At 72.0% G+C, this 57127-nt stretch carries 47 protein-coding genes; 32 read left to right on the top strand and 15 right to left on the bottom strand.

Annotated elements, in window-relative coordinates:
• The first annotated feature begins 13 nt into the window (after positions 1–13).
• The 8 genes from ACQ5SO_RS12485 to ACQ5SO_RS12450 all read left to right on the top strand — a co-directional run bounded on the left by ACQ5SO_RS12485 (position 14) and on the right by ACQ5SO_RS12450 (position 8939).
• On the top strand, positions 14–1300 hold the full coding sequence (locus ACQ5SO_RS12485; protein ID WP_430941936.1) for an acetylornithine deacetylase/succinyl-diaminopimelate desuccinylase family protein: 1287 nt from the start codon (positions 14–16) through the stop codon (positions 1298–1300).
• Positions 1301–1447: 147 nt separating this feature from the next.
• On the top strand, positions 1448–2923 hold the full coding sequence (locus ACQ5SO_RS12480; RefSeq protein ID WP_430941935.1) for an ABC transporter substrate-binding protein: 1476 nt from the start codon (positions 1448–1450) through the stop codon (positions 2921–2923).
• 70 nt (positions 2924–2993) lie between these two features.
• A complete protein-coding gene (locus ACQ5SO_RS12475) occupies positions 2994–3569 on the top strand; it encodes a hypothetical protein (RefSeq protein WP_430941934.1) in 576 nt (191 codons plus the stop codon).
• A complete protein-coding gene (locus ACQ5SO_RS12470) occupies positions 3566–4123 on the top strand; it encodes a hypothetical protein (RefSeq protein ID WP_430941933.1) in 558 nt (185 codons plus the stop codon). Before ACQ5SO_RS12475 ends, ACQ5SO_RS12470 begins: the two co-directional genes overlap by 4 nt.
• Positions 4120–5067: an ABC transporter permease gene (locus tag ACQ5SO_RS12465; protein ID WP_430941932.1), complete on the top strand. Its 948-nt coding sequence runs from the start codon at positions 4120–4122 to the stop codon at positions 5065–5067. Before ACQ5SO_RS12470 ends, ACQ5SO_RS12465 begins: the two co-directional genes overlap by 4 nt.
• Positions 5064–5882, top strand: coding sequence for an ABC transporter permease (locus ACQ5SO_RS12460; RefSeq protein WP_430941931.1), 819 nt, complete (start codon positions 5064–5066; stop codon positions 5880–5882). Before ACQ5SO_RS12465 ends, ACQ5SO_RS12460 begins: the two co-directional genes overlap by 4 nt.
• Positions 5879–7486 (top strand): ABC transporter ATP-binding protein, encoded by a 1608-nt coding sequence (locus tag ACQ5SO_RS12455; protein WP_430941930.1) that lies wholly within the window; start codon positions 5879–5881, stop codon positions 7484–7486. Before ACQ5SO_RS12460 ends, ACQ5SO_RS12455 begins: the two co-directional genes overlap by 4 nt.
• A gap of 4 nt (positions 7487–7490) precedes the next feature.
• The gene (locus ACQ5SO_RS12450; protein ID WP_430941929.1) at positions 7491–8939 is read left to right on the top strand and encodes an aldehyde dehydrogenase family protein; all 1449 of its coding nucleotides are present in this window, start codon (positions 7491–7493) and stop codon (positions 8937–8939) included.
• 35 nt (positions 8940–8974) lie between these two features.
• On the opposite strand, the gene ACQ5SO_RS12445 is transcribed toward ACQ5SO_RS12450, so the two are convergent.
• Genes ACQ5SO_RS12445 through ACQ5SO_RS12435 form a run of 3 tightly spaced genes read right to left on the bottom strand, consistent with a single transcriptional unit; the run spans position 8975 to position 13035 of the window.
• Positions 8975–9904: an MBL fold metallo-hydrolase gene (locus ACQ5SO_RS12445; RefSeq protein WP_430941928.1), complete on the bottom strand. Its 930-nt coding sequence runs from the start codon at positions 9902–9904 to the stop codon at positions 8975–8977.
• Complete coding sequence (locus ACQ5SO_RS12440; protein WP_430941927.1) at positions 9904–10383, bottom strand: cyclic nucleotide-binding domain-containing protein; 480 nt, start codon at positions 10381–10383, stop codon at positions 9904–9906. The genes ACQ5SO_RS12445 and ACQ5SO_RS12440 overlap by 1 nt, the downstream gene beginning before the upstream one ends.
• Positions 10384–10413: 30 nt before the next feature.
• Entirely contained in the window at positions 10414–13035 is a 2622-nt protein-coding gene (locus ACQ5SO_RS12435; RefSeq protein ID WP_430941926.1) for an ABC transporter transmembrane domain-containing protein, read from the bottom strand.
• Positions 13036–13368: 333 nt separating this feature from the next.
• Between ACQ5SO_RS12435 and ACQ5SO_RS12430 the strand changes: the two genes are divergently transcribed.
• Positions 13369–15606, top strand: coding sequence for a serine/threonine-protein kinase (locus ACQ5SO_RS12430; RefSeq protein WP_430941925.1), 2238 nt, complete (start codon positions 13369–13371; stop codon positions 15604–15606).
• A gap of 133 nt (positions 15607–15739) precedes the next feature.
• Here the strand turns inward: ACQ5SO_RS12430 and ACQ5SO_RS12425 are convergent, their stop codons facing one another.
• Positions 15740–16126, bottom strand: coding sequence for a DUF4280 domain-containing protein (locus ACQ5SO_RS12425; protein ID WP_430941924.1), 387 nt, complete (start codon positions 16124–16126; stop codon positions 15740–15742).
• A gap of 144 nt (positions 16127–16270) precedes the next feature.
• Between ACQ5SO_RS12425 and tagH the strand changes: the two genes are divergently transcribed.
• From tagH to ACQ5SO_RS12390, 7 genes are all read left to right on the top strand, one after another.
• A complete protein-coding gene (gene tagH, locus ACQ5SO_RS12420) occupies positions 16271–18013 on the top strand; it encodes a type VI secretion system-associated FHA domain protein TagH (protein ID WP_430941923.1) in 1743 nt (580 codons plus the stop codon).
• 158 nt (positions 18014–18171) lie between these two features.
• Complete coding sequence (gene tssK, locus ACQ5SO_RS12415) at positions 18172–19533, top strand: type VI secretion system baseplate subunit TssK (protein WP_430941922.1); 1362 nt, start codon at positions 18172–18174, stop codon at positions 19531–19533.
• Positions 19534–19743: 210 nt separating this feature from the next.
• Positions 19744–21168: a type IVB secretion system protein IcmH/DotU gene (icmH, locus tag ACQ5SO_RS12410; RefSeq protein WP_430941921.1), complete on the top strand. Its 1425-nt coding sequence runs from the start codon at positions 19744–19746 to the stop codon at positions 21166–21168.
• A gap of 16 nt (positions 21169–21184) precedes the next feature.
• On the top strand, positions 21185–24838 hold the full coding sequence (gene tssM, locus ACQ5SO_RS12405) for a type VI secretion system membrane subunit TssM (RefSeq protein ID WP_430941920.1): 3654 nt from the start codon (positions 21185–21187) through the stop codon (positions 24836–24838).
• On the top strand, positions 24835–26007 hold the full coding sequence (gene tagF / locus ACQ5SO_RS12400) for a type VI secretion system-associated protein TagF (protein WP_430941919.1): 1173 nt from the start codon (positions 24835–24837) through the stop codon (positions 26005–26007). Before tssM ends, tagF begins: the two co-directional genes overlap by 4 nt.
• Positions 26004–26759 carry a PP2C family protein-serine/threonine phosphatase gene (locus ACQ5SO_RS12395; RefSeq protein WP_430941918.1) on the top strand — a complete coding sequence of 252 codons (756 nt, stop codon included), beginning with the start codon at positions 26004–26006 and terminating at the stop codon, positions 26757–26759. Before tagF ends, ACQ5SO_RS12395 begins: the two co-directional genes overlap by 4 nt.
• A 203-nt stretch (positions 26760–26962) precedes the next feature.
• Positions 26963–27445, top strand: coding sequence for a DUF2202 domain-containing protein (locus ACQ5SO_RS12390; RefSeq protein WP_430941917.1), 483 nt, complete (start codon positions 26963–26965; stop codon positions 27443–27445).
• 85 nt (positions 27446–27530) lie between these two features.
• On the opposite strand, the gene ACQ5SO_RS12385 is transcribed toward ACQ5SO_RS12390, so the two are convergent.
• A complete protein-coding gene (locus ACQ5SO_RS12385) occupies positions 27531–30173 on the bottom strand; it encodes a DNA translocase FtsK (protein WP_430941916.1) in 2643 nt (880 codons plus the stop codon).
• 42 nt (positions 30174–30215) lie between these two features.
• Entirely contained in the window at positions 30216–31430 is a 1215-nt protein-coding gene (locus ACQ5SO_RS12380; protein WP_430941915.1) for an aminotransferase class I/II-fold pyridoxal phosphate-dependent enzyme, read from the bottom strand.
• Between the two features lie 317 nt (positions 31431–31747).
• On the opposite strand from ACQ5SO_RS12380, the gene ACQ5SO_RS12375 reads away from it, so the two are divergent.
• Positions 31748–32356: an outer membrane lipoprotein carrier protein LolA gene (locus tag ACQ5SO_RS12375; RefSeq protein ID WP_430941914.1), complete on the top strand. Its 609-nt coding sequence runs from the start codon at positions 31748–31750 to the stop codon at positions 32354–32356.
• A 211-nt stretch (positions 32357–32567) separates the two neighbouring features.
• Here the strand turns inward: ACQ5SO_RS12375 and ACQ5SO_RS12370 are convergent, their stop codons facing one another.
• Together ACQ5SO_RS12370 and ACQ5SO_RS12365 are read right to left on the bottom strand one after the other, a co-directional pair.
• Positions 32568–33353: an enoyl-CoA hydratase/isomerase family protein gene (locus ACQ5SO_RS12370; RefSeq protein WP_430941913.1), complete on the bottom strand. Its 786-nt coding sequence runs from the start codon at positions 33351–33353 to the stop codon at positions 32568–32570.
• Between the two features lie 5 nt (positions 33354–33358).
• The gene (locus tag ACQ5SO_RS12365; protein WP_430941912.1) at positions 33359–34144 is read right to left on the bottom strand and encodes an exodeoxyribonuclease III; all 786 of its coding nucleotides are present in this window, start codon (positions 34142–34144) and stop codon (positions 33359–33361) included.
• A 319-nt stretch (positions 34145–34463) separates the two neighbouring features.
• On the opposite strand from ACQ5SO_RS12365, the gene ACQ5SO_RS12360 reads away from it, so the two are divergent.
• From ACQ5SO_RS12360 to ACQ5SO_RS12345, 4 genes are read left to right on the top strand one after another with little or no spacing between them, the layout of a single operon-like run.
• Positions 34464–35894: a UbiA family prenyltransferase gene (locus ACQ5SO_RS12360; protein ID WP_430941911.1), complete on the top strand. Its 1431-nt coding sequence runs from the start codon at positions 34464–34466 to the stop codon at positions 35892–35894.
• Complete coding sequence (locus tag ACQ5SO_RS12355) at positions 35891–36376, top strand: GtrA family protein (protein ID WP_430941910.1); 486 nt, start codon at positions 35891–35893, stop codon at positions 36374–36376. Before ACQ5SO_RS12360 ends, ACQ5SO_RS12355 begins: the two co-directional genes overlap by 4 nt.
• On the top strand, positions 36373–37716 hold the full coding sequence (locus ACQ5SO_RS12350; protein WP_430941909.1) for an FAD-binding protein: 1344 nt from the start codon (positions 36373–36375) through the stop codon (positions 37714–37716). Before ACQ5SO_RS12355 ends, ACQ5SO_RS12350 begins: the two co-directional genes overlap by 4 nt.
• Positions 37713–38492: an SDR family NAD(P)-dependent oxidoreductase gene (locus ACQ5SO_RS12345; protein ID WP_430941908.1), complete on the top strand. Its 780-nt coding sequence runs from the start codon at positions 37713–37715 to the stop codon at positions 38490–38492. The genes ACQ5SO_RS12350 and ACQ5SO_RS12345 overlap by 4 nt, the downstream gene beginning before the upstream one ends.
• Positions 38493–38763: 271 nt before the next feature.
• Here ACQ5SO_RS12345 and ACQ5SO_RS12340 read toward each other — a convergent pair whose 3' ends face one another.
• Positions 38764–39450, bottom strand: coding sequence for a response regulator transcription factor (locus ACQ5SO_RS12340; protein WP_430941907.1), 687 nt, complete (start codon positions 39448–39450; stop codon positions 38764–38766).
• Positions 39451–39642: 192 nt separating this feature from the next.
• Here ACQ5SO_RS12340 and ribA point away from each other — a divergent pair, with 192 nt between their 5' ends.
• Together ribA and ACQ5SO_RS12330 are read left to right on the top strand one after the other, a co-directional pair.
• Positions 39643–40746, top strand: a complete 1104-nt coding sequence (gene ribA / locus ACQ5SO_RS12335; protein WP_430941906.1) for a GTP cyclohydrolase II — start codon at positions 39643–39645, stop codon at positions 40744–40746.
• Positions 40743–41348: a L,D-transpeptidase family protein gene (locus ACQ5SO_RS12330; RefSeq protein WP_430941905.1), complete on the top strand. Its 606-nt coding sequence runs from the start codon at positions 40743–40745 to the stop codon at positions 41346–41348. The genes ribA and ACQ5SO_RS12330 overlap by 4 nt, the downstream gene beginning before the upstream one ends.
• Before the next feature lie 180 nt (positions 41349–41528).
• Here ACQ5SO_RS12330 and ACQ5SO_RS12325 read toward each other — a convergent pair whose 3' ends face one another.
• Together ACQ5SO_RS12325 and ACQ5SO_RS12320 are read right to left on the bottom strand one after the other, a co-directional pair.
• A complete protein-coding gene (locus ACQ5SO_RS12325; RefSeq protein ID WP_430941904.1) occupies positions 41529–42185 on the bottom strand; it encodes a YggS family pyridoxal phosphate-dependent enzyme in 657 nt (218 codons plus the stop codon).
• A 132-nt stretch (positions 42186–42317) separates the two neighbouring features.
• Positions 42318–43340, bottom strand: a complete 1023-nt coding sequence (locus tag ACQ5SO_RS12320; RefSeq protein WP_430941903.1) for a porin — start codon at positions 43338–43340, stop codon at positions 42318–42320.
• A gap of 330 nt (positions 43341–43670) precedes the next feature.
• Here ACQ5SO_RS12320 and ACQ5SO_RS12315 point away from each other — a divergent pair, with 330 nt between their 5' ends.
• The 5 genes from ACQ5SO_RS12315 (at position 43671) to rpe (ending at position 49322) form a co-directional block, all read left to right on the top strand.
• Positions 43671–44198, top strand: a complete 528-nt coding sequence (locus ACQ5SO_RS12315) for a DUF3576 domain-containing protein (RefSeq protein ID WP_430941902.1) — start codon at positions 43671–43673, stop codon at positions 44196–44198.
• 198 nt (positions 44199–44396) lie between these two features.
• Positions 44397–46985 (top strand): leucine--tRNA ligase, encoded by a 2589-nt coding sequence (gene leuS / locus ACQ5SO_RS12310; RefSeq protein WP_430941901.1) that lies wholly within the window; start codon positions 44397–44399, stop codon positions 46983–46985.
• Positions 46972–47487, top strand: a complete 516-nt coding sequence (gene lptE, locus ACQ5SO_RS12305) for an LPS assembly lipoprotein LptE (protein ID WP_430941900.1) — start codon at positions 46972–46974, stop codon at positions 47485–47487. The genes leuS and lptE overlap by 14 nt, the downstream gene beginning before the upstream one ends.
• A 19-nt stretch (positions 47488–47506) precedes the next feature.
• Entirely contained in the window at positions 47507–48523 is a 1017-nt protein-coding gene (gene holA / locus ACQ5SO_RS12300; RefSeq protein WP_430941899.1) for a DNA polymerase III subunit delta, read from the top strand.
• Positions 48524–48623: 100 nt separating this feature from the next.
• Positions 48624–49322, top strand: a complete 699-nt coding sequence (rpe, locus tag ACQ5SO_RS12295) for a ribulose-phosphate 3-epimerase (RefSeq protein ID WP_430941898.1) — start codon at positions 48624–48626, stop codon at positions 49320–49322.
• Between the two features lie 48 nt (positions 49323–49370).
• Here rpe and ACQ5SO_RS12290 read toward each other — a convergent pair whose 3' ends face one another.
• The 3 genes from ACQ5SO_RS12290 to ACQ5SO_RS12280 form a co-directional block, all read right to left on the bottom strand.
• Positions 49371–50843 (bottom strand): sensor histidine kinase, encoded by a 1473-nt coding sequence (locus tag ACQ5SO_RS12290; protein WP_430941897.1) that lies wholly within the window; start codon positions 50841–50843, stop codon positions 49371–49373.
• Between the two features lie 2 nt (positions 50844–50845).
• Positions 50846–51319 carry a hypothetical protein gene (locus tag ACQ5SO_RS12285; protein WP_430941896.1) on the bottom strand — a complete coding sequence of 158 codons (474 nt, stop codon included), beginning with the start codon at positions 51317–51319 and terminating at the stop codon, positions 50846–50848.
• 121 nt (positions 51320–51440) lie between these two features.
• Positions 51441–51899: a MarR family winged helix-turn-helix transcriptional regulator gene (locus ACQ5SO_RS12280; RefSeq protein WP_430941895.1), complete on the bottom strand. Its 459-nt coding sequence runs from the start codon at positions 51897–51899 to the stop codon at positions 51441–51443.
• A gap of 119 nt (positions 51900–52018) precedes the next feature.
• Between ACQ5SO_RS12280 and hmgA the strand changes: the two genes are divergently transcribed.
• The 3 genes from hmgA (at position 52019) to ACQ5SO_RS12265 (ending at position 55288) form a co-directional block, all read left to right on the top strand.
• Complete coding sequence (hmgA, locus tag ACQ5SO_RS12275; RefSeq protein WP_430941894.1) at positions 52019–53383, top strand: homogentisate 1,2-dioxygenase; 1365 nt, start codon at positions 52019–52021, stop codon at positions 53381–53383.
• 124 nt (positions 53384–53507) lie between these two features.
• The gene (fahA, locus tag ACQ5SO_RS12270; RefSeq protein WP_430941893.1) at positions 53508–54785 is read left to right on the top strand and encodes a fumarylacetoacetase; all 1278 of its coding nucleotides are present in this window, start codon (positions 53508–53510) and stop codon (positions 54783–54785) included.
• Entirely contained in the window at positions 54782–55288 is a 507-nt protein-coding gene (locus tag ACQ5SO_RS12265) for a MarR family winged helix-turn-helix transcriptional regulator (protein ID WP_430941892.1), read from the top strand. Before fahA ends, ACQ5SO_RS12265 begins: the two co-directional genes overlap by 4 nt.
• Positions 55289–55335: 47 nt before the next feature.
• Here ACQ5SO_RS12265 and ACQ5SO_RS12260 read toward each other — a convergent pair whose 3' ends face one another.
• The gene (locus tag ACQ5SO_RS12260; RefSeq protein ID WP_430941891.1) at positions 55336–56181 is read right to left on the bottom strand and encodes an SHOCT domain-containing protein; all 846 of its coding nucleotides are present in this window, start codon (positions 56179–56181) and stop codon (positions 55336–55338) included.
• Between the two features lie 251 nt (positions 56182–56432).
• On the opposite strand from ACQ5SO_RS12260, the gene ACQ5SO_RS12255 reads away from it, so the two are divergent.
• Positions 56433–57127, top strand: a 695-nt coding sequence (locus ACQ5SO_RS12255; protein WP_430941890.1) for an MBL fold metallo-hydrolase, incomplete at its 3' end; no start/stop codon positions are given.

Here is a 57127-nt window from a genome sequence, read left to right as displayed (position 1 = left end):
ACGGAGGCTTTGCGTGGACGCCCGGATTGATGCCCTGACCGAGGAGGAGGCGCGGCTCGTCGCCCTCGTCGACGCCAAGCGCGACGCGCTGGTGAAGCTGACCTCGGACCTCGTCCGCGTCCCCTCGGTGAACCCGCCCGGCGCCCTGTACAAGGAGTGCACGGAGCTGGTCGGCGGCCATCTCGCCGCCGCGGGCTTCGGGATCGAGCATATCCGGGCCCATGGCGCGCTGGCGGATGACGAGGATCACCCGCGCTGGAACGTCATCGCGCGGCTCGAAGGAACCGCGCCGGGGCCCTGCGTCCACTTCAACTCCCATTACGACGTGGTGCCGCCGGGCGAGGGCTGGACCCGCGATCCCTATGGCGGCGAGGTCGACGGCGGCCGCGTCTATGGCCGCGGGACCTGCGACATGAAGGGGGGCCTCGCCGCCTCGATGATCGCGGCCGAGGCGCTGGCCGAGCTGGGCGGCTGGCCCGGCGCCGTGGAGGTCTCGGGCGTCGCGGACGAGGAGACCGGCGGTTTCGGCGGCGCCGCCTGGCTGGCGCAGAACGGCTATTTCAACCCGGGCCGCCAGCAACACGTCATCATCCCCGAGCCGTTCTCGCCCCACCGCATCTGCATCGGCCATCGCGGCGTGTACTGGGGCGAGATCACCGTGTTCGGTCATATCGCGCATGGGTCGATGCCCTTCCTCGGGGATTGCGCCGTCCGGCACCTCTCGGCCGTGGTGGCCGAGATGGAGGCGGCGCTGATCCCGGCGCTGGCCACCCGCCGGACCCGCGCCCCGGTCACGCCCGAGGGCGCGCGGGTCGCGACCCTGAACATCGCGTCCTTCCATGGCGGGCAGGGCGAGGCGCGCGGGCACCTGGCGCCCAACGTCCCCGATGTCGCCCGCCTCGTGTTCGACCGCCGCTTCATCGCCGAGGAATCGCTCGAAGACGTCCAGGAGGAGATGCGCGCGCTGATCGCCCGCGTGGCCGAGGCCCGCGGCTTCAAGTGGGAGCTGCGGGACCTGTTCCACGTCCTGCCGACCCTGACCGACGACGCAGGGCCGGTGGTCACCGCCACCGCCTCGGCCATCCGCGACCTCGGGGCCGGGACGCCCGAGATCGTCTGCTCCCCCGGCACCTATGACCAGAAGCATTTCGACCAGATCGGCGGCGTGCGCGACGTGATCGCTTACGGCCCCGGCAAGCTCGAGGTCGCGCACCAGCCGGACGAATACGTGGAGATCGAGGACCTCGTCGCCTCGGCCCGCGTCATGGCGCTGTCGGCGCTGCGGCTGCTGAAGGGTTAACAGGCTCGACATCCCGCCCCGGCGCGGGAAAGATGACCATGCTGCGCTGCAATCGACGCGCGCGACGACATTCCGGCGGATCCGGCGACAAGACCGGGGCGCCGCCCCCCTGCCCCGCCAAGGGGCGCTCCTGACAGGGAGATCGACATGACCCGCACCCTCCGCGCCCGCCTGCTGGGCGGCGCCGCCCTGGCCCTGATCGCCGCCCCCGGCCTCGCGGCCGAGCTGACCGTGGCCATGCAGCTCGAACCCCCGGCGCTGGACCCCACCGCGGGCGCCGCCGCCGCCATCGACGAGGTGGTCTACCCCAACCTCTTCGAGGGCCTCGTCTGGTCGACCCCCTCGGGCGAGATCGTGCCGAAGCTGGCGAAGTCGTGGGAGACGTCGGAGGACGGGACCGTCTGGACCTTCCACCTGCAGGAGGGCGTCAAATTCCATGACGGCGCCGATTTCGACGCGTCGGACGTGAAGTTCTCCCTCGACCGGATCAATGCCGAGGGCAGCCAGAACGCGCAGAAGGGCAAGTTCTCGGGCATCGCCTCGGTCGAGGTGGTGGACCCGCTGACCGTCAAGGTCACGCTGAACGAGCCGCAGGGCTTCTTCCTCAACAACCTCGCCAATGGCGACGCGGTGATGCTGGACCCGGCCTCGGTGGAGACGAACGGCACCGCGCCCGTCGGCACCGGCCCGTTCAAGTTCGGCGACCGGGCCGAGGGCGCGTCGATCACCCTGGTGAAGAACGACGCCTACTGGGGCGCCGCCCCGGCGATGGACAGCGTCACCTGGCGCTTCATCTCGGACCCGACCGCCGCGCTCAACGCCCTGATGGCCGGGGACGTGGACGGGTTCGTCGGCTATCCGTCGCCCGAGACCGTGCCGCAGTTCGAGGCCGACCCCCGCTTCACCGTCAACACCCGCACGACGGAAGGCGAGACGATCCTCTCGACCAACACCAGGAAGCCGCCCTTCAACGACCTGAAGGTGCGCCAGGCCATCGCGCACGCGCTCGACAAGCAGGCGATCATCGACGGCGCCATGTTCGGCATGGGCGTGCCGATCGGCTCCCACTTCGCGCCGCATCACCCGGCTTACGTGGACCTGACCGGCACCTATCCGCATGACATCGCGGCGGCGAAGAAGCTGCTGGCCGAGGCGGGCTTCCCGGACGGGTTCAAGGCGACGCTGAAGCTGCCGCCGCCCTCCTACGCCCGCCGCGGCGGCGAGATCGTGGCCGCGCAGCTGCGCGAGATCGGCATCGAGCTGGAGATCCAGAACGTCGAATGGGGCCAGTGGCTCGAGCAGGCGTTCAAGGGCAAGGATTACGACCTGACCATCGTGTCCCACACCGAGCCGATGGATATCGGGATCTACGCCAATCCCGACTATTACTTCCAGTACGACAACCCCGAGCTGCAGGCGCTGATGAAGAAGATCAACGCCACCATCGACCCGGGCGTGCGCAACGCGCTGCTGGCCAAGGCGCAGCAGATCGTGGCCGAGGACGCGGTGAACGGGTTCCTGTTCCAGCTCGAGATCGCGGATATCTGGCCCGCCAAGCTGGAAGGCTGGCCCACCGGCGCCACGGTGCAGTCGCTGAACCTGACCGAGGCCAAGTGGAAATGAGCCGACGGGGGGCGGGCCGCCGCGCCCGCCCCCGCCTGCGCCCGGAGTAACCGGCGAGGATGACGCGAAGATGCTCCCCCTGATCCTGCCCGTCCTGGGCCTCGCGCTGCTGTGGCTCATGGTCGACGCGCATCTGCGCGACCGGATGCGCGGGGCGCGCGTGGAAGCCGCCGCGCCCGACGCGCAGGCCGAGGCCGACCCGGCGCTTCTGCGCCCCGGCCTCGGCATCCTGCACCCCACCGGCGCGCGGCTGCGGCTGGGCCTGGTCGCCACCTTCCTCGGCTCGGCCTCGCTGGCGCTGACCCTCTTCTCCATCCTTTCGCTGGACCCGCGTGCGCTGTTCATACCCCTGCTTCTGTGCGGGCCGATGGTCTATTTCTTCTTCGCGATCCGCAGCGCGCTGGAGCTGGTGATCGCCACCGAGCGCGGCGTGCTGCGCCACCGCGGCTGGATCTCCAACTGGAAAAGCTGGGACAGGCTCGAACGGGTGGATTTCCATGACGGCAAGCTGTTGCTGACCTTCGACGACGGGTTCCTGTCGGTCGGGCGCAACATGTCCGGGCGCGGCTGGCTGGCCTTCGCCGCGCGCGAACGGCTGGCGGCGCGCATGTCCGCGCCCACGCCCGAAGCCGAGGAGGCGTCATGATCCGCCTCGCCCTCGCCGCCATCATCCTGCTGGCCGTCTTCCTGCTGGCGCGCAACCTGATCGGCGCCGTGCGCGACCGCGAGACGGCGCGCGAAAAGGCCTGGGACGCGCCGCTGGTCGAGGGCGGCGTGGCCGTGCTGTCCGCCCCGCCGCGGGCCTGGGCCTGGTGGGGGGGCCTCGCGTTCCTCGCCGGGCTCGCCAACCTGACGCTGATCGACCGCTGGCTGGCGGGCGAGGGGCTGGCCGACACCTGGATGCACGTGATCCTGACCGCGATCCTCGCCGTCGTCGCCATCCGGCGCTTCCTCCAGCTGTCGCTGAAGGTCACGGTGACCGCCGACACCATCACCGCGGGCGGGTTCTGGGGGGTCAGCTGGTCCTTCCCGCTGTCCGAACTGCACGGGGTGGGCGAGACGCGCCAGACGGTGATCCTCGATTTCGGCGGCGGCAAGACGCTGCCGGTGCCGCCCTGGCTCGAGGGACGGTTCTGGCTCGGCCGCCAGCTGCGCCGCGACGTGCTGGGCAAGCGAGACGGAGGGGCTTCGGCCGAATGATCTTCCACCTGTTTCGCCGCGTCCTGGCGCTGGGGCTGACCCTTGTCGCCGCCACGGTCGTGATCTTCGTGATGGTCGAGATCGTGCCCGGCGACGCCGCCGCGGTGATGATGGGGACCGAGGCGACCGAGGAATCGCTGGCCGCGGTGCGCGCGGAACTGGGCCTCGACGGCCCGCCGGTGCAGCGGTATCTCGCCTGGATCGGCGGGATGCTGGAGGGGGATTTCGGCACCTCCTACACCTACCGCACGCCGGTGCGGGACCTGATCGGCGACCGGGTGTGGGTCTCCGGCCCGCTGGCGCTGATGTCGCTGGCGCTGTCCACGGCCATCGCCATCCCGGCGGGGATCTTCGCCGCCTCGCGCCGCGGGCGGCCCGCCGACCTCGCCGTCACCGCGGCCACGCAGGTGGGCGTGGCGATCCCCAACTTCTGGTTCGCGATGCTGCTGGTGATCGTCTTCGCGGTGGAGCTGAAGATCGTCTCGGCCGGGGGGTTCCCGGGCTGGGATGCAGGCTTCGCGCCCGCGCTGGGATCGCTGGCGCTGCCCGCCGCCGCGCTGGCGCTGCCGCAGGCGGCGATCCTGACGCGGGTGATGCGCTCGGCGCTGCTCGACACCCTGACCGAGGATTACATCCGCACCGCCCGCGCCAAGGGGCTGAGCCAGCGCCAGGCGATCCGCCGCCACGGGGTGCGCAACGCGCTGATCCCGGTGCTGACGATCATCGGGATGCAGTTCAGCTTCCTCCTCGCCGGCGCGATCATCATCGAGAACGTGTTCTTCCTGCCCGGCCTCGGCCAGCTGGTGTTCCAGGGCATCGTGCAGCGCGACCTGATCGTGGTGAAATCGGTCACCGTGCTGCTGGTCTTCGCCGTGGTGCTGGTGACGCTGGCGGTGGACCTCGCCTATGCCGCGGTGGACCCGCGGCTGCGGAGGCGCGCATGAAGGCGTCCCCTTCCCTGGTCGTCGGCGGCGTGCTGACGCTGCTGTTCTTCGGGCTGGCCGCGGCCTCGCTGGTCTGGACGCCCTATGACGTGACCAAGCTGGTGATCTCCATGCGCCTGCGGGCGCCGGGGGCCGAGCATTTCTTCGGCACCGACCATTTCGGGCGCGACGTGTTCTCGATGGTGATGGTCGGGGCGCAGACCTCGATCCTGGTGGCCGTGGTGGCGGTGGGGATCGGGGCGGTGTTCGGCGTCCCGCTCGGGCTGCTCGCCGCCGCCCGCCGCGGGGGGCTGTGGGATGAAGCCGTGATGCGGTTCAACGACCTGGTCTTCGCCTTCCCGGCGCTGCTTCTGGCGGTGCTGATCACCGCCGTGTTCGGCCCCGGCGCGGTCAATGCGATCATCGCCATCGGAGTGTTCAACATCCCCGTCTTCGCCCGCCTGACCCGCGGCGCGGCGCTGACCCTCTGGACGCGGGAGTTCATCATGGCCGCGCGCGTGTCCGGCAAATCCGCCGCCCGGATCAGCGTGGAGCACATCCTGCCCAACGCCGCCTCGCTGCTGATCGTGCAGGGGACGATCCAGTTCTCGCTCGCGATCCTCGCCGAGGCGGGGCTGTCCTATGTCGGCCTCGGGGCGCAGCCGCCGACGCCGTCGTGGGGCCGGATGCTGGCCGAGGCCCAGACCATGATCTACGTCGCGCCCTGGTTCGCCATCTTCCCCGGCGTGTCGATCGTGCTCACCGTGCTCGGCCTCAACCTGCTCGGCGACGGGCTGCGCGACGCGCTCGACCCCAGGATCAGGAGGGCGCGATGACGCTGGAGATCCGCAATCTCTCGCTCTCGATCCATGCCGCGCCGATCCTGCGCGACGTCTCGCTCTCGGTCGGCGCGGGCGAGGTGCTGGGCGTGGTGGGCGAGAGCGGCTCGGGCAAGTCCATGACCGCGCTGTCGGTGATGCAGCTTCTGCCCCGCGGGGCCTCTGCGACCGGCGAGATCCTGCTGGAGGGCGAGGACATCGCCCGGCGCGACGAGCCCGGCATGTGCCGCCTGCGCGGGGACCGCATCGGCATGGTGTTCCAGGAGCCGATGACCGCGCTCAACCCGCTCAAGACCATCGGCGCGCAGGTGGAGGAGGTGATCGCCCGCCACCGCCCCGGCGCCGATGCGGCCCCGCTGGCCGCCGAGGCGCTGACCCGCGCCGGCCTGCCGCCCGAGCAGTTCCCCATGTCGCGCTATCCGCATGACCTGTCGGGCGGCCAGCGGCAGCGGGTGGTGATCGCCATCGCCACCGCCCTGCGCCCGCGCCTGATCATCGCGGACGAACCTACCACCGCGCTGGACGTGACCACCCAGGCGAAGATCCTCGACCTGCTGAAACGGCTGGCGGCCGAGGACGGCGCGGCGCTGATCCTGATCACCCATGACCTCGCCGTCGCGGCGCAGATGTGCGACCGGATCGCGATCATGAAGGACGGCGAGCTGGTCGAGGAAGGCGAGACCGCCGCCCTGTTCCGCGCCATGTCCCACCCCTACACCAAGGCGCTGTTCGCCGCCTCGGCGCACCAGCCCGCCCGCCATGGGCGCGCGCCGGGCCCGCCGGTGGTCGAGGTCGAGGACGCGCTGCGCACCCATCCCCTGCCACGCCGGTCGCTGTTTGCGAAACGCGCGCATTTCACCGCCGTGGACCGGGTCTCGCTGGCCGTGCGGCGGGGCGAGAATGTCGGGCTGGTGGGCGAATCCGGCTGCGGGAAATCCACGCTGGCGCGGGCCATCCTGGCGCTGGAGCCTTTGCAGGGCGGCGCGGTGCGGATCGGCGGCGAGGCCTTCGCCGCGAACGCCGCCCCCGCCCCGCTGCGGCGCAAGGTGCAGGCGGTGTTCCAGGACCCTTACGGCAGCTTCAACCCGCGCTGGAAGGTGGCCGACCTGGTGGCCGAGCCCTTCCACCTGCTGACCGACAAACCCTCCGCCAAGGACCGCCGCACCCGCGTCGAAGCGATGCTCGAGGCCGTGGGCCTGTCCGCCGCCGACGCCGCGCGTTACCCCCACGAATTCTCCGGCGGCCAGCGCCAGCGCATCGCCATCGCGCGCGCCCTGATCACCGAACCGGCGCTGGTGATCCTCGACGAGGCGGTCTCGGCCCTCGACGTCTCGGTGCGCGCGCGGATCCTCGACCTGCTCGCGGACCTTTCGGACCGGCTCGACGTCTCCTACCTCTTCATCAGCCACGACTTGCACGTGGTCCGCGCGGTGTGCGACCGGGTGATGGTGATGCAGGCCGGGAAGATCGTGGAGGAGGCCGGGACCGAGGCCCTGTTCCGCGCCCCCGCCCATCCCTACACCCGCGCGCTGCTTTCGGCCGCGCCGGACCTCAACGCCGCCCTCGCCGCGCGCGAGACCGCCCGCCCGACCGGAGCCTGATCCCATGTCCTTCCCCACCCTGCCCGTTGAGACCCGAGAGATCCTGATCGGCGGGCGCTGGCGCCGCTGCGGACGGATGATGGAGCTGTCGGACCCCTCGACCGGCCAGCCGCTGGCGCAGGTCCCGCGCGGCTCGGCGGAAGACATCGACGAGGCGGTCGAGGCCGCCCGCGCCGCGCAGCACGGCGCCTGGGGCATGGCCGACGCCACGGAACGCGGCCGGGTGCTGACCCGCATCGGCAAGCTGGTGCTGGAGGTCGAGGACGTGCTGGCGGAGCTCGAGGCCCGGGACGTCGGCAAGCCGCTGGCGCAGGCCCGGGCCGATGTGAAGGCGCTGGCGCGGTATCTCGAATTCTATGGCGGCGCCGCGGACAAGATCCATGGCGAGACGCTGCCCTTCCGCAATGGCTACACCGTCTACACCCTGCGCGAACCGCACGGGGTGACTGGGCATATCGTGCCCTGGAACTACCCGATGCAGATCATCGGGCGCTCCGTCGGCGCGGCCCTCGCCATGGGCAATTCCTGCGTGCTGAAACCGGCGGAGGAGGCCTGCCTGACGGCCATCGCCTTCGCCCGCATCGCCGAGGAGGCGGGGCTGCCCGCGGGCGCCCTGAACCTCGTCCCCGGCGTGGGCGAAGAAGCGGGCGCCGCCCTCTCGGCCCATCCCGGCGTGAACCACCTGAGCTTCACCGGCTCGGTCCCCACCGGGTCGCTGGTGCAGGCGGCGGCGGCGAAGAACGTGGTCCCGGTGACGCTGGAGCTCGGGGGCAAGTCCCCTCAGATCGTGTTCGCGGACGCCGATCTCGACGCCGCGCTGCCGCTGCTGGTGAAGGCCGGGATCCAGAACGCGGGCCAGACCTGTTCGGCCGCGTCGCGCATCCTCGTCCACGCCTCGCGCATGGGCGAGGTGCTGGACCGGATGGGCGCCGCCTATGCCGCCCTGCGCGTCGGCCCGGCGATGGCGGATCTCGAATGCGGGCCGCTGGTCTCGGCCCGGCAGAAGCACCTCGTGGACCGGCACCTCGCCCGCGCCAAGACGCTGGAGATCGCGGGCCAGGGCGAGATCGTCGCCGATGCGCCGAAGGAGGGGTGGTACGTCGCCCCGACCCTGCTGATCTGCCCCGACCCCCAGCATTCGCTGGCGCAGGAGGAGGTTTTCGGCCCGGTGCAGGTGGTGATCCCGTTCGAGACCGAGGAAGAGGCCGTCGCCATCGCCAACGGCACGGATTACGGCCTCGTGGCCGGGGTCTGGACCGAAAGCGGCGCGCGGCAGATGCGCATGGCCAAGGCGCTGCGGGCGGGACAGGTGTTCCTGAACGACTACGGCGCCGGCGGCGGCGTGGAGCTTCCCTTCGGCGGGGTCGGCAAGTCCGGCCACGGGCGCGAGAAGGGGTTCGAGGCGCTTTACGGGTTCTCGTCGCTGAAAACCGTCGCCGCGAAGCACGGCTGAGGGCGCGGGGCGGGCGGGGAGCGGCGGGGGGGGACTTACAGCTCCGCCGCGCCGCCCTTGCCCAGCCGCCAGCGCACGCCCTGCTTCGCGAGATCGGCGGAATTGGTCGTCTCGCGCACCTTCGTCGCCATGGCGTCGAGCTGCGCATCCGTGCGCTCGGGCAGATGGTGGTGGATCAGCACCTGCCCCGCCCCGGCCTCGGCGGCGAAGGCGAGGCCCCGCTGCCAGGTCGAATGCCCCCAGCCTTCATGCGCCGGGTACTCGGCGTCGTCATAAGCGCCGTCGAAGATCACCAGGTCCGCGCCCTCGGCCAGCGCCAGCGCGTTGGAATCGGCGGTCGGGTCGCCGTGCTCATGGTCGCCGATCACCGCGATGGACCAGCCCGCGCCCGCGATGCGGAAGCCCATGCAGCCGCCCGGGTGGTGCAGCGGCAGGGCGGTGACGCGGAAACCCGCCGCCTCGAACACCGCGCCGACCGGGAAGGTCGAGAACCGCGCGCCGCCGAAGGTCAGCGGCTCGATCGGGAAGAACGGGGGGGCGATCAGGCGGCGCATGTCCGCCTCGAACGCCTCCGGGTCGTCATAGAGGCCGCAGCGCAGCTCGATATCCGACCCGGCGCGGTAGAACGGGTCGAAGAAGGGCGCCCCCCAGACATGGTCGAGATGGAGGTGCGAGAGGAGCGCGACGGCCCGCGGCGCGACGCCGGCGGCCTCGCAGCGGGCGGTCATGGCGCGGCCGGCGTCGCGGGCGCCCGAGCCCATGTCGATCATCAGGCTCGGCGCATCCGGCGCGGCGCCCTCGGCGCGCAGCTCGAAGCACACCGTCTCGCCGCCCCAGCGACAGCGGCAGGCCCCGGCGGCGGGGGCCGAGCCGGAGGCGCCCCACACCGTCAGCACCGCGGCGGCGGGGAGCGGCGCGACCCGCTCCTCCATCCCCTCCCCGGCGCTGTCGGCGGCAGGATGCATCAGCTGTCGGCCTCGCTCTTCTCCGCCGCGTGGGCCTTGGAGCGCATGCGCGCCAGCTCGGCGGTGGTGCGCTCGAGACGCTGGGCGAGGCTGCGGCTCATCTCGATCGCCATCTCCGGGAATTCGCGCAGCAGGCGCAGCATCCCCTCGCGCTCGAAGCACAGGGTGCGCAGGTCGCCGCGCGCCTGCACCGAGGCGGTGCGGGGCGTTTCGCACAGCATCGCCATTTCGCCGAACACCTCCGAATCGCCGAGCTTGGCGACGACCGAGCTTTCGCCGCCGAATTCGACGATGACGTCGGCGGCGCCGTCGAGGATCAGGTAGGCGTTGTCCGACATGTCCCCCTGCTGAACCACGAACTCGCCGTCCCGGAAACTGCGGTCCTCGCCCATGAACGCGAGAAGACGCAACCGGGACGCATCGACCCCCTGGAACATCGGCGTGCGCTGCAGCGCTGCGACTTCCGCTTCAAATTTCATTCGGGCGCCCCCCAATAGGCCGTTGCCGCACTATCGACCGCGGCTTTCATTCCAGTCAACCTGAGAGAAGGCGTCGTATTCGCCTTCTTTCACACGTCCATCCTCGGGCGAGACCCAGATCACGTGGTCCGCGCCCTGCGCCGCCTCGGGCGTCGCGGCGGCGTAGATCAGCGCGCCGGGCCCGCCGACATCCTCGGACTGCCCCGCCAGCTCGGCCGCCAGCAGGCGGCGCATGCCCCGGTCGGCCGAGGATTCGCCGTCGGCGATCCCCTCGAGCGCCAGCGCCCCCGGCTGCTTCATCAGCGCCCGCGCCAGCGCGATGCGCCGCCGCTGCTGGGCGTTGAGCGACACGCCGTCATCGCCCACCTCGCGCTCCAGCCCCGCGCGCAGCACCGCCTTGCGCAGGCCGGTTTCCAGCACCAGCGTGTCGATGCGGCTCTTGAAGCTCGCCCAGGACCCGCGGCGCTCGGCCTTCACCGGGCCGAAGAACAGGTTCTCGGCCAGGGTGAAGCTCTCGATCCAGCGGTCGAACTCGAACCGCTCCAGCCGCGGATCGTTCTCGGCGAAGCGGCGCAGGCGGCGGCGCGCCTCCAGCAGCCGTTCCTTGCGGTCGTCGGTGCGCACCACCTTCAGGCGGAACCGGGACGAGGAATATTCGAACGCGATCTGCAGCATCCGCCCCTGGTCGCCGCGGGACAGCTTGCGCACGCCGCGCGCCTTCGCCTTGCGCACGATCAACTCGATATGGGGAATCTCGGATTTCGCGAAAAGACCGTAGCGCTTGACCAGGTCGGAATCCCCGGCGACGCCCTCGAACAACGAGATCAGGCTTTCGCACAGGTCGACGCCGATCTCGATCAGCGGGATCTTGGCCCCGGCCTGGTCCAGCGCGCGCTGCACGTCGCGGTCGGTGGCCAGCTGGTCCCAGCCGAATTCCGGGTCGGCGGGGCGGGCGAAGAACAGGTTCTCGGCGAGGTTGGCGTTGGGGACGTAGGAATCCTCGGCCCAGACGTCGATGAAATCCTCGCGCATCTCGCCGAGCTCCTCGCTCTCGGCGATGCGCTGGCGCAGTTCCAGCACCGCGTTGCGCAGCCCGTCCCAGCCGAGCCCGGCATGGCCCGCGGTGCGGCTGTCGAGGCCGAGCGCGTAGATGTCGTCCTCGATGCCGAGCTTCGACGCCAGCGACAGCATCCGCGCCTCGACCGCGTCGAGGCTGTCATACCCGGCCTCCTGCGCGTCGATCCACTCGTCGTTCATGTCGTCGTCGGGGGCGCCGGTGCGGCGCGCCTCGGCCCGGCGGGCGTCGGCCTCGGGGTCCGTCGCCTCCTCCACCGGGCGGTGCATCAGGCCCAGCAGCAGGTTGCGCCGCATCGACCCGGCATAGGCGCGGGCGTCCGCGCGCACGAGCACGGCGGAGCGGTAGAGGAGCGGGCGGCTCCCGGACCACTTGCCCTCGGGCAACTCGCGCATCCCCGCGAGGCTTTCGATCAGCCCGGCGCGCTGGCCGGAATCCTCGGCCACCACCGCGGTGACCTGCCCGCGCGGCGCGTGGCAGGAGACGGGGTGGAACACGCCGTCCACGTCGGCGTCCTTGAGCTGCGCGGCGTGATCGCCCACCGGCGCCTTCACCGGCAGCGGGCCGGCGGGGTCGTCCTCGGCGAACTGCTCCTGCACGTTGTCCCAGCGCGCGGACATGTCCGAGAAGTCCTGGTAGAAGCGCAGCAGCTCCTTCCACGGGTTGGCGAGGTCCTTGTAGGCGATCAGCACCGCGGTCAGCGCGCCGATGTCGAGGCGGCCCTCGATGACGAAATAGCCGCCGATCATGAAGATGAAGAAGGGCGTGAGGTGGTTCGCGACGTTGTTCACGAACTTGATCAGGAACTTCAGGATGAAGATCCGGCGGCGGATGACGTAGTTGTCATAGAGCTGCCGGGACACCACCGCCATGTGCCAGCGCCGGGTGCGCAGGGAGCGGATGTCGTCGGCGCCCTCGATGCTGTCGTTGATCTCCCGCGCCATGGCCCGGATGTTGGCCAGCCGCACCCGGATCATCGCCACGACCTTGGCCTGGAGCTTGGGGATCAGCCAGGCCTGCACCGGGTACAGCGCGAGCGCGGCGGCGCCGATCAGCGGGTTCTGCACCATGATGAAGGACAGGTAGACGAGGAACGAGCCGCCCTGGAGGATCGGGGTGGAGACGATCGCGCCGATGAAATCGCCGATCGGCGCCAGCTCGGCCGAGATGATCTGCACCAGCTCGCCGGTCGAGGTGCTGCGCAGCCGCGCCAGCGGGCGGGCCATGACGCGCTGGAACAGCTCGAACCGCGCGCGGCGCAGCATCCGCTCGCCGGTGATGCCGCGGCGCAGGTTGACGAAGAACTTCAGCCCGTTGTTGCAGGCGATGGTCAGCAGGTAGAGGCCGCAGAGCAGCATCAGGTAGGCGACCTGCTCGAACTCGAACCCGAAATATTCGCGCGGGAAGCCGGCGCCGTCGATGGCGTCGTTGATGATGACCTTGGGCAGCTCCAGCGACGCCCAGATCAGCGGGAAGGTGCACAGGGTCAGAACCAGCAGCGTCAGCTGATCGCCCTTGGAATGCTTCCAGGCGAATGTGGTCAGCTTTTCGGACATCGCCGCGCGCGTCCCCTTCACGTCTGGCCGACCCTCCCCCGGGGCCCGTCCCCCCGTGCGCCGCGCGCCGTGTCGGGGGAGCGACCATCTATCCACGAAGCGCCCCGATAGAAAAGGGCGCATTCATCGAATTATGGCCACCTTTTCGCCGCAACCAACGGGGCCGCTTCCCCCGCGGCGCCGCGCGGGTCGTTTCCCCTGCGGCGCCTCGCGCGGGTCCTTTCCCCTGCGGCGCCGCGCGCGGGTCCCCGGGGCGCGCCTAGTTCTTGGTGGACGCGCGCGGCTGGTCTAGGCTGCGGACCGATTGACCGTCCCGCCGCCCGCGCGCGGGCCCGCCTGACTGGAGCGACGATTTTGACCGAGGCCGAACAGGGGGCGTTGAAGCCCGGCGACATCCTCAATCACACCTTCCTCATCAAGTCGCTGCTCGGCGTCGGCGGCACGGGCGAGGTGTACCTGGCCGACAACCAGGCCCAGGGCTCGGAAGTCGCGATCAAGGTGCTCAAGCGCGAATTCGCGGCCGATGAACGCTTCGTGCAGTTCATGCAGCGCGAGGCGTCGGTGCTCGACAGCATCGTCGACCCCTCGGTGGTCCGGTATTACGGGCTGCAGAAGACGGCGGAGTTCGGCGGGCTGGTCTTCCTGGTGACCGAGTTCATCCGCGGCCCGTCGCTGGCCGACATGATGGAGAGCGGCCCGGTCCCCGCCGACGCGCTGGTCCACGTGGCCCGCCGCGCGGCCGAGGGGCTGCGCGCCGCCCATTCCCGCGGCGCGTTCCACCGGGACCTGTCGCCCGACAACATCCTGTTGCGCGACGGCGACCCGCAACAGGCGGTGCTGATCGATTTCGGCATCGCCAAGGACATCGACTCGGGCGGCAAGACCGTCGCCCAGGGCGGGTTCCTGGGGAAATACGAATACGCCCCCATCGACCAGATCCACGGCCAGGTCGACGCGCGCTCGGACATCTACTCGCTCGGGATGACCCTGCTCGCCGCCTTCCATGGCCGCCACCCGCGCTTCGACGGCTATGACGCGATGCTCAAGGCCAAGGCGAGCGTGCCGCCGCTGGACGCGGCGCCCGAGCCGCTGCGCGGGCTGATCGAGAAGATGGTCCAGCCCTCGCCCGCCGACCGGTTCCAGGGCGCGGAGGAGGTGCTGGCCGCCATCGCCGCCCCCGGCGCCGGGATGGACGCCCCCGCCCCCGCGGGCGACGCCGCGCCCCTGTTCGACGCGCCCGAATCCCAGCCCGGGATGCCGCGGACCGGCGCGGCCGCGCCGAAGAAGGGCGCGCCGGTGTCGAAGACGCAGGGCAAATCCGGCCCGAAGCCGAAACAGCCCGAGGAGTCGGGCGGCGCCGGCGGCGTGGTCGGCCTGGTCGCCGCCATCGCCGTTCTCTGCGCCATGGGCGGCGCGGCCTGGTATTTCACGAAAGGTCCCGACCTGCCGGTCGCCGCCCCCTACCGGGTGGTGGCCGAGGACCCGGGCGAGGGCCCCGGCACGGCCTCGGGCGACGCCCCGACCGAGGCGATCGCGGCCGAGCTGCGCGCCACCCTGTCGCGCGCCGTCGACGGCGGCCCGGCCGAGGTGCGCGTCGCCCTCGGGGTCCCGTCCGAGCAATGGCCGACCGCGGTCAGCCGCCTCGCCCGCGCGGCGGGCGAGCTGGACAGCTTCAAGCTGCAGGTCGCCGACACCCGCGCCCTGCTGACCGGCGAGGCGGCGGACGAGGCGGTGAAGGCCGAGGTCTCGCGCCTCGCCGCCGACGCCGCGCGGATCGCGGGGCTCAGCCTCGACGCCCGCATCACCGCGCCGGAAAAGCGCCTGACCGCGGCCGAGCTGGACGCCGCCGCCGAGGGCGTGGCCGATTGCGGCCCGCTCGCCTTCACCGGCGGCTCGGGCGCCGGGTTCGGGCCGCGCGACGCGGTGACGGTGACCGGCAAGATCTCCTCCGACACCCGCGCCGCCGCGCTGCGCCGGGCGCTGGAGGGCAAGGCGGACGGGCGCGAGCTGACGATGCAGCTCCAGGTGCTGAATGCGCCGATCTGCGCCTTCGAGGAGGTCCTGCCGCCCGAGCTCGACGGCGACGTGACGGTGCGGATGTCCTGGGGCGAGGACCCGCGCTTCCCGGGCCGGCGCACCGGGCCGAACCCGTCGGGGGTGTTCCTCGACGGCGAGAACCCGGTGATCGACATCGTGGTGCCCGCCGACATGCAGGGGCGGCTGCACGTCTACCAGGTCAACCCGCATGGCAAGGTCTACCACACCTTCCCGCCCCGCCAGGCGCCCGAGAACCGGCTGGAGCTGGTCCAGCCCATCGCCGTGGACGGCGAGCGGGTGATCCGGGTCCAGCACTCGGTGGCCGAGATCTGGGACGAGCCGGACGACACCCCGATGAAGGTGGGGATCGTGACCGAGCCGTTCGGCCTCGGGATGGTGCTGGCGGTGGTGACCGAGGGCGAGGCGATCTCCTCGGTCGTGCCGAACGAGGAATCGGTGGCCGCGGCGGTGCAGGACCTCGCCGCGGCGGTCGGCGCCTCGCCGCCCGGGTCGATGGTGACCGGGCGGATGCTGGTGGAGACGAAGCCCCGGTGACGCGGCCCCGGTGACGGCGCGGCGGTGAGCAAGCCACTGTGGCGCGGCCCCGGTGAGCAAGCCCCTGAGACGACGCTCCGGCGGCGGCGCCCCGGCCCGGCGGCCGGGGCGGCATCGGGCGCCGGGCCCGCCGTCAGGGGATCTGGTGCGTCGCCTGCCCCTGGTAGGTGACCGAGATCACGCCGCCCCAGATGCACATCAGCTTGGACGTGTTGTTGAGCGCGGGCATGAAGTTGATCAGCACGGTGGGCGACCCCGGGACCCATGGCGCGGGGGTGTTCGGCACGCAGGGCTGCGGCGTCAGCACCCCCATCGCCGCCGCGGTGGCCGCGGCCACCGCCGGGTTGGCGGGGGACGAGCAGACCCCGAAGGGCTTGATGTTGGTCATGGGCACGTGGTCCATGATGTTGCCCGCGTCCTGAAACGAGGACTGGACCATTTTGGGCGTCGCCTGGAACACCGACGGGGCGGCCCCGAAGGTGCATTGCAGCGTCGCCGTGGTGACGACCTGGTAGGGCATGTGCAAATTCCTCGGTTCTTCAATCGCGCCCGAAGGCTCCTCCTAACATAGGGGCGCGCCGCCGCGGCGGGGAGACCCTTTGACCCCGCGGCCGCCCCTGTGCTTTGAATACCCGCGTCTTGTCGGCTGAGAGGGGAGTCCCCGGTGCAGGTCACCATCACCGTTTCCGGCGCCGCCTCCTGCGCGGGCGGCAATATCCGCACCGTCGAGATCGGCGCCGCCCCCTTCGTGATCGGGCGGCGCGACGGCTGCCACCTCGTGATGCAGAACGACCCCACCATCTCGGGCGCCCATTGCGAGCTGCGCGAGGAAGGCGGGACGCTGGTGCTGACCGACCGGTCGACCAACGGCACCTATATCGGGGCCAAGACCAACAAGCTGGTGCCCGGACAGCCGACCTCGCTGCCCGACAGCGTGCGGATCCTGGTCGGCGACGCGGTGGTCGAGCTGAGCGCGGCCCGCGACGGGGCCGGCGACGCGTTCTCGGGGGCGGGGTTCGACGAGGAGCTGTTCAAATCCGGTCCCTCCGGCGGCGGCGACGCGGACGACCCGTTCGGCCTGGGGGGCGGCCTCGCGGGCGGGCCGGGGGGCGGCGGCGGGAACGACCCGTTCGGCGGCGGCGGCGACGCGCCCCTGTTCCCGGACGCGCCCAAACCCGCCGAACACGCCTGGGACCGCCACGCCCCGGCCACCCCCGACATGCATTTCAAGCCGGGCGCAGCGGCGCCCGGGCCCGGCCCCGCGGACCCGTTCGGCGGCGCCCCGTCCGGCGGCGCGGGAGGCGGCGACGATTTCTTCGGCAAGCCCGCCGCGCCCGCCCCCGACCCGTTCGGGGCCGCGAAACCCGCCGACCCGTTCGGCGGCGCCCCGGGCAAGCGCCCCGCCACCGGCGGGCTGCCCGATGACTGGATGTCCGGCATGGGCGGCGATGGCGGCGGCGGCGCGGGCAAGGACGCGGACGACCCGTTCGCCGGGCTCGACGACGCTTTCGCGGGCTTCGGCGGCGGCGCCCCGGCGCAGGAGCCGCCCGCGAAAGCCGAGACGCCCCCCGCGACCGACCCGTTCGGCGGCGCTCCGTTCGGCGGGGCCGAGGCGCCGAAACCGGCCGCCGACCCCGCGCCCGCAGCGCCGCCCCCCGCCGCGGACCCGTTCGGCGGGACCGACCCCTTCGCCGCCGCGCCCCAAGCGGACCCGGCCCCCGCGCCCGGGGCGACCCCCGCCCCCGCGCCGCCTCCGCCCGCCGAGGCCGCCGCGCCCGGCGCCCCTGCGCCCGCCGCCCCGGCCCCGGCCCCGGCCCCCGCCGCCGATGACGGGTCCGCCGCCGCCCTCGCCGCGCTGTTCGACGCCGTCGGCATGACGCCCCCCTCGGACGACCCCGAGGCCGCCCTTGCCTTCGCCGCCGAGATCGGCCGCCAGCACCGCGCCATGGCCGACGCCCTGCGCCGCCTGCTGCTGATGCGCCGCGACGCCAAGCTGGCCTTCGGCGTGCGCCAGACCCAGGTCGAGATGGGGATGAACCCGCTCAAGTGGGCCCCCGACGCGGGCGCCGCGGTCGAGGCGCTGCTGGGCAAGGACACCGGCAGCTTCAAGCGCGGCCAGAACGCCATCGACGACGCGGTCGAAAGCCTCGAGGCCCACCAGATGGCGATGATCGGCGCCGTGCGCGCGGGCCTCAAGGTCTCGGTCGCCGCCTTCGACCCGGCGGCGCTGGAAGGCAAGCTCGCCTCCAAGGGCCTCTCGGCCGTCGTCCCGCAGTTCCGCCGCGCCGAATTGTGGGAAAAATTCTGCGAAAACTACGCCCGCTTCGCCGAAGACGTGGACGAGGACATCCGCAGCGTGCTGGGGCGCGAGCTGGATCGTCTTTACGACGGGTCAGGCCGGTCTTGACCCGCGCCGCCCCGCGCGGCCCAATGGATTGATTGCTTCAGCCTTCTGCGCCCCTTCCGGGCGGATGGGGCGCAGAACACTGACGGCGACGCGCGGGGAGGCGCGCCGCGGCCGGGGCGCGCCCCGCCGGGACGCGCTCCGCCGCCGGAAAGACGCCGATGACATGGGGATTGGACATGGCGCTTGAGCGGCGGGTGATGTGGGTGGAGGGCATGTTCCTGCGCCATCACCATTTTCAGCAGCAGGACCGGCATTGGGAGGCCATGCTGCACGCCCGCGCCTCGGCGCTGCACCCGTTCCACTGGGGGCTGGCGACCGCGGAAATCGACGGCGCCGCGCTCGAGGCCGGGGCCTTCGCGCTGCGCAGCGCCTCGGGGACCATGCCCGACGGGCTGGCCTTCTCCTTCCCCGACCGCGATCCGCCGCCCCCGCGGCTCGAGATCGACCGCGACGCGATCAACCAGACCGTCTATCTGGTGGCGCCCGAGGCCCCGGCGGGCGGCCGCCTCGCCTCCGCCCCGCGCACCGGGGGCGGGCAGGTTTCCACCCGCTACGTGATCGAGGAGGCCGAGGCCTCCGACGCGCTGGACGAGGGCGCGCCGCCGGTGACGCTCCAGACCGGCGCGCTGAACCTGCGCTACGAGATCGGCGACAAGCCCCGCCCGGGCTTCGTCGCCATGCCGGTGGGCCGGGTGGCCGAGCGCGGCTCGGACCGCGGCGTCGCGCTGGTCCCCCGCTACATCCCCCCCCACACGCGGATGAGCGCCTCAAAGGCGCTGTCCGAAGCCGTGGAGGTCGTGGCCACCAAGCTCGAGGCCCGGGCCGCGGCGCTGGCGGGACAGTATTCACAAGTGGGCGGCTCGGGCGGCGCCGCGCTGCAGGAATTCATGCTCCTGCAGCTCGTGAACGCGAAGGGCTGCGCTTTCAACGCCCTGCGGGACGCCGCCCATCTGCACCCGGAGACGATCTTCCGGGAGATGGTCGAGCTGGCCGGGGCGCTGGCCACCTTCACCAATGACGAGACGCGCCGCCCCCCCGCCTTCCCGCGCTATGACCATGACGACCTGACGGCCACCTTCGCCCCGGTGCTCGAGGAACTGGACCGGTCGCTGGCCTATCTCGGCGTCCAGAAGGCGGTGCGCATCCCGCTCAAGCGCAACCAGTACAACATCGATTACGGGCCGATCAGCGACGACAGCCTGCTGCAGGGCGCGCAGTTCGTCATCTGCGCCCATGCCGCGATGGACAGCGAACAGTTCCGGGCCGAGTTCCCGCGCAACGTCTCCATCGCCTCGGTCAACGACATCAAGGCGGTGGTCACGGCGGCGGACAAGTCGGTGCGGATCCGCCCCCTCGCCCATCCGCCGCAGGAGCTGCCGCGCATGGCCGGGTGGCTCTACCTGGAGCTCGACACCTCGTCGGAGGCCTGGGGCGGGGTGCAGCGGGCGCGGACCATCGCCATCCACCACGCGGCGCGGTTCCCCGAGCTGCAGGTGCAGCTCTGGGCCATCCGCGACTGACGCGCGGGCCGGAGCGGACGGCGCGGCGGGGGGCGTGATTGACGCCGCGGACCCGCCGCACCGCAGGATTGAACACCACCCCGGAGACGGGGCGATTGATCAGCGCCCGCTCGCGGGCGATGCTTTCAGACCGGCCCCCCGGAGAACGGCGGCCCGGTCCGCGCCCGGCGCGATGCCGCGCGGGCGCGAGATGACGGGAGGCTTCGGCGCATGTCCGACAACGATCCCTTCGGCCTCGGCCCCTCGGGCGGCGGCGGCGGCGCGCAGCCCGGCGGCCCGCGCACGGTCGTGGCCCCCACCCCCGGCGGCGCGGCCCCGGGGGCTGGACAGGCCGGCCTCGGCGGCCCGTTCGGCGGCGGCGGCGGCGGTTTCGGCGACGCGTTCGGCGGCGGCGCGGCGGGCTATGGCGCGATGGACGAGGCCGCGGCCCGCCCCGGCGTGAACCCGCTGGTGGACGCCGCCGCGCCGATCCTGGAACTGGCCGTGTACCTGTCCCGGCAGATCGAGCCGATGGACCTCGCGGCGCTCCGCTCCCGCATCCTCGCGCTCATGTCCCGCTTCGGGCAGGAGGCGCAGGCCCTCGGGCAGCACCGGCAGGTGGTGGACATGGCCCGCTACGCGCTGTCGGCGACGCTGGACGACGTGATCATGTCCCGGCCCTGGGACAATGTCGCGCTGCAATGGGGCGCCAAGACCCTCGGGTCGGAACTGGAGGGCGAGGTCACCCCCGGCGACCGCTTCTTCCACAACCTCGAGCTGTGCCTGAACGAGCCGCGGGCCAAGGACCTCCTGGAGCTGAAATACATCTGCCTGTCGCTCGGGTTCAAAGGCCGCTACCGGCGCGCCGACGCCGCCAAGGCGCCGGAGCTGGAGGGGTTCCGCAAGCGCGCCTTCCAGCAGCTGTCGGCCTGGCGCGGCGGGCTGGCCGAGACGGTGGCCGACCACTGGCCCGGCGTGCCCGCCCCGCGCCGCCCGCTGCGCGACCTGGTTCCGCTCTGGCTCATCGCCGCGCTCTCGATCGGGCTGGCGGCGCTGGCCTTCGTCCTCGCCTTCACCTTCACCGGCGACCGCGGGGCGATGGCCGTCGCCTCGGTCAATTCCATGCCGCTGCAGGGCGAGACCGAGATCGTCCGCTACGATCCCCCCGCCGAGGAACCGGTCGAGATCCCCGCCCCCCCGCCCCCGGCGCGCGAGCAGGTGCAGTTCTTCCTGCAGCCCGAGATCGACGAGGGGCTGGTGCAGGTCTACGAGGATGGCGGGCTGCTCTATATCCGCATCGTCACCGAGCTGGCCGGGCGGGCGATGTTCGCCTCGGGCAAGGCAGTGGTGCAGGACGACCATTACCGCAACGTGCTGACCCGCGTCGCCGCCGCGCTGAACGACCAGCCGGGCGAGGTGATCGTGCAGGGGCATACCGACAGCATCCCCCCGAGCCGCGCCAACAAGTACCCGTCGAACTACCACCTGTCGGTGGCGCGGGCCGAGGCGGCGATGGGCGTGATGGCCGGCGCGCTGCAGGCCGCGGGCCGGATGACGGCCGAGGGGCTGGGCGACCAGAAGCCCATCGCCACCAACCAGACCCGCGAAGGGCGCGCCCGCAACCGGCGGGTCGAAATCGTGCTCGTGCAACGCTGAAGGCCCCGGGATTTCCATGCGCAAATACATTCTCAACCCGGTCTTCCTCGGCTTCGTCGCGGTGGCGATCCTGTCGGCCTCGATCTGGTTCGTCGGCGATCTTCTGTTCGAGGACCCGGGCTGGATCCGCCTCTCGGCCATCGGCGTCATCACCTTCATCTGGCTGGCGTATTCCGCCTGGTGGCTGCTGCGCATCCGCCGCGCCAACAAGAAGATGATGGAGAGCATGGCCGCCCAGGCCGACGCCTCGGGCGAGGCGATCTCGGCCGAGGAGCAGGCCCTGCGGACCAAGTTCCAGGAGGCGATGCGCGACCTCGGCCAGCTTCAGTTCAAGGGCCGCGGCGGCGCGAAATACGTCTACCAGCTGCCCTGGTACGTGTTCGTCGGCCCGCCCGGATCGGGCAAGACCACCGCGCTCAAGGCGCTCGAGAAGACCGGGATGCAGTTCCTGCGCGCCTCGGGCGACAAGATCGACATCGAGGGCATGGGCGGCACCCGCAACTGCAACTGGGTGTTCACCAACGAAGCCGTGTTCATCGACACCGCCGGGCGCTATGTGCAGCAGGGCTCGGACGCGAAGGTGGATTCCGCCGCCTGGGGCAACTTCCTGCGGATGCTGCGCAAGGCCCGCCCGCTGGAGCCGATCAACGGCGCCATCGTGGCCATCGGCCTCGGCGAGCTGGCCCAGGCCTCGGAGGCCGAGATCGACGCCCACGCGAAGGCCCTGCGCGCGCGCCTGGACGAGCTGGCGGATGAGCTGGGCGCCCGCCCGCCGGTCTACGTGATGTTCACCAAGGCCGACCTGATCGCGGGCTTCACCGAGTTCTTCCAGCCCCTGCGCGACAAGGGCCAGGACCAGGTCTGGGGCGTGACCTTCGACGCCGAGGACCCGAAGGACCCGGCGACCTCGGTCAAGACCGCCCTCGCCGCGGTCCCCGCGGAATACGACCTGCTGATCGAACGGCTGGGCGAGATCCAGTTCGCCCGCCTCGACGATGCGCAGGATCCGGGGATGCGCGCCCGCCTGTTCGGCTTCCCGGCCCAGTTCGCCACCATGAAGCCGGTGGTGACGCGGTTCCTCGAGCAGGCCTTCGCCACGGGCCTCGATGCGAAACCGGCGATGCTGCGCGGCTTCTACTTCACCTCCGCCACCCAGGAAGGGCAGCCGGTGGACCGGCTGCTGACCCGCATGGCCCGCGATTTCGGCCTCGGGCGGCAGATGGTCGGCATGTTCTCGGGCAAGCCGCGGGCCTATTTCCTCGGGGACCTGCTGCGCGAGGTGATCTTCCCCGAACAGGGCATGGTGCGCCGCCAGCTGCGCGGCCGCGGGGCCGGGCGGGCGGCGTTCAAGATCGCCGCCTCGCTGCTGCTGCTGGCCGTGCCCGCGGCGCTGGCCTTCATGCTGTGGTCGGTGGCCGAGCATGACCGCAAGGAGGCCGCGGCCTTCGCCGCCGCCATGGACGCCTACCGCGCCGAGATCCTGGCCGAGGGGCTGGGCGAGGTGCCGCGCGACGCGCCGGTCCCCGACCTGGTCGAGGGCGAGGCCGCCCCGCCGCCGCCCGTGGTCGCCGTGCCGGTGGCCGATCCGAACCTGGAGCGGGTGCTCGACCCGCTGCTGATCCTGCAGGAGGCCCGCGCGCGGCTGCATTCCCAGGAGGCCGCCGCGCCCTACTGGGGCATGGGGATCGACGAAATCTCGACCCTGCGCGCCCAGGCCGACGCCGCCTATATCCAGGCGCTGGACGATTTGTTCCGCACCCGCATCCTGTTCCGGCTCGAACAGCTGATGGATGCGCGGCTGGACGAGCCGGGGCTGCTCTATGAAGACCTGAAGACCTACCTGATGGTCGGCGGCCGGGCGAAGACCCATTTCGACCCGGTCTATGTGAAGGACTCGCTGGTCGAACAGTGGACGACCGATCTCGGCGTCACCTCGCCGGTGGTGCCGGAACTGGTCTCGCATCTCGACCCCATGCTGGCGGCGATGACCGAGGGCAGGATCGGGGACCGCAGCCTGAACGACGAGGGGATCTCCCGCGCGCAGGGGGCGGTCAGCCAGATCAGCTTCGCAGAACGCGCCTGGGCGGGGCTGCGCCGGTCGCCCGAAGCGCGGGCGCTGGACCCGTGGAACCCGGCGGTGGAGGGCGGCAACCGCACCGACAACGTGTTCGTCCGGGCCTCGGGCGCGCCGCTTTCGGACCCGATCCCGGGCCTGTTCACCTATGAGGGCTTCTGGGGCTACATGATCGGCGCCGCGACCGAGGCCGCGGGGCTGGCCGAGGACGAGGCCTGGCTTCTGGCCGAGGACGCCGCGCGGCCCACCCGCTCCGAGGCCGGACAGATCCAGCGCGAGATCCTGGACCTCTATTACACCGAGTATGTCGAGCGCTGGGAGGGGATGCTGCGCGACCTGCGCATCGTCAATTTCCGCGATCTCGACCACGCCGAATCCGTGTTCCGCGACATCTCGGCGGCCGCCACGGTCAGCCCCTGGGTGCGCATCCTGGTCAGCGCCTCGCGGCAGACCGACCTGGCGGCGACCCCGGCCGAGGACAGCCCGTTCCTGTCCGAGGCGGCGAAGATGGCCATGCAGGGGCTGATGCACAAGTTCCAGCGCGGCGGCCGGCTGATCGAGGGGGCGGCCGCGCAGGCGGCGCAGAACACCCCCGGCCGCTTCGTGTCCGACACCTTCCGCGAGCTGCACGACTTCGTGCGCGACGGCGGCCCGTCGACCGAGGTGGACCGGGTGCGCAAATCGCTCAACGGCGTCTACCGGCGCCTCGGGGACATGAAGCAGAGCGCGGGCAAGCTGACGCTCCTGTCCTCGACCCCCGAGGGCAAGGACCTCTTGAACGACGTGCGCCGCGCGCCCGACAGCGTGCGCGAGCCGATCGTGGAGCTGTTCCGCCAGATCGAGACCCAGGGCGCGGCGGGGCTGAAGGCCGAGCTGAACGACATCTGGGCCGGGTCGGTCCTGCCCGAGTGCCGCGGGGCGCTCGAGGGGCGCTATCCCTTCGGCCGCGGCGCGGCGGTGGGGCTGATCGACCTGCAGGCGGTGCTCGGCCCGGGCGGGCGGCTCGACAGCTTCTTCCGGGACAACCTGACCCGCTTCGTCGACCAGACCCGCAGCCCGTGGCAGTGGACGGCGGAGGGGCGGCTGCTGGGCTTCTCGGTGCAGCCGCTGCAGTTCTTCGAGACGGTGCACAAGCTGCGCCGGGCCTATTTCCCCAACGGGCTTCCGGCCCCGCAGGTGAATATCGGCGTGCTGCCGAAGGCGTTCCCGGTGGGGTCGACCGCCGCGCGGGTGCAGATCGGCGGGCGGCTCGAGACCTTCGACGCGGCGCAGTTCCAGGGCCGGCAGCTGGCCTGGCCCGGCCCGCAGCCCGCCAACGGCGCGCTGGTCGCCATCGTCATGGGCGCGGGCGAGGGGGCCGAGGCCGAGCCGGGGACCGAGGCGGTGTTCTCGGAGGCCGGGGAGTGGGGCTTCTTCCGCATGCTCGACCGCGCCGCCGCGCCGCCGCGCCTGCTGGGCGCCGGGGACCGCGCGCGGGTGGAGTTCCGCATCCAGGGCTACCCGCTGCTGGTGGAGCTGTCGCTCGGGTCCTCGGTGAACCCGCTCTCGGTGGCGGATGAGCTGAAGGCCTTCCGCTGCCCGGGCTCCTTGCAGTGACGGGCCGGGGCCTTCTCGGGCGCCTCTTCGGGGGCGGCGACGCCCCCGCGGGGGGCCGGAAGGCCCATGGCGCGGCCCAGGGCGGGGAGGCGGCGCGGGCGCGCGGCAAGGCGCCGGGCGTGGCGCTGGCGCATGTCGGCTATTGCGGCAAGGCGCCCTCGGCCGGGGATTTCATCGCCCGCGGCCTGCCCCCGGCGGAACGGGAGCGGCTGGAGCGGTTCCTGGCGGATGGTTTGAAAGAGGCGCAGGCGGCGCCCGGCTTCGACGAGGGTTGGGCGGTGATGCCGGTCTGGCGCTTCGCGGCGCGGCCCGGGGCGCTGTGCGAAAGGCTGGCGGTGGGGGTGGTCTGCCCCTCGGTCGACCGGGTGGGACGGCGGTTTCCCCTCTGCCTCCTGGCGCTGGGAGAGGCGGGCGAGGATGCCGATCCCGACGCGCTGCTGGTCGCGGCGGCGCCATTCCTTGCATCCGCCGAGGCGGCGGCGATCCGGGCGCTGGACGCCGGGTTCCCGCCCGAGGCCGCCTTCGCCGAGGTGATGGCGGTGCGCCGCCTTCCGGCGCCGAACCCGGTGCAGGCCGGCGGCGCGGCCTCGGTCTGGGAGACGGGCGGCGGGCGCTATGGCGCGGCGGCGCGGGTCCCGGCGATGGGCGCGCCCTCGGCCCGCGCGGTGGCCGCGGCGATGATCGCCTCGGGGCGCGACGTCGCCGCCGGGCGCGACGCGGCGCTGGCGGCGGAGGCCGCGGAGGCGCCCCCGGAACCGCCCGCGCCCCCGGTGGAAGAGGGCGGCGCGGCCCGGCCCGAGACGGCGCCGGTGGAGACCGCCCCCGGGGCGCGGGACGCCGCGCCGACGGACGGCGCGGCGGCATCGACGGCGCAGGCCCCCTCCCCGCCGCCCGACGGCCCGCCGCTGTTCGCCGACGCGCCCGCCGCGGCGGATGACGCCCCATTGTTCCCCGAACCTGCCGCCCCGCCGCAGGACGCGCCGCTGTTCCCGGAGGCGCCCCTCGGCGCCCCGGAGGAGCCCCCGCTGTTCCACCGCGGCCCCGCCGCAGAGGCCGCGCCGCCGCTGTTCCCGGGCCTCGACGCCGCCCCGCCGCGTGAGGACGCCGCCGCCGACGCCGCTCCGGACGCCGCTTCCGCGGCCGACCCGCAGAAGGAGGGCCGCCCATGAGCTTCACCGGCGAGACCGCCCCGCAGACCATGCAGCCGCTCAGCCCCCGCGCGGGCGGGCGCACCGACCAGGGCCCGGTGCGCGACCACAACGAGGACGCGCTCGCCCTCAACCCCGCCGCGCAGATGTGGGCGGTGGCCGACGGGATGGGCGGGCACAGCCGCGGCGACTACGCCTCGGCCGCGCTGAAGACGGCGGTGGAGGAGGCGCCCGCCCTGCCCTCGCCCCGCGACCAGTTGCAGGACCTGATCGCCCGGGTCGGCGCCGTCAATGCGCGGCTGCGGGCCGAGGCGGCGGCGGACGGGACCGGGGCCATCGGCTCGACCCTCGTGGCGCTCCTGTCCGCGGGGCCGCACGGCCTCTTCGCCTGGATCGGCGACAGCCGCGGCTACCTGATGCGCGCCGGGCGGATGTCCCAGGTCACCCGGGATCATTCCGTGGTGCAGGCGCTGGTGGACAGCGGCCAGCTGGACGCGGACAAGGCCGAAAGCCACCCCCACGCCCATGTCCTGACCCGCGCCGTGGGCGCCGCGGACACGGCCGAGTTCGATTTCCAGCAGGTGGAGCTTCAGCGCGGCGACCGGGCGCTGCTGTGCTCGGACGGGCTGACGCGCACCCTGCCCGAGTCGCGCATCGCGGGTCTTCTGGCCGGGGCCGACGATCCGCAGGCCGCCGCCGACGCGCTGGTCCGGGCGGCGCTGGAGGCCACCGCGCAGGACAACGTCACCGCGCTGGTGGTGGAGTTCTACTGAGCCGCGCGGGGGGGGCCGCGCCGCTGTCTGCCGCCGGGCAAGCTCACGCCACCGGATCACGCGCCCTCACGCCCGCGTGATATGCTCGTAATTGCATATTAGCAGATTCACACCTATCAAGAAGTCCTCGAAGCGGCGCAGGTCGCGGGATGTAAAATTCCCGGCGGCCCGCGTCACGCCCCAGGCTTCAGAAGGTGCAACCCATGAAAGCGCGTAACGGTTTCGGCCGCAAACAGAACAACACGTCCACGCTTGACCAGGACGATCTCGACACCCTTCTCTTCATGATCGAGGAAGAGAAGATGGCCGGCGACATCTACGATGCGCTCTACGACCAGACCGGCCTCAATGTCTTCGCCAACATCGCGGCGTCCGAGGATCAGCACATGGACGTCCTCCTCGCCCAGGCGGAAAAGCTGGGGCTGACGCTGGACGCGATCCTGGCCGCCCCCGAGGGCGAGTACGTGAACCCCGAGATCCAGGCGATGTATGACGACCTGATGGCCCAGGCCTCGACCTCGACCGAGGCGGCGCTGAACGTCGGCGTGTTCATCGAGGAGACCGACATCATCGACCTCGCCGAAGCCTCGGCCGAGGTCGAGGGCACGCAGCTCGCCACCATCTACGACAACCTGCTCGCGGGCTCCGAGAACCACCTCGCGGCGTTCGAATCGCTTCTCGCCTGATCCTTCCCCTCACACCCCGGATCAGACGAAAACGGGCGGGACCGAAAGGCCCCGCCCGAACTGCATTCCACGCCCTGCCGGCGCGTCAGACCTCGCCGACGTAGATCTCGCGCTTGCCGACCTTGTTGGGGGGGCCGACGACGCCCTGCTCCTCCATCTGGTCGACGAGGCGCGCGGCCTTCTGGTAGCCGACCGACAGCCGCCGCTGGATGTAGGAGGTGGAGCACTTGCGTTCGCGCGCCACGATGGCGACGGCCTGGTCGTAGAGCTCCTCGTCCGAGCCGCCGGGGCCGCCATTGCCGCCCGAGCCCGCAAGGCCCAGCACCGCGTCGAGATCGGCCTCCTTCTCGGACTCCACGCCCTCGGTGACGCCGGAGACGTAATCCGGCTGGCCCTGGGCGCGCAGGTGGTTGACCACCTCTTCGACCTCTTCATCCGAGACGAACGGCCCGTGGACGCGGGTGATGCGCCCGCCGCCGGCCATGTAGAGCATGTCGCCCATGCCCAGCAGCTGCTCGGCGCCCTGCTCGCCCAGGATGGTGCGCGAATCGATCTTCGAGGTGACCTGGAACGAGATCCGGGTGGGGAAGTTGGCCTTGATCGTGCCGGTGATGACGTCGACCGAGGGGCGCTGGGTGGCCATGATCAGGTGGATGCCCGAGGCGCGCGCCATCTGCGCGAGGCGCTGGATGCAGGCCTCGATCTCCTTGCCCGCGACCATCATCAGGTCCGCCATCTCGTCGACGATCACGACGATGAAGGGCAGCTCCTCCGGCTCGAACTCCTGCGTCTCGAAGATCGGCTCGCCGGTGTCCTCGTGGAAGCCGGTCTGGACGGTGCGGCTGAAGCTCTCGCCCCGTTTCAGGGCGTCGCGCACGCGGGCGTTGTAGCCCTCGATGTTGCGCACGCCCATCTGGGACATCTTCTTGTAGCGGTCCTCCATCTCGGCCACCGTCCACTTGAGGGCGACGACGGCCTTCTTGGGGTCGGTGACGACGGGGGACAGAAGATGGGGGATGCCGTCATAGACGGACAGCTCCAGCATCTTCGGGTCGATCATGATCAGGCGGCAATCCTTGGGCGTGAGCCGGTAGAGCAGCGACAGGATCATGGTGTTGATCGCCACCGACTTGCCCGACCCGGTGGTGCCGGCGATCAAGAGGTGGGGCATCTTGGCGAGGTTGGTGATGACCGACTCGCCGCCGATATCCTTGCCCAGCGCCAGGAGCAGCCGGTCGCGGGCGTCGCCGAAGGCGCGCGATTCGACCAGTTCGCGGAACAGGACCTTCTCGCGGTGATCATTGGGCAGCTCGATGCCGATGATCGACCGGCCCGGGACGGTGGAGACGCGGGCGGCGAGCGCGGACATGGAGCGGGCGATGTCGTCGGCCAGCGAAATGACGCGGGACGCCTTCAGGCCCGGGGCCGGTTCGAGTTCATACATCGTGACGACCGGGCCGGGGCGCACCGAAACGATCTCTCCGCGGATCCCGTAATCGTCGAGCACGGCTTCGAGCAGGCGCGCGTTCTCCTCCAGCGCCTCGTCCGAGACGCCGCGGCGCTCCACCTCCCGCGGATCGGCGAGCAGCGAGATCGGGGGCAGCGCGTGCTCCTCGGCCGCCTCGGCCCCGCCGCCGAGGGCGAGGCCGGGCTGGCGCTCGGCCTGGGCCCGGGACGACAGCTGCTGCGGACGGCGGGCGGATTGCGAGACGACGACGCGCGGGGCGTCGCGGTCCTCGTCGGGCGACTCCTCGCCCGCGTCCCAATCCTGCGCCTCGTCCGGGACCATCTCGGCCTCGGCCTCCTCCGGCTCGGCGCGATCACGGGCGCCAAGCCCGCCGCCGAGGGCCGAGAGGCGGGCGACCATGCCGCGCTCTTCCTCCAGCTCCTCCGCCTCGGGCGCCGGGCCCTTGCGGGTCGCGCCGGCGGTCAGCTCGGGGTCGCGGCGGCGCGATCCGACGGGTTCGGGCGCATCAAGCCGCGAGGAGCGCGGGCCCATCGCCTTGCGCGCCGCGGCGGCGCCCGCGCCCCCGGCCAGCGCCGCGACGGCGCGGGAGGTGCGGGCCAGGCCCCGGCCCATCCAGCCGAGGCCCGCGCGGGTCTCCGCCCCGTTCAGGCCCAGCGCGAGGCCCGAGGCGGTCAGCGCCAGCGCCCCGCCCCCCAGCGTCAACGCCAGCATGGCCTGGGTCAGCGGCAGCGGGATGATCGGCAGAAGCTCGGTCAGGATCGCGTCGCCAAGCCCGCCGCCGAGGCCCCAGGGGTGCTCCCACCCCGCGGGCGGCACGTTGGAGGACGCGAAGGCCGCCAGCAGCGGCAGCGCCACCGGCGCGCCGAGCCCGAGGCGCGACCAGATCCGCCCCTCGCCCCGGCGCAGCACCAGCCGCAGCCCCCAGGCGCCGAGCAGCGCGGGCACGGCCCATGCGGACAGCCCGAGGCCGCGCATCATCGGGTCGGCGATATGCGATCCGGGCGCGCCCAGCAGGTTCTGCGCCGCGGCGCCGGTCGCGTTCAGGAAGGACGGGTCATCGGGATGCCAGGACCACAGCAGCGCGCCGAACGCGCCCGCCCCCGCAATGCCGAGAATGCCCAGCGACTGCACGCCCAGCCTGCGCAGCGCCGCCGAGATGGCGGGCGGCAGGAAGCCGGGCCGGGGCGCGGCTGCGTCCTCCGGCTCCGGCTCCGGCGAGAACAGCTCTTCCGGCGCAGGTCGGCTGCGGGAGAAGCCCATGGATCGCGATCCCTCCTGTCCTTCGAACTCGAACGGCACGGGTCAGCCCTCCAGGCAGTTCCGAATGCGGGTCAGCCCCTCGCGGACGTCCTCCACCGAGGCGACCAGCGCCACGCGCAGGAAGCCCGCGCCGGGGTCTCCGGCGCCGAGGCCCGGCGTGACGGGGCGCGACAGGTAATGGCCGGGCAGCGCCCGCACCCCCGCCTCGCGCCACAGCTTCAGGGCCGTCGCCTCGCCGTCCTCGGCCGTGGTCCCGGTCTGAAGCCACAGGAAGAATCCGGCCTCGGGGGCGGTGTAATAGGGGGCGCCGCCGAGGATCTCGTCCGCGATGGCGTATTTCCGCTGGTAGAGCGCGCGGGAGGCGTCGACATGCGCCTCGTCCGCCCAGACCTGCGCCGAGGCGGCCTGGATCGGCCCCGGGATCGGCGCCCCCGAATAAGCCCGCAACCGCTTCATCGACGCGATGGCGCGCGGGCCGCCCGCGGCGAAGCCCGAGCGCAGGCCCGGCAGGTTGGAGCGTTTCGACAGCGAGTGGAAGATCACCACCCGCTCCGGGTCCGCGCCCATGTCCTGCGCCACGCGAAGGGCGCTGGTGGGGGCGGCGTCGCGCCAGATCTCGGAATAGCACTCATCGGCGAAGACGGTGAAATCGTGCTGTTCGGCCAGCGCGATCAGCTTGCGCCAATAGCCTTCGGTCGCCACCGCGCCCTGCGGGTTGGCGGGCGAGCAGAGGTAGAAGATCGCCGTACGGTCGAGGATCTCGGGCGTCAGCGCGTCGAGGTCCGGCAGGAAGCCGCTCTCCGGCCCGCAGGCGGTGAAGATCGGCTCGGCCCCCACGGTCAGGGTGGCGGCGACATAGCACTGGTAGAACGGGTTGGGCAGGATCACCGCCGGGCGCTTGCCGTTCTTCTGCTCGGGGCAGAGGGCGAGGCAGGCGTTGAACAGCCCCTCGCGCGTGCCGTTGAGGGGGAAGATATGGGCGTCGGGGTCGCGCCGGGCCTCCTCGACGCCGAAACGGCGGCCGATCCAGTCGCTGATGGCGCCGCGCAGCTCCGGCAGCCCCTCATTCGCCGGGTAGCGCGACCAGAGGGCGGCGGCATCGTCCAGCGCCTGCCCGAGGAAGGGCGGCGCGGCGTGTTTGGGTTCGCCCAGCGACATGGCGATGGGTTCGGCGCCCGGGCTGTGGACGTCAAGCAAGGCGCGCAGGCGCGGGAAGGCGTATTCCGGCAGGTCCTGGAACCGCTGGGGAAGCTGCATCGATCTGGCCTCGAAACGCGCCCGTCTATCGCGCGGGCGTCATTGGCGGAATGATACGCGCCGGGGGGCGGCGCGTCCAGTTCACGGACCCGGCCCCTGCCGTCGCGCACGGCCGCAGGGCAAGAATACCGCGCCTGATGTTATGAATTGGTTAAAGTTAACGCCAAATGAGGCCGATCCGGCGCGGCGCGGGGCCCCAAGCGCCCCCGCGGCGCCCCCGCCCGGTTCCCAACGCGCCCCGGACATGTCATGTGAAAGCCATGCCGCGGCGACGCCTTCGCCGTTGAATCGCCGCGATGGAGCGCCATTTGACCGTCATGAAACGCATCGCCGCCGCCATCGGCCTGACCGCCCTCGCCGCTTCCGCAGCCGCCCCCGCCGGGGCGCAGGACGCCCGCGACCTCGCCCGCATCTCGGCCTATCTGAACGGGCTGACCACCGCCGAAGGAGACTTCGTGCAGGTGGCGCCCGACGGCTCGGTCTCGGACGGGAAGTTCTACATCTCCCGCCCCGGGCGCATCCGCTTCGAATACACGCCGCCGAACCCCACGCTTGTGGTCGCGGACGGCGTCTGGGTGGTGGTGTTCGACCTGCGCGACTGCAGCCAGCAGACCGCGCCGCTGTCGGAAACCCCGCTGGACCTGCTGCTGAAGGAACGGGTGAACCTGCGGGCCGAAGGCGCCGTCACCGGGGTCGAGACCGCGGGCGGCCAGATGCGCGTCACCGCCGTCGACCCGGACCGCCCGGCGGAAGGCCAGATGACCATGGTGTTCTCGGAAAACCCGCTCGAGCTGCGGCAGTGGATCATCACCGACGGCCAGGGCCAGACCACCACCGTGGCCCTCTCCGAGGTCCGCCGCGGCGTGCAGATCAGCCCCGCCAAGTTCGCCCCCGCGGCGGTGAAGCTCGACGAGTGCAAGAACTGACGGGCTGAGCGCGCCCCTGTCCGAAGCGCCCCCGCGCGGGGCGGGGCCAGGGGGGAGACGCGCGGCAGCGCGGGGCGGGCGGGCCGCCGGCGCCCGGAGGGCGGCAGGCCCGACAGCCCCGCGCGCGACAAGACGAAGGGGGCGCAGCCGACCGGCCGCGCCCCCTTCTCATGCCCGGCAAGACGCCCGGCCCAATGCCCGGCGAGACGCCTCAGCGCCCCTTGAACACCGGCGCGCGCTTCTCCTTCATCGCCGCGACGCCCTCCTGCAGGTCCTCCGACGCCCAGCAGGCCGCGATCCGCGCCCGCGCCGCCTCGGCGTCGAGCTCCCGCCGCGACAGCTCGTCGATGGTCCGCTTCATTCCCTGCACCGCCATCGGCGCGAATCCCGCCGCCGTCTCGGCCAGCCCGCGCGCCACCGCGGCGACCTCGGCCTTCTCCACCAGCCGGTCGAGGAACCCGACCCGCTCCAGCCCCTCGGCGTCCAGCGTCTCGACCAGCAGGAACATCCGCCGCGCCACCTGGGCCCCGAGCTTGCGCACCGCCCGGTCGATCCCCGAGGGCTCGTAATGGATCCCCAGCCGCGCCGGCGGCACGAAGGCCTTCATCCCCGCGCCCCCGACCCGGAAATCGCAGCTCAGCGCGATCTCCACGCCGCCGCCATAAACGCCGCCGTTCAGCGAACAGACCGTCGGGGCCGGGAACGCCTCGAGCGCATCGCAGAACTGGGTCAGCGGGTTGGCGCCCGGCACGAAGGCCGCGCCGCCCCCCGCGCCGACATCCCCGAGGCTCGCGCCCGCGCAGAAGGTCTTCTCCCCCGCGCCGGTGACGATCAGCCCGCGCACCCCGGCGGCCTCGGCCTGCGCCAGCAGCGCCTTGCCGACCTCGAAATCCGCCAGCTCCAGCGAATTGTGCCGCTCCGGGCGGTTCAGCGTCAGGACGGCCACGCCGCCGGCATCTTCGGGCAGCTCCAGCAGGATCGCGGGATTGTCGCTCATCTCTCTCACTCCCCGAAGGTCACGAACACGGGCGCGTGGTCCGAGGGCTTCTCCCAGCCCCGGGCCTCGCGCAGGATCCGCGCGGACTGCGACCGCGCCGCCAGCCCGGGCGTGGCCCAGACATGATCCAGCCGCCGCCCCTTGTCCGCCGCGTCCCAGTCCCGCGCGCGATAGGACCACCAGGAGTACAGCTTGCCCTCGGGCAGGTGCTTGCGCACCACGTCCTCCCAGCCGCCGCGGGCGCGGGCCGCCTCGAACTTCTCCACCTCGATCGGGGTGTGAGAGACGACCTTCAAGAGCTGCTTGTGGGACCAGACGTCATCCTCGCCCGGCGCGATGTTCAGGTCCCCGACCAGCACCGCCTCGCCGTCCTGGCCTTCGAAATGCGCGGCCATCTGGTCGACGAATTTCAGCTTGTGATCGAATTTGGGGTTGGTGGCCACGTCGGGCTCGTCGCCGCCCGCGGGGACATAAAGGTTGTGCACCACCTCGCCTCCCGGCAGCCGCGCGGCCACGTGGCGGGCGTCGCCCTTGCCGACCCAGTCGACATGCTCCACCGGCTCCAGCGGGATCCGCGACAGGATCGCGACGCCGTTATAGCCTTTCTCTCCCCGCGCCTGGGCGTATTTCCACCCGAGCTGCTCGAAGATCGGGAACGGGATCTTGTCCACGGGCGACTTCGTTTCCTGCAGGCACAGCACGTCGGGCTTTTCCTCGCGCAGCAGGGCGGCGACGAGGTCGGCGCGCAGGCGGACCGAGTTGATGTTCCAGGTGCAGATGGTGAAGGCCATGGACGGGTCCCGTGACGAAGAAGGCGCTGCGGCGCGAAGGTCCCGGACCATGCCCCGCGGGGGGCGGGTTCTCAACCCCGGGCGCGCAGGGCGCAAGGGCGCGGCCCCGCCGACCGTCCGCCGCCGGGCGCACGCCCCCCGGCGCCGCGGCGCCCGCGGTTTTCCGCGCCGCAGCGTCGCACGACGGCCCGCCGCCCTCGCGCGCGATGGGGGGAGTTGCTAATCCTTTGGGCGTTGAATCCATTTATCCAGCGACGCGCAACGCGGGCCGAAGCGCCGGACGCGGCGCGCCGCGCCATTCGCGAACGATAGCCAGCCCATGCCAGACGACGACACGCCGCCGAACGCCCCGCTTCCGCTCGTGGTCGCCCTCGAGGGCGGGCTGACCGGCGTGAACACGTTGCACGAAGCGGTCGCCGCCCGCCTGTCCGCCGCGCCGGCCGAGGCGCCGCGCCTGCTGGGCCTCGCCCGCTCCGGCCGCCTGCGCGCCGCGATGGCCGAGGACGCGCCCCTCGACCCCGCCGCCCTGCCGCTGCACGAGGAGGTCCTGGAGCGCCTGCGCGCCGCGCGGGCCGAGGGACGGGCCACCGCGCTGCTCGCCGCCGACGCCCGCCTCGGGGAGGCGGTGGCCGGGGCGCTCGGGCTGTTCGACGAGGTTCTGGCCCCCGAGACGCCCGACCCCGCCGCCGCCGCGGCGCTGCCCGGGGCGCGGTTCGGGGCGGGGGGCTATGTCTTCATCGGGCCCGCCGCCGACCGCGCGGCCTTCGCGGGCGCGGCCGAGGCGTCCACCGTCCGGGCCGCCCCCGCCGCGCGCAAGGCGGCCGAGGCGCTGGCGCCGGGGGCCGGGCACATCGCCCCCCGTCCCGGCGGCGCCGCGGCGCTCAAACCCTGGATCAAGGCGCTTCGGCCGCGGCAATGGGCCAAGAACGCGCTGATCTTCGCGCCGCTGCTGGCCGCCCACCAGGCGGCGGGGTTCGGCGCGGCGCTGGCGGCGTTCGTCGCGTTCTCGCTGCTCGCCTCCTCGGTCTATCTCGTGAACGACATGCTGGACCTGAAGGCGGACCGGGCGCACCCGCGCAAGCGCGCGCGGCCCTTCGCGGCGGGCGACGTGCCGATCGGCCCCGGCGCCGGGGTCGCGGCGGGGCTGGTCGCGGTCTCGATCCTGGTCGCGCTGCTGTTCACGCCGCTCGCCTTCCTCGGGGTGCTGGCGGCCTATTACGTGCTGACCTGGGCGTATTCGCTGACGCTCAAGCGCAAGCTGATCCTCGACATCTGGACGCTCTCGGCGCTCTACACCATCCGCATCGTGGCGGGGGCGGCGGCGACCGCGCTGCCGCTGTCGCCCTGGATGCTGGGCTTCTCGATCTTCCTGTTCCTGTCGCTGGCGGCCGTCAAACGCATGGCCGAGCTCGAGGACCAGATCAAGCGGGGGGTGGAGCAGACCGCGGGCCGCGCCTACCGGACCGACGACCTGCCGGTGGTGCGGGGCCTGGCGATGAGCACGGGGACCGCCTCGGTGCTCGCGCTCGCGCTCTACATCTCCTCGCCCGAGGCGCAGGCGCTCTATTCCTCGCCCACGCTGTTGTGGTTCGTCTGCGTGCTGATGCTCTACTGGGTGTCGCGCATGGTGATGGTGACCCATCGCGGGGACATGGACGACGACCCGGTCGTGTTCGCGATGAAGGACCGGGTGAGCCTGTCGGTCCTCGTGCTCTGCGCCCTCTCCTTCGTCGCGGCGGGCGCGCTGTGAGCGGCGCGGGTTCCGAGGCGGCGCCCGCCCAGGCGCAGATGTCGCTGGCGCGGCTGGCGACGCTCTACGCCGCGTTCGGCGTGGTGTCGACGATCGCCAACCTGGGGGCGCAGTGGGGTTCGCGGGCGGCCTGGTCGCCCGCGCCGGGGACGCTCGACCTCGCTTACTGGTTCGCGCTGGCGGTGGGCACCGGCGTGGGGCTGGTGGTGAAGTTCGTGCTCGACAAGTTCTTCATCTTCGACGACCGCGCGGCCGCGGGGGCGAAGCAGCACGGGACGCAGTTCGCCCTCTACACCGCCATGGGCATCGCCACGACGGTGATCTTCTGGGGCGCGCAATCGGCGGCCTTCGTGATCTGGGCGACGGACATGGCGGCCACGGTGGGCGGGGCCGTCGGCCTCGGCATCGGCTATGTCGTGAAATACCAGCTCGACAAGCGGTTCGTGTTCACCGCCGGGGCGCGCAAGGACGGCGCGGCATGACCGGCGTGCGGGAGATCTGGGGCTGGGGCCGCTGGCCGCGCCGCGCCTGCGCGGTGGCCCGGCCCGCCAGCCCCGACGCGGCGGCGCAGGCGGCGGCGCGGGGGCCGGAGCTGATCGCCCGCGGGCTCGGGCGGTCTTACGGGGCGCCGGCGATGAACCCGCGGCTGACGCTCGACATGACCGGCTGCGACCGGATCCTGGGGTTCGACCCGCAGACCGGCGCGGTGACGGCGGAAGCGGGGGTGAGCCTTGGCGATCTGATCGCGCATTTCCTGCCCCGCGGCTGGTTCCCCGCGGTGACGCCGGGGACCAAGTTCGTGACCCTCGGCGGCGCCATCGGCAGCGACGTGCATGGCAAGAACCACCACGACGCGGGCAGTTTCGGCGACCATGTCGACTGGTTCGACCTCGCGCTCGCCTCGGGCGAGGTGGCGCGCTGCTCGCGGACCGAGAATGCGGACCTGTTCAACGCCACCCTCGGGGGCATGGGCCTGACCGGGGTGATCCTGCGCGCGCAGGTCCGCCTGCGGGCGGTGGAGACCGGGTATTTCCGCCAGCGCACCGTCGTGGCGGGCAATCTCGACGCGGCCATCGCCGCGTTCGAGGACAATTACCACGTCCCCTATTCCGTCGCCTGGATCGACGTGCTGGCGCGCGGCGCGGCGCGGGGACGCTCGTTGATCTACCTCGCCGATCACGCGCGGGCGGCGGAGCTGCCGCGCCACCTGGGCGATCCGCTGGGCCCGCCGCGCAAGCGCCCGAAGACGGTGCCGATGGACGCCCCCAACGGCGCGCTCAACGGGCTGTCGGTGAAGGCGTTCAACAAGCTCTATTACGCCAAGGGGGCGAAGGCGCCGGAAACGGCCTTCGTCGACTGGGATACGTACATGTACCCGCTCGACAGCCTGCTGCACTGGAACCGCATCTATGGCCGCCGCGGCTTCGCGCAGTACCAGGCGGTGATCCCGCTCGCGACCGCGCGGGACGCGCTGGACGAACAGCTCGCCGCCATCGCCGGGGCGGGGATGGGCTCGTTCCTCGCGGTCCTCAAACGCATGGGGCCGGGGGCGCCGGAGCGGCCCTTCTCCTTTCCGATGGAGGGCTACACGCTGGCCCTCGACTTCCCGCTCTCCTCGGCCGCGCTGACGCTGATGGACCGGCTGGATGAAATCACGCTGGCGGCGGGGGGCCGCCTCTACCTCGCCAAGGATGCACGCATGACCCAGAGAACCTTCGAGCGCGGCTATCCCGAGGGCCGCGCCGCCTTCGACGCCCTGGCCCGCCGCGACGCCGCCGCGCCCCGGTTCCGGTCGATCCAGTCCGAGGGGCTGGGGCTGTGAGCGGGGCGAGCAACCCGAAGGGCGGGAACGGCGACCGCCCGGTGCTGGTGCTGGGCGCCAAGTCCGACATGGCGCGGGCCATCGCCCGGGCGCTGGCCGAACGCGGCCACCCGATCCAGCTCGCCGCCCGGAGCCCCGAGGACATCGCCCGCGACGCCGCGGACCTGACCGCGCGCTATGGCGTGCCCGCCACCTGCCACGCCTATGACGCCGAGGCCCCGGCCGAGGGCGAGGGCGGCGCGGCGGGGCTGCTGGCAGGTCTTCCCGCCGCCCCTTCCATCGCCATCTGCGCCGTCGGCTTCATGCCCGAGCAGGAGGAAAGCGCGAACGACCCCGCCCTCGGGCGCCGGGTGATCGCCGCCAACTTCACCGGCCCGGCCCAGGCGCTGGAGATGATCGCGGGCAGGATGCACGCGACCGGCCTGCCCTGCGCGGTGGTCGGCATCAGCTCGGTCGCCGGCGACCGGGGCCGGGCCAAGAACTACGTCTACGGCGCCGCCAAGGCGGGGTTCAGCGAATGGCTGTCGGGGATGCGCCAGAAATACGCCGCCTCGAAGGTGCAGGTGCTGACCGTGAAGCCCGGCTTCGTGAACACCGCGATGACCGCCGGGATGGACACCCCCGCGCCGCTGACCTCGCAGCCCGAGGACGTGGCGAAGGCGGTGCTCAAGGGCCTCGACGGCGGCAAGACGCTGGTGATGGACCCCAAGTGGCGGCTCATCATGGCGATCATCACCCACCTGCCCGAAAAGATCTTCATGAAGACCAAGTTCTGACGCGGGGCGCCCCCCCGCGCGCGCGCCGGCGCCGGACCGGCATGAAAAACGCCCGCTCCCCGGTCCGGGGGGCGGGCGTTTTTCATGCGCAAACCTGAAGCGAAAATCAGGCGGCGCCCGGCGGTAAGAGGGGGGGAAGCCGCCGGGCGCCGGTCCGGCATTGCGTCTCGCGCGAGGGGGGAGCGCGAGGGGTTCGACGAGGCCGAGGCATCGCCGCGCGACCGGACATAACCCCTATCTCGGCGCCCGTCCCCCGGCTTTCAACCCCCGCTCAGAGCGCGAGGCGGTAGCCTCCCGATTCCGTGACCAGCAGCGAGGCCTCGGACGGGTTCGGTTCGATCTTCTGCCGCAGCCGGTAGATATGCGTCTCCAGCGTGTGGGTGGTGACCCCGGCGTTGTAGCCCCAGACCTCGTGCAGCAGCGTGTCCCGCGGCACCACGCGGTCGTTCGCGCGGTAGAGGAACTTGAGGATGTTGGTCTCCTTCTCGGTCAGGCGGATCTTCCGCTCCGCCTCGTCCACCAGCATCTTCACCGCCGGGCGGAAGGAATAGGGCCCGACCGAGAACACCGCGTCCTCGGACTGCTCGTGCTGGCGCAGCTGGGCGCGGATGCGCGCGAGCAGGACCGGGAAGCGGAACGGCTTGGTGATGTAGTCGTTGGCGCCGCTGTCGAGGCCGAGGATCGCGTCGCTGTCCGACACGTGGCCGGTGAGCATCAGGATCGGGCACTTGACCCCCTGCTTGCGCATCAGGCGGCAGACCTCGCGCCCGTCCATGTCCGGCAGGCCCACGTCGAGGATCACCAGGTCGTAGATCTGCGCCTTGACCTTCTCCATGCCCTCGGCGCCCGTCTCGCCTTCGAACACGTCGTAGTCCTCGGTCATCAGAAGCTGTTCGGCCAGCGCCTCGCGCAGGTCCGGGTCGTCATCCACCAGCAGGATCTTCTTGAGGGCGGCCATCGTCTTTCTCCGTCGCAAACCCGTGTGCTGTGGTTCAGAAAGTGTGCAGCGGGGCCGATGGGAAGGGCGTGTTGCAATGCTTCACGCATGTGTCAGCCGGGCGCGGCGATTGTTTCAGCCCGGGCGCGCGGCCTATATGACGGGGACGAAGGCGCGCCGCCGGGCGCCGCCCTCTGCCGAGGAGACGGGGATTTGGCGCTGAGCCTGACGATCGAGGAGCTTGCCGCGCGCGCCCGCGCCGAGCTGCGGCTGGGCGCGGTGATCGCGCTGAGCCTGGACGGGGCGGGGGCGCTGGTCGCCTCGGCCGAGGCGGCGGGGGCCGAGCGGATGGCCGACATGCGCGCCGCCGCCGGGGCGCTGGACCTGGCGCTGACCGCGCGGCGGGCGGCGACGCTGAAGGCGGTGGCCTATGACGGCGACGTGGCGCGGATCGCGCTGGGGCCGGGGGACGGCACCGCGCTGGTGCGCAGCGCCGCGGACCCGGCCAGCGATCTCGAGACCCCGATGAAGGGCCCGTTCCGGTCCCGCCGCGGCGGCGATGCGGGGCTGCACCGCGCCGCGATCCGGCTGGCGAAACAGGCGCAGCTGCTGCCCGCCGCGCTGGTGGCGCCGCTGCCGGGCGGGGCCGAGGCCGCCCGGGCGCTGGCCGCGGCGCACGGGCTGACGGTGCTGGATGCCGGGCGGCTGCTCTCGGCCGAGGCGGAGGACCTGGTGATCGACCCCATCGCCCGCGCCCGGGTGCCGATTTCCGCCGCGCGGGGCACGCGGGTCCACGTGTTCCGCCCCCGCGACGGGTCCGAGGAGCATTACGCGGTGGAGATCGGCGATCCGCCCCGCGACGCGCCGGTTCTGGCGCGGCTGCACTCGGCCTGTTTCACCGGCGATGTGATCGGGTCGTTGAAATGCGATTGCGGCCCGCAGCTTCACGCCGCCCTCGGGCGGATGGGCGAGGAAGGGCGCGGCGTGCTCCTCTACCTCAACCAGGAGGGCCGCGGGATCGGGCTGGCCAACAAGATGCGGGCCTATTCGCTGCAGGACCAGGGGTTCGACACGGTCGAGGCCAACCACCGCATCGGCTTCGAGGATGACGAGCGCGATTTCCGCATCGGGGCCGAGATCCTGAAGCGGCTCGGCTTCTCCTCGGTGCGGCTGCTGACCAACAACCCGCGCAAGGTGGGGATGATGGAGGCGTCGGGCGTGAAGGTGGCGGAGCGCGTGCCGCTGGCGGTGGGCGAGAACCCGCTGAACGCGCGGTATCTCGCCACCAAGGCGGCCAAGAGCGGGCACTTGCTGTGATCCGCGCCCGCCCCCTGCCCCCGCCGCGGGGCCTCTCGGGCGGCGTCGCGGGCGGCCCTCCGGCGGGGCCCGGCGGCTGGATCCCGGCGGCGCGGGCGACGGACCTGGTGATCTCGCCCCGCGGGGCGCGGTTCCTGGGGCGGCGATTCCCCTGCGTGCTCGGCCGCGGCGGCTGCGTGCCGGGGGCGGCGAAGGCCGAGGGCGACGGGGCCACCCCGCTCTGCGTGACATATGCGCGACAGGTGTGGCGCCCGGCGTCGCGCCCCCCCGCGGGCGGGGCGCTGCCGGAGACGGCGATCGGCCCGGACCTCGGCTGGGGCGATGACCCGGCGCTGGGGGGGTATAACGGCCCGGTGCGGCTCTCGGCCCGCGGCGGGCGGGGGGCGGAGCGGATGCTGCGCCCGGACCGCCTCTACCGCCTTGTGGTGGAGACCGGCTGGAACGCCGACGCGCCGGTCCCCGGCCGGGGCAGCGCGATTTTCCTGCATGTGCGCAAGGGGTTGCTGAGCCCCACCGCGGGCTGCGCGGCGTTCGCGGAAGGCGACCTGCGCTGGATCCTCGCCCGCTGGACGCGCCGCAGCCGGATCTTCTTCCGGCCCTGAGCCGATGGCCCCCGCGCCGCCGGGCGCGACTCGTGCCGCGCGCCGCGGGCGCCCCGGTTCAGCCGCCGCGCGGCCCGACGCGGCGCCCGCAGCAGGGCCGCGCCCCGCGGTCATCCCCGTGAAACCCGGTCGCCCGCGCGGCCGCGTCGCCCCGGGCGCGCGTGGCCCCCGGCGCGCGGCTCAGCCGTAGTCGCGTTCCCCGAACACGCCCGAGCCGACCCGCACATGGGTGGCCCCGAGGCTGATCGCATCCTCGAAATCCGCGCTCATCCCCATGGACAGGCCCGCGATCCCGTTGCGCTCGGCGATCTTGCGCAGCAGCGCGAAATGCGGCGAGGGCGCCTCCTCCGCCGGGGGAATGCACATCAGCCCCGCGATCTGCAGGCCGTACTCGTCCCGGCAGGTCTCCAGGAACGCGTCGGCCTCGAGCGGGGGAACGCCCGCCTTCTGCGGCTCCTCGCCCGTGTTGACCTGGACGAACAGCGAAGGACAGGCGCCGCGGGCCTGGGCCTCGTCGGCGATCTTGCGGGCCAGCTTGTCCCGGTCGACGGTCTGGATGGCGTCGAACAGGTCGAACGCCTTCTTGACCTTGTTGGTCTGCAAGGGGCCGATCAGGTGCAGGACCACGCCGTCATAGCGGTCGCGCAGCGGCGTCCAGCGCTCCTCCGCCTCCTGCACGCGGTTCTCGCCGAACAGGCGGTGACCGGCGTCGAGCACGGCGGTCACCCTGTCCTCGGGCTGAACCTTGGACACGGCGATGAGCTGGGCGGAGCCGGGGGCGCGCCCGGCGCGGGCCTCGGCGGCGGCGATGCGGGTTGTGACGTCAGACAGCGACATGGCCGCGTTATACGGCGGCGCGGCGCGTCGGGAAAGCCGGACCGCGCGGCGCGGCGCGAAAACCGGCGCAAAGAAAAAGGGAGCGGGCCGAAGCCCGCTCCCCGATCTTGCACCGGTCGTCTGATCCGAAGATCAGAAGGACAGGCCCATGTAGAGCATCGCGGTGGTGCCGTCGGCGTCGGCGCCGCCGCCGTCAACGTTGGTGTGCTCGACACCCAGGGTGGTGGTCACGCCCGGCATCAGGGCGTAGGTGACCCAGCCGGCGAACTTGTCGGCGTCGGTGGTGGTGCCGCCGAGGTCGGAGAAGTGCGCCCAGCCCAGGCCAGCAGTCCAGGGGCCGGTGGAGTAGGCGGCGTTCACGACGTACTCGCTCTCGGCGTGGTTGCCGGCGAGGGAGTCTTCCATGCCTTCCTTGTAGAGGCCGCCCAGGGTGAACCCGGCGACTTCGACGCGGGCGCCGGCGGAGAAGCCGTCGTCGTCCAGGCCGGCGGCGGCGTCGTAGACGTCGTAGCCACCCGAAACCTGCACGGCGAAGCCTTCGCCTTCGAAGCGGTAGTTCACGCCGAGGGAGATGGCGTCGTCGTCGCCGAACACCGCGGTGTTGGAGTCACCGCCGGAGTCCGAGGACAGCGAGGGCAGGTAGGAGATCTGCGCCTGCAGGCCGGAGAACTCGGGGGTGTTGTAGTGGATGCCCACCTGGTCCGAGAAGCGGTTGTTGGTGGCGAACACGCCGCCGACCGGGTGCGACTCGTTGAACGCGTCGTAGTGGCCGATCTTCGCGCCCGGGGCGTACAGGACGCCGGTCGACAGGTTGTAGGAGGCGTGGTCGTCCGCGCCGATCTTGACCCAGCCGAACGGGCCGGAGATGCGGACCCAGTTCTCATCGATGGTGTCGCCGGTGGTGAAGGCTTCCAGCTCGACGCGGCCGTCGAAGGTCAGGCCGTTGTCCGAGGTGCCGCGGAACGAGAAGTGGATCTCGCCGTCGCGCATCACGCCCACGTCGTCCGACGAGGTGACGCCGTTGTCCATGGTGCTGTAGGCGACGCCGGCAAACATGTAGCCGGAGACGGAAGCGGTGAGCGGCTCGGCGGCGGAGGCGGCGCCGGCGACGCCGAGGGCGACCAGCGCGGTGGTCGCGAACAGAGCGTTTTTCATTGTGTCCCTCGCAGAGTTCGATGCGATGTATCCGAATGCCTTGCGAGGTCTTGCCTGCAAGGTCGAGGGCACATTCCCCGCAACACCCCGATCCGGTCAACACGATTCGACCGAGATGAATTTGCCCCTGCCCCCCCTGTGTCGGGGGCGCCACAAAATCGGCGTCATCAGGGCCCTGATCTGTTCTGCCCGCCCCGCGATCCGTTCACATTCGACGCGGACGAATGATTTGCAGCGGCCGGTTCGAGACGATACATGGCTGGAAAGCCGCGCGCGCAGGGACCCCGTCCAGCCCCCGCGCCGCCTGCCGCATGCGAGGGAGAAGGCGGAATGAAGAAGTTTTGGCAGATCGCCGCGCCGCTGGTTCTGCTGCTCGGGACCGCCGCCTGCGGCGACGTCGAGACCGGCGCCCCGCGCGAGGTCTACGACAAGGAAGAGGCCGACCTGACCCGCGACCGCAAGCGGAGCACGATCGGCGACCTGACCGCCGCCAACCGCATCACCCGGGGCGAACAGGGCGGGGTTCTGCTGGTCAACAAGCACCTGTGGCGCGCCACGCTCGACACCCTGTCCTTCATGCCCGCCGGGTCCACCGACCCGTTCTCGGGCGTGATCTCCACCGACTGGAGCACCAGCCCCGACGCCCCGAACGAGCGGATCAAGGTCGCCGCCTTCGTCACCGGGCTCGAGCTGGAGGCGCGCAGCCTGAAGGTCGCCGTCTACCGCGAGGTGCGCGCCGAGACCGGCGCCTGGGTTTCTGCCCCCGTCTCCGCCGCCGCGCCGCGCCGGCTCGAGGACCTGATCCTCACCCGCGCCCGCCAGATGCGGATCGACGCGCTGCAGGACGAGCAGGGCTGATCCAGCCCCCGATCCAGCCCCCGGCCCGAACACGCAGCCGCCGCCCCCCGGGGCGGCGGTTTCGCGTTCCGGCCCCCCGCGCCGCGCCCCGGCCGCGGCCCCATGGACCCCCGCGCCCCCCGCACGCGCATTGAAAAGCCCCGCCCGGCCTTCTAAAGACGGCTTGAACCGATACAAGCTGACGGCCGGGAGACCCCCATGGCGCGCTACGACCACCGCGAATCCGAACCGAAATGGCGCGAGGCCTGGGCCGAGGCCGGGGCCTTCACCGCCGAGGTGAACCCGGATCTTCCGAAGTACTACGTGCTCGAGATGTTCCCCTACCCGTCGGGGCGCATCCACATGGGACACGTGCGCAACTACACCATGGGCGACGTCGTCGCGCGCTACAAGAAATCGCGCGGCTTCAACGTCTTGCACCCCATGGGCTGGGACGCGTTCGGCCTGCCGGCCGAGAACGCGGCGGCCGAGCGCAAGACCCATCCGGGCAAGTGGACCTACGAGAATATCGAGACGATGAAGGGCCAGCTGAAGCTGCTGGGCCTGTCGCTCGACTGGTCCCGTGAATTCGCCACCTGCGACCCCGAGTATTACGCCCAGCAGCAGCGCATGTTCATCGACATGCTCGAGGCCGGGCTGGTCTACCGCAAGGCCTCGGTCGTCAACTGGGACCCGGTCGACATGACCGTGCTGGCGAACGAGCAGGTCGAGAACGGCCGCGGCTGGCGCTCCGGCGCGCTGGTGGAACGGCGCGAGCTGACGCAGTGGTTCTTCAAGATCTCGGACATGGCCGATGAGCTGCTGAGCGCCATCGACACGCTCGAGGACTGGCCCGACAAGGTGCGCCTGATGCAGCGCAACTGGATCGGCAAGTCCCGCGGCCTGCAGTTCAGCTTCGAGACCATCGGCGCGCCCGAGGGCTTCGAGACGCTCGACGTCTACACCACCCGCCCCGACACGCTGCTGGGCGCGGGCTTCGCCGCGATCTCTCCCGACCATCCGCTCTCCAGGCAGCTGGAGAAGGACAACCCCGAGCTCAAGGCCTTCAACGATGAGTGCCGCCGCTCCGGCACCTCGGAAGAAGCCCTTGAAAAGGCTGAGAAACGCGGTTTCGACACCGGCCTCAAGGTCAAGCACCCGCTGGACCCGAACTGGGAGCTGCCGGTCTGGGTCGCCAACTTCATCCTGATGGATTACGGCACCGGCGCCATCTTCGGCTGCCCCGCCCATGACCAGCGCGACCTCGATTTCAGCCGCAAATACGGCCTGCCGGTGAAAGACGTCTTCGTCCCCGCCGACAGCCCCGACTCGCGGGTCGAGAACGAGGCCTATGTCCCGCTGAAGACCGAGAAGGTCCAGTACATCAACGGTTGGCCCGAGAACGGCCTGATGACCGGCGAGCAGGGCGTGAACGCCGCCATCGACGCCGCCGAGGCCGCGGGCTTCGGAACCGGCGTCGAGAAATTCCGGCTTCGTGACTGGGGCGTGAGCCGCCAGCGCTACTGGGGCTGCCCGATTCCCGTGTTGCACTGCGACAACTGCGGTGTGGTTCCCGAGTCGCGCGACAACCTTCCGGTGCGCCTGCCCGAGGACGTCTCCTTCGACAAGCCGGGCAACCCGCTCGACCGTCACCCGACCTGGCGCGACGCCCCCTGCCCCAAATGCGGCGGCGCGGCGCGGCGCGAGACGGACACGATGGACACCTTCGTGGATTCGTCCTGGTACTTCGCGCGCTTCACCGCGCCGCGGGCCGAAACGCCGACGGACATGGACGCCGCCGACTACTGGATGAATGTCGACCAGTATATCGGCGGGGTGGAGCACGCGATCCTGCACCTGCTCTACAGCCGCTTCTTCGCCCGCGCGATGCAGAAGACCGGGCACCTGCCCGCCAAGGCGTCCGAGCCGTTCAACGCGCTGTTCACGCAAGGCATGGTCTGCCACCAGACCTTCTCGATCCCCGGGCCGGACGCCGAGGGCAAGAAGGAGTGGTACACCCCCGAGGAGGTCGAGGTCTCCGAGGGCGGCGCCACGCTGAAGGCGACCGGCGAAAAGGTCTTCGTCGGCCCGTCGATCAAGATGTCCAAGTCCAAGCGCAACGTCGTGGACCCCGAGGACATCATCGACCGCTACGGCGCCGACACCGCGCGCTGGTTCATCCTCTCCGACAGCCCGCCCGAGCGGGATGTGGAATGGACCGCCGCCGGGGCCGAGGCCGCGAGCCGGTTCCTGAACCGCCTCTGGCGCCTGTGGGATGAGAATTCCGCCGCGCTGGCCGCCCCCGAGGCCGGGGACAGCCCCGCCGCCGCCGCCCTGCGCCGCCAGACCCACAAGACCATCGAGGGCGTCACCCAGGACATCGAGGGCTTCACCTTCAACAAGGCCATCGCCCGGGTGCACGAGCTGGTCAACGCCGCGGGCAAGCTGGACCTCTCGCAGCCCGGCGCCGCCTTCGCCCTGCGCGAGTGCCTCGAGGTCATCTCCCGCATCACCGCGCCGATGATCCCGCACCTGGCCGAGGAGCTGCACGCCGCGATGGGCGGGACCGGCCTGGTGACCGGCGCCGCCTGGCCCGAGGCCGATCCGGCCCTGCTGGTCGAGGACAGCGTGACCCTGCCCGTGCAGGTCAACGGCAAGCGCCGGGCCGAGGTGACGGTGCCCAAGACCGCCACCAAGGAGGAGATCGAGGCCCTGGCCCTGGCCGAGCCGAACGTCGCCAAGTTCATCGACGGGACCCCGAAGAAGGTCATCGTCGTGCCCGGGCGGATCGTCAATGTCGTGGCGTGACCCCTCGCGCCGCGCGGCGCTGGCGCTGATCGCCGCCGCGGCCCTCGCGGGCTGCGGGTTCCAGCCGCTGCATGGCGGCGGCGGGGGCGACTCGCTCGACGGGCGGGTGCGGCTGGCGCTGCCCGACGGGCGGCTGGGCCACGCCATGCGCGACGTGCTGGAACGCCGCCTCGGCCTGCCCGGGCCGGGCGCCGACTGGGTGCTGACCGCCGGGCTCGACCTGTCGCGCGAAGGTCTCGCGATCACCGAGGACAGCGCCATCACCCGCTACGTGCTGCGCGCCGAGGCGCCCTGGGTGCTGGAAGGCCCCGGGGGCGAGACGCTCGAGGGCCGGGCGCGGGCGATGTCGGCCTATTCCGCCGACGGCTCGCTCTATGCCAGCCGCTCGGCCCGGCGCGACGCCGAGGCGCGGGTGGCGGCGGAACTGGCCGAGCGCATTTCGACCGAGGTGGCGGCGCGGCTCGCCACCGGCGGGATCCCGAAGGCGGCGCAGGCCGAGTGAGCACGGGGGCGCGGCGGGAATGGTGAAGTTCAACGGCCGCGACGCGCGGCTGCTGCCCGACCGCCCGGACCCGCGCTTCGCGGGGTACCTGTTCTATGGCGAGGACCAGGCCGAGGTCGCCGCCCGCCGCGACCGCTGCGCCGCGGCTCTCCTCGGCGGGGACGACATGGCGCTGGTGCGCATGGACGGGCAGGCGGCGCGGCGCGACCCGCCCGCGCTGGCCGATGCGCTGCGCGCCAGCGGCTTTTTCGGCGGCCGCCCCGTGGTGGCGATGGACCATGTCACCGACGGCGTGACCGCGGCGATCGAGGCGGCGGTCGAGGGGCTGTCCTCCTCGGAAGGCGTGCTGGTCTGCTCGGCCAAGGTGCTGCCCACCCGCTCCAAGCTGCGGGTCCTGTTCGAAAAATCCCCCCACCTCGCCTGCGCGCCGGTCTATGACGACCCGCCCGACGCGGGCGAGATCGCCGAGTTGCTGTCCCGCGCCGGCGCCCCCGCGGCGGACGAGGCGGGGATGGCCGAGCTTCTGACCGCGGCGCGCAGCCTCGACAGCGGCGGGTTCCGGCAGACCATCGACAAGCTCGGGCTCTACATGCTCGGCGATCCCGGGCCGGTGACGGCCGAGGCGGTGGAGGCCTGCGCGCCCCCCGCCAACGACGCGGACGCCGACGCGGCGGTGAACTGCGCCGCCGCGGGGGACGCGGCGGGGGTGGCGCGGATGACCGCGCGGCTGGCGGGCCAGGGCGTGGCGCCGACCGCGGTGGCCATCGCCGCCTCGCGCCGCTTCCGGCAGTTGCACCGCATGGCCACCGCCCGCGGCGGGCCGGATGCGGCGGCCAAGGCGATGCGCCCGCCGCTGCGCGGACCGCGCTACGACCTCGCCATGGGGCAGCTGCGCCGCTGGCCGGCGCCGCGGCTGGAACAGGCGATGACGACGCTGACCGAGCTGGAGCTGACCCTGCGCTCCTCGGCCCCCGCCCCGCAATGGGCGGTGCTGGAACGGGCGCTGGTGCGGGTGGCGATGATGGCCGGGCGCTGACGCGGGCCCTGCCGCGGCCCCCCGCCTTCTGGACGCGGCGGCGCGCGCGGGCTAGAGGGTCCGGCACGTTCCCAGTTCAGCGCCATACCGGAGCCCGCCCATGACCGCGCCGACCTTCGACCGTTCGATCAAGATCGCCCCGTCGATCCTCTCCGCCGATTTCGCCAATTTCGGCAAGGAATGCGAAGCCATCGAGGCCGAGGGCTGCGACTGGGTGCATGTCGACGTGATGGACGGGCATTTCGTGCCGAACATCACCTTCGGCCCGGCCACCTGCAAGGCGATCCGCCCGCATATCAAGGGCGTCATGGACGTCCACCTGATGATCGCGCCCTGCGACCAGTACCTGCCCGCCTTCGCCGAGGCCGGGGCCGACGTGCTGACCGTCCATGCCGAGGCGGGGCCGCATCTCGACCGCTCCTTGCAGCTGATCCGCGACCTCGGGCCGAAGGTGGGCGTCGCGCTCAACCCCTCGACCCCGGCGGAGGCGATCGAGCATGTCCTCGACCGGCTCGACCTGGTGTGCGTGATGACGGTGAACCCCGGCTTCGGCGGGCAGAGCTTCATCGACATGACCGCCAAGGTCCGCCGCCTGCGCGAGATGATCGGCGACCGCCCGGTGCATATCGAGATCGACGGCGGCGTGACCCCGGCCACCGCGCCGCTGGTCGCCGCGGCGGGGGCCGACGTGCTGGTCGCCGGGTCCGCCGTGTTCAAGGGCGGCTCGGTGTCGAACCCGGCCCCGTATGGCGAGAACATCCGCGCCATCCGCGCCGCCGCCGAGGCCGCGCAGGGCTGAGCGCCCCGCCGGGCCAGGCGCCGAACCGCCCCGTCCGCCCCTGTCCGCTCAGCGGTCCGGGGCGGCGAGGGGGGCGGCGGGCGCCGCGCCCAGCGGCGTCGGCACCGCCGGGAAATCGGCCGAGGAATGGGGCGCGTGCGCCTCGTCCTTCGGGCTGCGCGGCAGGTGGATCACGAAGCAGGCGCCGCCCTCGGCCCGGTTGCGCGCCGAGATGCTGCCGCCATGCGCCTCGATCACCCCGCGCGCGATGGCGAGGCCGAGCCCGGAGCCCTGCAGCGCCCCGCCCGGCCCCTCGGCCCGGCGGCCGAACAGGTCCCAGATGTCGTCCAGCGCCTCGGGCGGGATGCCGGGCCCGTCATCTTCGACCGCCAGCCGCACGAAGGCGCCGTAATCGGCCGCCCGCACCCGCACCTTGCCGCCGCGCGGCGTGAACTTCATCGCGTTGTCCAGCAGGTTCCCCAGCGCCCGCTCCAGCGCCGCGGGATCGGCGCGCAGGTTGCAGGCCTGGCGCTGCTGGGCCGGGGGCAGGTCGGGGCCGCGCAGCTCCACCCCCGCCTCCTCGGCCAGGGGGGCGAGCCGCGCCGCCAGGTCCGCCGCGAGCGCCGCCGCGCAGACCCCGTCCTGGAGCTTGAGCGCATAGGTCCCCCGCTCCAGCCGCGCCAGCGACAGCAGGTCCGAGGTCATCCGCTCCAGCCCCGCCGCCGCCTCGCGGATCTGGCCGAGGAACCGGCGGCGCTTCTCCGGCTCGGTGTCGATCTGCTCGTGCATCAGGATCTGGGCGAAGCCGGAAATGGCGTTCAGCGGCGTGCGGAAATCATGGCTGACCCCGGCGATGAAGCGCCGCCGCGCCTCGAGCGCGCGCGAAAGTTCGTCGCGCATCTGCACCAGCCGCCGGTTGCGGGCGCGCAGCCGGTGGTGCAGCGCCAGCAGCCCGAGGATGAAGACCAGCAGCCCGCCGAAGACCCCGGCGGCGAGCAGGCGGGCTTCGCGCACCACCTCGTCGTTCCGCATCGCCAGGGTGCGCCGCAGGGTCAGCGTGGTGTTCATCGACGAGTCGATGGCGCGGGAGAAGGGCGCGTCGAGCGCGGCGGCGAGCGCGAGCACCTTGCGCCCGGCCTCGAGCTTGTCCGGCGTCGCGGCGATGGCCGCGTCGGCCTTCTGCACGAAGGCGGCATAGGCCCGGGCCAGCGCCCGCTCCGCGTCCCCCGTCGGCCCGGCGGCGGCCGAGGCGGCCATGGAGACCAGCGTCTCGGCCCGGCTCGCCGCGATCTCGTAGCGCATCAGCCAGCGGCCCGGATCGGCGGGCGTCGCCTCGGCGATGGCGCGGCGGGCCTTGGTCAGGTCGGTGCTGGAATTGATGATGGTGACGACATGCTCGCGCATCCAGCGCCCCTCGATCTCGTCGATCTGCCGGCCCGCGCTCTCGATCGCGCGCACGGACAGGAAGGCGCCCAGCGCGAAGACGACGAAGGACGCGGTCAGCAGGATGCTGATCAGGTGACGGGCGAGGAAGCTGCGCATTCTCAGTTGAATTCCAGGGCCTTGAGGTGCCAGACCGCGCGCGCCTCGAGCTGCATTCGGTCGGTGCGCGACAGGCCGGTGAAGTCGTAGACGATCCAGTAGGGCCCCTTGTCGCGCACCGGGATCAGCGCGCCGTCGCGGCGGGTGGCGACCATGGCGGCGCCCGAGGCGAAATCCGCGAGCGGGATCGAGAAGGAATAGTCGTTGAGCGCCGAGGCGCGGACCGTCTCGGCCCCGGGCGGGGCGAAGCCGGCGATCGCCTCGCCCGCCACCCCGTCGAAGGTGATCATGCCCTCGGTCCAGGAGGTCTCGGTGACCATGCGCGCCTGCGGCAGGGCGTCGAGATCATCGAGCGAGAGCCGCAGCGTCTGGCCCCCCGCGGCGTTGCGCAGCTCCAGCTCGAACGCCGCGGCCGCGGCGGGGATGACAAGCGCGGCGCAGGCGCAGGCGCAGAATGCGGCGGATATCAATGACATGACGGGCCCCGAAGATACGCGCGGCGCGGACCGCGCAGCGTCCATCCGGCGCAACCCTAGCACGAAGACCGGGTGTCCGATATGACGCCCGCGGCCCCCTTCGCCCGGTCCCGCCCCCAGGTCAGACCGCGGCGGCGACGGCGTCGAGGCAGGCGCGCAGCATCCGCGCCTCCTCCTGCGGAAGGCGCGACAGCAGCTCCGCCTCGTAGACCTGGGCCCGGGCGGCGATGGCGGCGTGCAGGCGCCGTCCCTCGTCCGTCAGGCGCAGCGACACCAGCCGCCGGTCGGCCGCGTTCTCGGACTTGGTGACATATCCCGCGGTCTCGAGCCGGGCGGCGGCGCGGCTGACCCGGCTCTTGTCCATGTCCACCTTCTGGTGGATCTCGCGCACGCTCACCGCCCCCTCGGCGGCCCCGAGATGCGCGATCACCCGCCATTCGGGGATCGAAAGGCCGTATTCCGCCTCGTACAGCCGCGCGAAATCGCGGCTCACCCGGGCCGCGGCGACGGCGAGGCGATAGGGCAGGAACTCGTCCAGGTGGAAATCGGTTTCCGCGGGGGGCGTGTTCTCGGTTGACATCATTTCATTTGCAACGATACGGTCTGGCACATCATCCGAGGGAGGCATGAATCGCCCCGCGCCGCAAGCGCGCCGGGACCGGTCTTGGCCTTTCGTCGCGCCGACCCGGGAGGGACACCATGAACGACCAGACCAAGATCCAGGACGCCGACCTGATCGCCCGCGCGGCGGGCACGACGCCGGGCTACATGCCGGGCTTCGGCAACGACTTCGAAACCGAGGCCCTTCCGGGCGCGCTGCCGCAGGGCATGAACAGCCCGCAGAAATGCAATTACGGCCTGTATGGCGAGCAGCTTTCGGGCACCGCCTTCACCGCGCCGAGCCACCAGAACGAGCGGACCTGGTGCTACCGCATCCGCCCGTCGGTGAAGCACTCCAGCCGCTACCGGAAGATCGACGTCCCCTACTGGAAATCCGCGCCGCATGTGGACCCGGACGTGATCTCGCTCGGCCAGTATCGCTGGGATCCGGTGCAGCACGAGGAGGGCGCGTCCTACGACTGGATCTCGGGGATGCGCACCATGACCACCGCGGGGGACGTGAACACCCAGGTGGGCATGGCCAGCCACATCTACCTCGTGACCGAGTCGATGGTGGACAGCTATTTCTTCTCGGCCGATTCCGAACTGCTGATCGTCCCGCAGGAAGGCCGCCTGCGCTTCTGCACCGAGCTGGGGGTGATCGACCTCGAGCCGAAGGAGATCGCGATCATCCCGCGCGGGCTGGTGTACCGCGTGGAAGTGCTCGAAGGCCCCTGCCGCGGCTTCGTGTGCGAGAACTACGGCCAGAAATTCGAACTTCCGGGCCGCGGGCCGATCGGCGCCAACTGCATGGCCAACCGGCGCGACTTCAAGACCCCCGTCGCGGCCTATGAGGACCGCGAGGTCCCGTCGACCATGACCATCAAGTGGTGCGGCCAGTTCCACCAGTGCCAGATCGGGTGGTCGCCGCTCGACGTCGTCGCCTGGCACGGCAATTACGCGCCGGTGAAATACGATCTGCGCACCTACTGCCCGGTCGGCTCGATCCTGTTCGACCACCCGGACCCGTCGATCTTCACCGTGCTGACCGCCCCCTCGGGCGTGCCGGGCACCGCCAATATCGACTTCGTGCTGTTCCGCGAGCGCTGGATGGTGATGGAGGACACGTTCCGCCCCCCCTGGTACCACAAGAACATCATGTCCGAGCTGATGGGCAACATCTACGGCCAGTACGACGCCAAGCCCCAGGGCTTCGTGCCCGGCGGCATGAGCCTCCACAACATGATGCTGCCCCACGGGCCCGACCGCGATGCGTTCGAGGGCGCGTCGAACGCGGAGCTCGCGCCCCACAAGCTCGACAACACCATGAGCTTCATGTTCGAGACCCGCTTCCCCCAGCACCTCACGGCCTTCGCCGCCAACGAGGCGCCGCTGCAGGACGAGTACATCGACTGCTGGGACGGGATCGAGAAGAAGTTCGACGGGACCCCCGGCAAGAAATGACCCGCGCGCCCCGGACCGCGAACCGGTCGACGGGGCGGGAAAATACGCTACCGTGCGGCGCGCTCTCCCGGCCGGGGGGCGCGCCGCCGACGCCTTGAACGATACAGATGACAGGGACCACCCGATGCCGCTGATCAAGAGCTGGGTCGAGGCCGCCAACGCGCCCGACTGCGACTTCCCGCTGAACAACCTGCCTTACGGCGTGATGTCCCGCGGGGATGAGGACGAGCCGGTCTGCTGCGTCGCCATCGGCGACCAGGCGCTGGACCTCGCCGCCCTCGAGGCCGCGGGCCTGCTGGAGGGGATCTGCGAGGACCCGGTCTTCGACCTGCCCTTCCTCAATGAATTCATGGAGACCGGCCCCGAGGCCTGGGCCGCCCTGCGCGCCCGCCTGACGGACCTGCTGCGCGAGGGCGGCGACGACGCGCTGGCCGAGGATCCGACCCTGCAGACCCAGGCCTTCGTGCCGCTGTCCTCGGCGAAGATGCACCTGCCGATCGCGGTGATGGAATACACCGATTTCTACGCCGGCAAGCAGCACGCCCAGAACGTGGGCGAGATGTTCCGCGGCAAGGAGAACGCGCTGCCGCCGAACTGGCTGCACATCCCCATCGGCTACAACGGCCGCGCCTCCTCGGTCGTGGTGTCGGGGACCGGCATCCGCCGCCCGCTGGGCCAGCGCAAGGCGCCCGACGCCGACGCGCCGTCCTTCGGCGCCTCGGCGCGGCTGGATTACGAGCTGGAGATGGGCGCCATCGTCGGCGTCGGCTCGGACGGGCCGGTGACCACCGAACAGGCGGCGAAGATGATCTTCGGCTACGTCATCCTCAACGACTGGTCCTCGCGCGATATCCAGGCCTGGGAGTACCAGCCGCTCGGCCCGTTCCAGGGCAAGGCGTTCGGCACCTCGATCAGCCCCTGGATCGTCCCCGCCGCGGCGCTGGAAGACTTCCGCACCCCCGTCCCCCCGCGCGAGGTCCCGATCCTGCCCTACCTCGAGGAGACCACCCCCGGCGGTCTCGACATCGCCCTGAAGGCCACGCTGACCCCGGAGGGCGCCGAGGCGGCGACCACGATCTGCGAGACGAACTACAAGGTGATGTACTGGTCCTCGGCCCAGCAGCTGACCCATCACGCGGTCTGCGGCTGCCCGATGCAGGTCGGGGACGTGCTCGGCTCGGGCACCATCTCGGACGTGCCGAAAGGGTCCTGGGGCTCGCTCCTCGAGGAAAGCTGGGGCGGCAAGACGCCGATCGAGCTGGCCTCGGGCGGCACGCGGACGTTCCTCGAGGACGGCGACACGCTGACCATCACCGGCCACGCGCAGGGCGACGGGTTCCGCATCGGCTTCGGGGCCTGCACCGGGACCATCCTTCCGGCCAAGACCGGCTTCCCGGCGTGAGCGAAGGGGACAGGGGGGCGGGGGCAGGAGAGGGCGCGCCCCCCTTCGGCCTCGACGCCTTCCTGCCCTACCGGATGACGCGGGTGGCCGAGGAGGTCTCCCGCCGCTTCGCCCGCGCCTACAAGGACCGCTACGGCATGACCCGCCCCGAATGGCGGGCCATCGCCGTGATCGGCACGCTGGGCGAAGTGACGGCGAGCGACATCCGCGACCACTCGACGATGCACAAGACCATGGTCTCCCGCGCCCTTGCGGGGCTGGAGACCCGCCGCTGGATCGCCCGCGACCCGCATCCCGCCGACGGGCGGGCCGAGGTGATCCGGCTGACGAAACAGGGCGCGGCCGCCTGGGCCGACCTTCTGGCGATGGCCGAGGCGTGGCAGGCGGGGCTGATCTCGGCGCTGGGGACGGAGGCCGAGGCGCTGGCCCCGGCGCTGGCCGCCATCGAGACGCGGCTGGGCGTGGCCGGGCCGATCCTGCGGGGCGAGGGCGAGGACGACTGAGCGGCGCCCGCCCGGTCCTCGCCCCTGCGCCCCTGCGCCCCGCCGCGTCAGAGCCGCGCGAGCAGCTCGGCCTTCTTGGCCCCGAACTCGTCATCGGTCAGCGCGCCCGCATCGCGCAGGCGGGCGAGGCGCTCGATGGCGTCGAACACCTCGTCGGCCGTACCCGCGACCATGCCGGGCGCCGGGGCCGGTGCGGGCTGGGGCGCGGGCGGAACCTCGGGGGCGAAGTCGGGCGCGGGGGCGGGCTCGGGCGCCCATTGCGGCGCGGGCGCAGGCTCGGGCGCGAAACCGGGCTGCGGCTGGGGCTGCGGCTGGGGCGCCCCGCCATCCACCCGCGGCAGCGAGGACAGCGCGAACTGCCCGTACTGGGAGCTGAAGCTGACCCCCTGGTAGGGATCGCCCCACCCCGATTGCTGCTGGCTCCACCCGCCGATGGAATGGTCGAGCGCGTCGAGCACCGCGACGGGCGAGCCGTCGCCGAAATCCACCGCCACCCGCCGCGCCTGCGGGAAATAGGCGTAGCGCATGGCGTTCTGCCCGCCCACCGCGCCGGGAACGCCGAGGCCGTCCGGCCACCAGTCCCCGGACGCGCCATAGCCCGGGGCCGCGGCGGGCGCGACGAAGAACGGCCCCGCGGCCATGGCGTTGGACAGCTCGCTGCACAGGTTCTGCACCGTCGCCTGCAGGCCCATGTTGAACATGTCCCCGACCATGGTCATGCCCCCCGCCATCCACTGGCCGGAGCCGCCGAGCTCGGGGATGTTGAACTGCGCCATCGAGCCGCCGCCATTGGCGACGGCGCGGGCCATCTGCTCCACCGCGAATTCCGAAAGGCCATAGCGCCCCGCGATCGAAGAAATGGTCGCACGGGCGGAATCGGTCAGGTCGGTCATGGCGCGTCTCCCTCCTGGGATCTGGGGCGGGTCGGGGCCCGCCTGCGGGCCTCGGTATCTTAACACGGCCCCCGGTGCGACCGCTGCGGCATGCATCCCCGCCATGCAGGCGCCGCCCCCGACCGCCCCGCGCGCCCCCGCCCGCCGCGAAAAATTCCGTTCCGGCGGTTGATGGTTACAAAATCCGCGGGCATCGTCTCACGCGAAACGAAATCACCGGGCCCGGCAGAGGCCCGCGACGGGAGGACCGCATGGCCAAGGCCTTCGCATCCCAGGGCGACCTGGAAGAGAAAACCATCAGCTTCACCAAGGTCGGGGAGGGCCTCTACGCCTTCACCGCCGAGGGCGACCCGAACACCGGCGTCATCATCGGCGACGAATCCGTCATGATCGTCGAGGCGCAGGCCACCCCGCGCCTGGCGCGCAAGGTCATCGAGTGCGTGCGTTCCGTCACCGACAAGCCGATCTCCCACCTCGTGCTGACCCATTACCACGCCGTCCGCGTCCTGGGAGCTTCCGCCTATGGCGCGCGCGAGATCATCATGTCCGACGCCGCCGCCGCCATGGTCGAAGAGCGCGGGCAGGAGGACTGGGACAGCGAATTCGGCCGCTTCCCGCGCCTGTTCGAGGGCCACGAGGAAATCCCCGGCCTGACCCGCCCCACCACCACCTTCTCCGAATCCATGACCGTGTATCTCGGCAAGCGCCGCGTCGACATCATGAAGCTCGGCCGCGCCCATACCGCCGGCGACGCGGTGATCTGGGTGCCGGACCAGGAGGTGATGTTCACCGGCGACATCGTGGAATACCACTCGGCATGTTATTGCGGCGACGGGCATTTCGCCGACTGGCCTGAAACCCTCGCCAACATCGCGGCGTTCGAGCCCAAGAGCATCGCCCCCGGCCGCGGCGACGCGCTGGTGGGCGAGGAGATGGTGGAGAAGGC

It is taken from the genome of Rhodovulum sp. DZ06, from assembly GCF_050586345.1.
Lineage (GTDB): Bacteria > Pseudomonadota > Alphaproteobacteria > Rhodobacterales > Rhodobacteraceae > JBOCEF01.
This window is presented reverse-complemented; position numbering and strand designations above follow the sequence as displayed.

Coding starts and splice junctions, on each gene's coding strand:
- ACQ5SO_RS12445 (WP_430941928.1), bottom strand. CDS start 9,904: ATGCATCCTGCCGCCGACAGCGCCGGGGAGGGGATGGAGGAGCGGGTC.
- ACQ5SO_RS12375 (WP_430941914.1), top strand. CDS start 31,748: ATGAAACGCATCGCCGCCGCCATCGGCCTGACCGCCCTCGCCGCTTCC.
- ACQ5SO_RS12340 (WP_430941907.1), bottom strand. CDS start 39,450: ATGGCCGCCCTCAAGAAGATCCTGCTGGTGGATGACGACCCGGACCTG.
- ACQ5SO_RS12425 (WP_430941924.1), bottom strand. CDS start 16,126: ATGCCCTACCAGGTCGTCACCACGGCGACGCTGCAATGCACCTTCGGG.
- ACQ5SO_RS12395 (WP_430941918.1), top strand. CDS start 26,004: ATGAGCTTCACCGGCGAGACCGCCCCGCAGACCATGCAGCCGCTCAGC.
- ACQ5SO_RS12470 (WP_430941933.1), top strand. CDS start 3,566: ATGATCCGCCTCGCCCTCGCCGCCATCATCCTGCTGGCCGTCTTCCTG.
- ACQ5SO_RS12475 (WP_430941934.1), top strand. CDS start 2,994: ATGCTCCCCCTGATCCTGCCCGTCCTGGGCCTCGCGCTGCTGTGGCTC.
- holA (WP_430941899.1), top strand. CDS start 47,507: ATGGTGAAGTTCAACGGCCGCGACGCGCGGCTGCTGCCCGACCGCCCG.
- ACQ5SO_RS12360 (WP_430941911.1), top strand. CDS start 34,464: ATGCCAGACGACGACACGCCGCCGAACGCCCCGCTTCCGCTCGTGGTC.
- ACQ5SO_RS12440 (WP_430941927.1), bottom strand. CDS start 10,383: ATGAAATTTGAAGCGGAAGTCGCAGCGCTGCAGCGCACGCCGATGTTC.
- ACQ5SO_RS12465 (WP_430941932.1), top strand. CDS start 4,120: ATGATCTTCCACCTGTTTCGCCGCGTCCTGGCGCTGGGGCTGACCCTT.
- ACQ5SO_RS12290 (WP_430941897.1), bottom strand. CDS start 50,843: ATGCGCAGCTTCCTCGCCCGTCACCTGATCAGCATCCTGCTGACCGCG.
- ACQ5SO_RS12380 (WP_430941915.1), bottom strand. CDS start 31,430: ATGCAGCTTCCCCAGCGGTTCCAGGACCTGCCGGAATACGCCTTCCCG.
- rpe (WP_430941898.1), top strand. CDS start 48,624: ATGACCGCGCCGACCTTCGACCGTTCGATCAAGATCGCCCCGTCGATC.
- fahA (WP_430941893.1), top strand. CDS start 53,508: ATGCCGCTGATCAAGAGCTGGGTCGAGGCCGCCAACGCGCCCGACTGC.
- ACQ5SO_RS12450 (WP_430941929.1), top strand. CDS start 7,491: ATGTCCTTCCCCACCCTGCCCGTTGAGACCCGAGAGATCCTGATCGGC.
- tssM (WP_430941920.1), top strand. CDS start 21,185: ATGCGCAAATACATTCTCAACCCGGTCTTCCTCGGCTTCGTCGCGGTG.
- ACQ5SO_RS12325 (WP_430941904.1), bottom strand. CDS start 42,185: ATGTCGCTGTCTGACGTCACAACCCGCATCGCCGCCGCCGAGGCCCGC.
- lptE (WP_430941900.1), top strand. CDS start 46,972: ATGTCGTGGCGTGACCCCTCGCGCCGCGCGGCGCTGGCGCTGATCGCC.
- ACQ5SO_RS12280 (WP_430941895.1), bottom strand. CDS start 51,899: ATGTCAACCGAGAACACGCCCCCCGCGGAAACCGATTTCCACCTGGAC.
- icmH (WP_430941921.1), top strand. CDS start 19,744: ATGTCCGACAACGATCCCTTCGGCCTCGGCCCCTCGGGCGGCGGCGGC.
- ACQ5SO_RS12385 (WP_430941916.1), bottom strand. CDS start 30,173: ATGGGCTTCTCCCGCAGCCGACCTGCGCCGGAAGAGCTGTTCTCGCCG.
- ACQ5SO_RS12285 (WP_430941896.1), bottom strand. CDS start 51,319: ATGTCATTGATATCCGCCGCATTCTGCGCCTGCGCCTGCGCCGCGCTT.
- ACQ5SO_RS12320 (WP_430941903.1), bottom strand. CDS start 43,340: ATGAAAAACGCTCTGTTCGCGACCACCGCGCTGGTCGCCCTCGGCGTC.
- ACQ5SO_RS12370 (WP_430941913.1), bottom strand. CDS start 33,353: ATGAGCGACAATCCCGCGATCCTGCTGGAGCTGCCCGAAGATGCCGGC.
- ACQ5SO_RS12365 (WP_430941912.1), bottom strand. CDS start 34,144: ATGGCCTTCACCATCTGCACCTGGAACATCAACTCGGTCCGCCTGCGC.
- ACQ5SO_RS12315 (WP_430941902.1), top strand. CDS start 43,671: ATGAAGAAGTTTTGGCAGATCGCCGCGCCGCTGGTTCTGCTGCTCGGG.
- ACQ5SO_RS12460 (WP_430941931.1), top strand. CDS start 5,064: ATGAAGGCGTCCCCTTCCCTGGTCGTCGGCGGCGTGCTGACGCTGCTG.
- ACQ5SO_RS12350 (WP_430941909.1), top strand. CDS start 36,373: ATGACCGGCGTGCGGGAGATCTGGGGCTGGGGCCGCTGGCCGCGCCGC.
- tssK (WP_430941922.1), top strand. CDS start 18,172: ATGACATGGGGATTGGACATGGCGCTTGAGCGGCGGGTGATGTGGGTG.
- ACQ5SO_RS12455 (WP_430941930.1), top strand. CDS start 5,879: ATGACGCTGGAGATCCGCAATCTCTCGCTCTCGATCCATGCCGCGCCG.
- hmgA (WP_430941894.1), top strand. CDS start 52,019: ATGAACGACCAGACCAAGATCCAGGACGCCGACCTGATCGCCCGCGCG.
- leuS (WP_430941901.1), top strand. CDS start 44,397: ATGGCGCGCTACGACCACCGCGAATCCGAACCGAAATGGCGCGAGGCC.
- ACQ5SO_RS12260 (WP_430941891.1), bottom strand. CDS start 56,181: ATGACCGACCTGACCGATTCCGCCCGTGCGACCATTTCTTCGATCGCG.
- ACQ5SO_RS12480 (WP_430941935.1), top strand. CDS start 1,448: ATGACCCGCACCCTCCGCGCCCGCCTGCTGGGCGGCGCCGCCCTGGCC.
- ACQ5SO_RS12390 (WP_430941917.1), top strand. CDS start 26,963: ATGAAAGCGCGTAACGGTTTCGGCCGCAAACAGAACAACACGTCCACG.